Source organism: Janthinobacterium sp. BHSEK (assembly GCF_056174685.1).
The window spans coordinates 57672-113226 of the sequence record NZ_JBWBYV010000030.1 but is presented as its reverse complement, the minus strand read 5'-3'; the positions used below and the strand labels follow the sequence as shown (position 1 = coordinate 113226).

Sequence of the window (55555 nt, the reverse complement as noted above, 5' to 3'; positions counted from 1 at the left end):
ACGGGATAGTCGTGGAAATTGCTCTGCTCGACTTTGCCATCCTTGAAGGTGATCTCGCCGCCCAGCGCCGCCGACAGGCCGAACAGCACGGCCGACTCCATCTGCTGGGCGATGATGTTCGGATTGACGGCGATGCCGCAATCGATGGCGCACACCACGCGCCGCACGCGGATCTCGCCGTTTTCCACCGATACTTGCGCCACTTGCGCGACGATGCTGCCGAACGACTGGTGCAGGGCCACGCCATGCGCATGGCCGGGCGGAGGACTGTCCGCCTTGGCCACCGCCGCGTCGAGCACGGCTAGGTGGCGCGGATGGTTCACCAGCATGGCACGGCGGAAGGCGATGCCGTCCTGCCCCGCCGCGTGCGCCAGTTCGTCGATAAAACTTTCCTTGAAGAAAGCGTTGTGCGAATGCCCGACCGAGCGCCAGTAACCGACCGGCACGGGACTGTCGGCGATCACGTGGGCGATGCGCTGGTTGGCGATTTCATACGGCATGTCGAATTCGCCTTCGGCCGTGGTCTTGTCCGGCCCCGCACCGGGCAAGCCGAAATTGCGCTGCAGAAACTGGTGCGTGATGGAGCCGCTGACGGATTTATTCTCCCAGGAAGCGATGCGGCCGTGCTCGTCGAGCCGGGCCGCGAAGCGGGCCAGCGCGGCGGGACGGTACATATCGTGTGCCGTGTCCTGTTCGCGCGTCCATACCAGCTGCACGGGCGCGCCATCGCACTGCAGCGCGATGGCCACGGCTTGCGCGATCATATCCACTTCCAGGCGGCGGCCGAAACCGCCGCCGAGCAGCAGCACTTCGATGGCCACGTCCTTCGCATCGACGCCGGCCACCTTCGCCGCCACGTCGATGGCGATGCCGGGCGCCTGCGTCGAGACCCACAGCATCACCTTGCCATTTTTCACCTGCGCGGTGCAGTTGACGGGCTCCATGGCGGCGTGCGCGAGGAACGGCGCGCGGTATTCGGCCTTGACGCTGCGCAAGCCTTGCACGGCTTTACTTACCACCTCGCCGCTGGCGTGGTAGGCATAACCGGCTTCGGTGTCCAGCAGGCGGGCAAATTCCGCATACACGCCCGCGCTGGACAAGTTCGCGTGCTGGCCCGCCTTCCACTGCGTCGGCAAGGCGGCAGCGGCCTGTCTGGCGCGCCACCAGGTATCGGCCACCACGGCGGCACAAGACACGCTGCGCTGGGCCAGCTGCGGCGTCAGGTCCAGCACTTTCTTGACCCCGGCCATGGCGAGCACGGGCGCCGCGTCGAAGGCGGCCAGGGTATCGCCCAGGCGCGGCGGCAGATGCAGGGCCGCGTACAGCATGCCCGGCGGGCGCGCATCGATGCCGAAACGCGCGCTGCCATTCACTTTCGACGGCGTGTCGCGGCGTGGCGCCGGCTGGCCGATCAGCTTGAAATCCTTAGGGGATTTGAGCACGGGCGTGCCCGGATCGATGGCGGCGGCGCGCTGCGCCAGGCTGGCGTAGCTGGCGCGCCGGCCGTCCGGGTGGAGCACTGCGCCATTTTCCGTGCGGCATTGCGCGGCCGGCACCTGCCACAACGCGGCGGCGGCCCCCACCAGCATGGCGCGCGCGGACGCCCCCGCCTCGCGCATGGGGCCCCAGCCATCCTTCACGCTCGACGAGCCGCCCGTGACGATCACGCCCAGTTCGCGCGCCGCCTTGGCCACCGTCCACTGCGCCAGCGCTTTGACGCGGCCCTGGTCATCCGGGTGGAACGGCAGGCTGTCCTTGAGCATGGCGACGTTGCCGAAGATTTTATCCATGGGCGCCTGGATCAGCTTGACGCCGGCCAGCGGCACGTCGAGTTCCTCGGCCACCAGCATCGGCAAGGCCGTGTGCACGCCCTGCCCCATCTCGCTGCGCGGCATGGCCAGGAGCACCGTGCCGTCCGATTGAATCGCCAGCCAGCCGTTCAAGGCCACGGCGCCATCATGCAGCGGCAGCGGCGCGCTGCCGTGCAGGCGCTGGCGCGGCGGCAGCACGCCCCAGCCCAGCACCAGGGCGCCCACGCCGGCCACGCCGAGACCAAGGCCGCCGAGCAGGAAACGGCGGCGCGACGGGGAGGATTCTGCGGCCATGGGCTATCCTTTATAGTGGTGAGTGATCGATCCAGCGCTCCAGCGCTCCAGCATATCCTGTGCCAGCACCGGACGGCTATAAAAATAACCTTGCGCCAGCTTGCAGCCATGGCGCAGCAGGAAGGCGGCCTGCTCTTCCGTCTCCACGCCTTCGGCGATCACGGACAATTGCATGCTCTTGCCCAGCTGGATGATGGCAATGGCGATCGCTTCGTCGTTGACGTCCGTCGAGATATCCTTGATGAAGGAGCGGTCGATCTTCAGGGTTTGCACGGGCAGCTGTTTCAGATACGCGAGCGAGGAATAGCCGGTGCCGAAATCGTCGATGGCCAGGCCCACGCCGATGGCGTGCAGATCGTTGATGAAGCCAAGGGCGTCGCCCGTGTTCATGATCACCGATTCCGTCACTTCCAGCTGCAGCCGCTGCGGCTCCAGTCCCGTTTCCTTCAGGATGTCGGCCACCATGCCGGCGATGCTGCCCCGCTCGAACTGCTTGACGGACAGGTTGACGGCCATCTTCGGCACGTGCAAGCCCTGCGCCTGCCAGCGCATCATCTGGCGGCACGCTTCGTCGAGCACCCATTTGCCCAGCTGGTTGATGAAACCGCTGTCCTCGGCCAGCGGAATGAAGCGCGCGGGCGGCACCAGGCCCAGTTCCGGGTGGTTCCAGCGCACCAGCGCCTCGACGCCGACCAGGCGGCCCGTGTCGATTTCCACCTGCGGCTGGTAATTGAGGAAGATTTCGTTCTTTTCGATCGAGCGGCGCAGGAAGGTTTCCAGGCGCAGGCGCTCGACGCCCTCGCCCGTCATCGACGGCGCATAGAAGCGGTAGCCGTTGCGCCCGCGCGCCTTGGCCTGGTACATGGCCACGTCGGCGTTGCGGATCAGCATGTTCAAGTCCAGCGCATCGTCCGGATACAGGCTGATGCCCACGCTGCAGGTGACGAACAGTTCGTGGTCGGCCACCGTGAACGGCTGGTCGAACATGGTCATCAGCTTTTCCGCCACCTGCGTCGCGCCGTACTCGCCGTCGATACCCTCGAGCAGCACGATGAACTCGTCGCCGCCCAGGCGCGCCAGGGTATCGCCTTCGCGCAGGCGGGCCGCCAGCTGGCCGGCCACCTTTTGCAGCAATTCGTCGCCCACATGGTGGCCCAGGGTGTCGTTGACGTTCTTGAAGCGGTCCAGGTCGATGAACAGGACGGCCAGCTGCTCCTGGTCGCGCGCGGCGCGCAGCAAGGCATGCTGCAGGCGGTCATGGAACAGCAGGCGGTTCGGCAGCGCCGTCAGCGGATCGTGGTGCGCCATGTGGTCGAGCTTTTCCTGCGACTGCTTGATCAGCGTGATGTCGCTGAATACGCCCACGTAATGCGTGGTGCCGGCGCGCGCGTCGCGCACGGCGCTGATGGTCAGCCACTCCAGATAGACTTCACCGTTCTTGCGCTGGTGCCAGATTTCGCCGCGCCAGAAACCGCTGGTCTTCAGCTCGTCCCACATGGCCTCGTAGAATGCCGCGTCGTGGCGCGCCGAGCGTGTCAGCGAAGAGTGCCGGCCCAGCGCCTCCGCTTCGCTGTAGCCCGTGATCTGCGTGAAGGCGGGATTGACGGTGACGATGATGCCGCTGGCATCGACCACCATCACGCCGTCGGCGATGTGTTCCAGCACGGTGGCCGACAGGCGCAGCTTTTCCTCCGCTTCCTTGCGCGCCGTGATGTCGGCATACACCCAGATGCTGCCTTCGTTGGGGCGCAGCGGATCGAGCGCGCAGCCGCTGACGAGCGCCCAGAACAGGCTGCCGTCGCGGCGCTTGTACTGGCGCTCCTCGCTGAAGTCGGCGCCCGTCGCCATGGCCGGATACTGGCGCTCGCCCGCCTCCTCGAAGTCATACGAGGTCATGAACACGATGGCGGTCGAATTGCCCGTCATCTCAGCATGGCCGTAACCGAACAGTTCCTCGCAGCGGCGGTTGACGGAAATGATGCGGCGGTGGCGCACGAACATCACGCCGAACATCACGTTGTCGAGGATGGCGCTCTGCTCCGTGAGCAGCGCTTCGATGCGCATCTCGTGGTGCTTGCGCTGGCTGATGTCGGCAATGATGCCGTCGACCCAGATGACGCCCTGCTCGCCCGCCTGCGGCTGGCCATTCTCGGCCACCCAGCGCTCGATGCCGAAGGCATCGACGATGCGGTATTCCAGCGCATACGGCCGCACGTCGGCCACCGCCTGGCGCACGGCGCGGCGGTGCTCGCGGCGGTCTTCCGGGCAGATCAGGTCGGCCCAGGCATGCGTGGTGCCGCGCATGAACTGGCGCGCCGAATAGCCGGAAATCTCTTCGATGGCATCGCTGACGAAATCGATGGGGCCGTCGGGCCGGTAGCGGAAGACGGCGCCCGGCACCTGCGTGACGATGGTGCGGAAACGCTCTTCGCGCTGGCCCACGTCCTCGAACAACTGGCCGATGGCCGCGCGCATTTGCTCGAGCTGGGCCGTCAGGCGTCCCAGCTCGTCATTGCTGTGCGAGACCAGGGGCGTGTCGAAATCGCCGTGCGACAGGCGGTCGGAAAAGCGCGTCAGGCGGCGCAGCGGTTTCAGCAGGCGGCGGTTCAGGAACAGCACGATCAGCGCCATCGACACGGCCAGCTGCGCGCCCAGCACGAAAATATAGGAGATCTGCTTTTCGCGCAGCTCCTGCTGGCTGCGCGCATCGTCCATCTCGACGACGACGTGGCCGATGCGTTCGCCGCGCACGAGGATGTCGCGTTCGGCGCGGTACAGATTGCCCACGGGCCGCTGCGGCGCCTGCAGGCGGATGAATTCCGTGTCGCCCTGCCCCAGCACCTTCACCAGCAGCACGGCGCGGTCGCGCATCACCGACTCGACCAGCGAATGGGCCGATTCCGCATTCATGTTCCACAGCGACTCCTGCATGCCCAGCGCCAGGATGTCGGCATTGCGCTGCAAGGCCTCGTTCAGGCTGGTGCGCGCCGACTGGCGCTCGTGCACGCCGACCAGCACATAGCTGCCGAAGATGGCGGGCACGACCAGGCCGCCAAACACCACCAGCAGCAGGGCGCCATAGATCGACGAGCCGTACAGCACGCGCAGGCTGGCGCGCAGGCGCTGATAAGGTGAATTAAACATGCGACAACAGGGCAACAGGGATCAGGCGGGCGATCATCGAACTTTACGGGGAATCTGGGTGATAAGGCGGGAAGAAACTTTTTCAGGAGCAATTATGCATGGAAAAAGCGGGAAAAGTCACCAATAAACACGCGCCAGCGGCTACCGCATGTCATATAGACAGGGTGGAAAAACCACAAGCAAGCCCGCGCGCCCGGCCAGCGCCAGCAGAAAAGCGCGCAGCTTGCTATCATCGCGCCACTTTACCTAGAGGAACCACCATGACCTTCTCCATCTACTCCGCATCGATCCCCGTCTTCAAACAGATCCTGGGCAGCCTGGCCGCCATCCTGGACAAGGCGGAAACGCACGCGCAAGACAAGAAAATCGACCCGAACGCCCTGCTGCAATTCCGTTTGTTCCCGGACATGCTGCCGTTCGTGCGCCAGATCCAGATCGCCACCGACTTCGCCAAGGGCTGCGGCGCGCGCCTGGCCGGCGTGGCCGTGCCGCCATATGAAGACAGCGAACAGAGCTTTGCGGAACTGAAGGCGCGCATCGTGAAAACCATCGCCTTCCTGGAAAGCCTGCCGCAAGCGGACATCGACGGCAGCGAAACGCGCGCCATCACCACCGGCAGCGGCGAAAAGACCAAGCATTTCACGGGCCAGACCTATCTGTTCCACTACGCGCTGCCGCACTTCTTCTTCCACGCGACGACGGCGTACGACATCCTGCGCCACAATGGCATTGAAGTGGGCAAGAAGGATTTTATCGGCAGCTTCTGAGACGCATAAGCAAATCTACTGCGCGGCGCGCTTTGCGGCCTGCGATGCTCGCCGTACTTGAGTACGGCTGCGCTTCTTAGCCACAAATCATCGCCGCTCGCTACGATTTGCTTAAGCGTCGACGCAATGGAGTAATGCAATACTCTATTGCGTCGCTATTAAGTATTCCGGCGCGGATACCCCTGCGCCAGGATGCGCACCCACACCACTTCCTTCTCTTCATCCGTCATCGACACCCAGTGGGCCACTTCCACCACGGTGCGGCCGCAGCCGCGGCAGATTTCATCGAAGGTCGTCGAGCACACGGCCACGCAGGGCGTGTCTGGACGCGGCGGCAATTCCTTGTCAGCCATCAGGATACCTTCGGCAAGCCGAGCTTTTCCCAGCCTTCGACGCCCAGCGCTTCCAGGGTGGCGATATTCTTGTCGAAGATTTCCGACGCTTCCGGAAACGCCTCGACGGCGCGCTCGATGCTGTCCTCGCGCAGCAGGTGCAGGGTCGGGTAGGGCGAACGGTTGGTGTAGTTGCTGATGTCGTCCTCGAACGTCTCGGCAAACTGGTAGTGCGGGTGGAAACTGGCCACCTGCAGTTCGCCGGCCAGGTGCATGTCTTCCACGGCCGCGTCGGCCACATCGAGGAATTCGTTGTAGTCGAGGAAATCGTTGAGGGTGTACGGGTGGATCAGCAGGGTCGTGTCGATCTGCTCGGGGTCCGTGTCGGCCAGGGTTTGCAGCTCGTCCATCAGCATCGCCAGCAGATCTTCCGGATTGCTCGATTCGCACACCACATAGCGGATCTGCTTCTTGACGTGCACGGCCTTGGCGAACGGGCACAGGTTCAGGCCGATCACGGCCTTTTCCAGCCAGGCGACGGTATTGGCGATGATGACGGCGTTGTCGTCGTCGTGGCGCGGCGGGGTGTTCATATACTTGACTCTCTATCAATAAGGCGGCCGGCAGCCGAATGGCCGGCCAAAGCCAAATTGTACGCACTCTTTGCGCAGTCTCATACCGGACGACGGCCAGGCTTGCGCCAGCCTCGTCGCCATGTATGCTATAACAGCGGCCGAATCGCGCATTGGGCAAATTAAATTTGCAATAATGACAGCATTTGCGAATGGAAACTCAGCCGCTTCCCACTTATTGCCGCTTATTTCCTGTCATCATGCTGACATAATTCTTGACTCCGGCATGTGGATATACGTACACTCGCAGCTTGATCATGGGTCTGTCCGATGTTTCTCCGACGACAACAATGGAACACTATGCACGAAAACTCCTTTAAATCTACCGTCCTGGCGGCGTTGGCCCTGGCGCTTGCGCCCGCCCTCAGCCAGGCGTACGAAGCCGGTGTTGAGAGCGATAACGCGCCAGTCGCCGCCGCCACGCCGGCCCTGATCCCGATGACCGCCCAGGTCACGGCGAAACTCCCCACCCTCGACAACCGCCTGCAAAAGACCGACCGTCTGCTGAAAAACCTCAGCGACAATTCCGATCCGCTGCGCGAAGCCGACGTCTGGGGCCGCATCCGCAGCGGCTATGCGATTCCCGACATTAACAACCAGCTGGTGGCCAACCACGTCAACTGGTACGCCACCCGCCCCGACTACATCGCCCGCACCACGGCGCGCGCCTCGCGCTACATTTTCCACGTGGTGCAGGAACTGGAAAAGCGCGGCATGCCGACGGAACTGGCCTTGCTGCCGTTCATCGAATCCGCCTTCAACCCGCAAGCGTTCTCCAGCGCCAACGCGGCCGGCATGTGGCAATTCGTGCCCGCCACGGGGCGCGATTTCAACCTCAAGCAAAACATGTTCAAGGACGAACGCCGCGGCGTGCTGGCCTCGACCGATGCGGCCCTGACGTATCTGCAGCGCCTGTATGACATGTTTGGCGACTGGCAACTGGCCCTGGCCGCCTACAACTGGGGCGAAGGCTCGGTGCAGCGCGCCATCAAGAAAAACCAGGCGCTGGGCAAACCGACCGACTTCGAAAGCCTGGCCGACCTGATGCCGGCCGAAACGCGCAACTACGTGCCGAAATTGCAAGCGGTCAAAAACATCATCGCCAATCCGGCCCAGTTCGGTCTGACCCTGCCCGTGGTCGACAACCAGCCCTATTTCACGGCCATCGACAAGACCAGCGACATCGACATCACCGTCGCCGCCCAGCTGGCCGAACTGTCGATGGATGAATTCAAGGCCTTGAATCCGCAATTCAACCGCCCCGTCATCATCGGCGGCGAAAAGACGAAGATTCTGTTGCCACAGGAAAACGCTGCCAAGTTCACCACCAACCTGGCGCAATGGGGCCATGCCTTGTCGAGCTGGACCACGCACAAGATCACGAATGCGCGCGAGCGCATCGAAACCCTGGCGTCGAAATTCGGCACCACGGCCGACGTGCTGCGCCAGGCCAACAACATTCCGCAGCGCACCAGCCTGCGCGCCGGCTCCACCATCCTCGTGCCGAAAACCTCGGCCACGATGAACAAGGACATCACCCAGGAAATCGCCGACAGCGCCACCATGCTGCTGGAAGCGGACCGTCCGGAACGGGCCGCCAAGGCACTGCGCCGCGCCGCCAAGGGCGGCAAGGTGCAAACGGCGCCAATTTCCCTGGTGAAACCGCGCATCCAGCGCGGCGGCGGCAACAGTCGCGCCAAGGCCCGCCACTGATCGCCTGATCTGTATAGAGCCACCTCGCCGGCCGCCACAGCTTTGCTGTCGCGGCCGGTTGCACATCCGCCCCACCACCCCAGACAGGAGTCGTCATGGCTTTCTTGCAAGGCAAAAAAATCCTCATCACGGGCTTGTTGTCGAACCGCTCCATCGCCTATGGCATCGCCAAGGCCTGCCACCGCGAAGGCGCCACCCTCGCCTTCACGTACGTGGGCGAACGCTTCAAGGAGCGCATCACGGAATTCGCGGCGGAATTCGGCAGCGAACTGGTGTTCGACTGCGACGTATCCAGCGATGAACAGATCAGCGCCGTCTTCCGCGACCTGGCGCAGCACTGGGAACATCTGGATGGTCTCGTGCATGCCATCGGCTTCGCGCCGCGCGAGGCGATCGCCGGCGACTTCCTCGACGGCCTGTCGCGCGACAGCTTCCGCATCGCGCACGACATTTCCGCCTACAGCTTCCCCGCCATGGCCAAGGCCGCCCTGCCCCTGCTGCATCCGGGCGCTTCGGTCCTGACCCTGACTTACCTGGGCGCCGTGCGCGCCGTGCCCTACTACAACACCATGGGCCTGGCCAAGGCCTCGCTGGAAGCGTCCGTGCGCTACCTGGCCGAATCGCTGGGCCCGCGCGGCATCCGCGCCAACGGCATCTCGGCCGGCCCCATCAAGACCCTGGCCGCCTCCGGCATCAAGGATTTCAGCAAGCTGCTGGGTTTCGTGGCCGAGCACGCCCCGCTGCGCCGCAACGTCACCATCGAAGAGGTGGGCAACACGGCCGCCTTCCTGCTGTCCGACCTGGCTTCCGGCATCACGGGCGAGATTACCTACGTCGATGGCGGCTTTTCGCAAGTAATGGCCGTCAATCCGGAAGTAGAGTAATTGGCACCTGGTCGACGTGGCGCAAGCGGCCCGGCAAATCAACCTGGCCAGGGAAACGCGACAGGCGCCGCCGCTGCCCGCCGACATCGTGGCCATGCTCCATTAAACGGAAGAAAACTACGTATTCCTACTGATTTCACATAGGAAACATGATCAAAACGTGGTAGGACTGTCGTTTCTTCCCATTTAGGCCGTGCAAAACGGCGGCAAATACGGTATAGTGTCGTTGTGCGCTGCAATATGTTTCCTTGAAGCGATGGCAACACCGCAGTTACATGCACTACAAACTTAGCAGCTTCGCAAGCCTTAGCGCATCCACAGGATGCCGCTTAATAAAGCCCTCCCGCCTTGTGTGTCGCACCTGACACCGTCCCGGCGCAAAGCTTTTGTGCCGAAATTTCTTTCTAGTTGAGTCATTTCGTTTTGGTTGGCGTTGCTATTTTGCGTTCTGCTTTTTGCAAGAACGCTGATTTTCACGAAAGAAAAAGAATGACATTTGAATCCTTAGGCCTGCATCCGTCCATCCTCGCCGCTCTGACCGAATCGGGCTACACCGCGCCAACCGCGGTACAGTCGCAAGCGATTCCAGCCGCGATCGAAGGCCGTGACCTGCTGGTCTCGTCGCAGACCGGTTCGGGCAAGACGGCAGCTTTCATGCTGCCATCGCTGCACAAACTGGCCAGCGCCGAACAAAGCGCCGCCGGCAAGACGCCAAACCAGGAAATGCAAGCATCGCGCGCCCGCGGCGAGCGTCCACGTTTCAAGGCTGCCCAGCCAAAAATGCTGGTGCTGACGCCAACGCGCGAACTGGCCCTGCAAGTGACGACCAACACCGACAAGTACAGCACCGGCATCCGCCGCATCAAGGCTGTGTCGATCCTGGGTGGCATGCCTTACCCTAAACAAATGCAGTTGCTGGCCAAGAATCCTGAGATCCTGGTCGCTACCCCTGGCCGTTTGATCGACCACATGGATTCGGGCAAGATCGACTTCTCGCAACTGGAAATCCTGGTGCTGGACGAAGCCGACCGCATGCTGGACATGGGTTTCATCGACGACATCGAAAAGATCGTCGAAGCGACGCCGGAAGGCCGCCAGACCATGCTGTTCTCGGCAACCTTGGATGGCGTGGTCGGCAACATGGCGCGCCGCATCACGAAAAACCCGCTGGTCATCCAGGTGGCAAGCTCGAGCAACAAGCATGAAAACATCACCCAGCGCGTCCACTTCGTCGACGACCTGTCGCACAAGAATCGCCTGCTGGACCACCTGCTGCGCGACGAAACCTTGGACCAGGCTGTTGTGTTCACCGCCACCAAGCGTGACGCCGACACCATCGCCGACCGTCTGAACATCGCCGGTTTCTCGGCTGCCGCCTTGCACGGCGACATGCATCAGGGCGCGCGCAACCGCACCCTGGACGGCATGCGCCGCGGCCAGGTCAAAGTGCTGGTCGCCACCGACGTTGCCGCCCGCGGCATCGACGTGCCGACGATCACCCACGTGTTCAACTACGATCTGCCGAAGTTCCCGGAAGACTACGTCCACCGCATCGGCCGTACCGGCCGCGCTGGCCGCAATGGCCTGGCCATCTCGCTGGTGAACCACGCTGAAGGCATGAACGTCAAGCGCATCGAACGCTTCACCAAGCAATTGATCCCGGTCAATGTCATCGAAGGTTTCGAGCCAAAGAAAACGGCATCGGCACCACGTTCGAGCGCCCGTCCAGGCGGCTGGAAACCAGGCGACAACCGTGGCGGCGCGAAGCCAGGCCAACGCACGTTCAGCAAGCCAGGCGCACCGCGTAAAGACGGCGCTCCTAGCACCGGCGGCGGCTACAAGGGTTCGAACCCGCGCAGCACCGACGGCGCACGCCGCAGCTACGGCGACCGTTAATCACGGCGCCATGCCGCCAACGGGCGGCAAGCAATAAAAAAACGGCCACCAGATCACTCTGGCGGCCGTTTTTTTATGCCCGCAACGCTTTATTTCTTCGACACCTTCTGGCGCGACAGCTTGCGCAGCTTGGCCTGCTCGAAGCGCAGCTGCTGCTCCGGCGTTTCCAGCGCCAGCGGCGGCACGGCCACGGGCTTGCGGTTGGCGTCCACGGCCACCATGGTGAAATAGCAGCTGTTGGCGTGGCGCACCAGGCGCTGCTGGATGTTTTCCGTCACCACGCGGATGCCCACTTCCATCGACGTCGTGCCCGTGTAATTGATCGAGGCCAGGAACGTCACCAGCTCGCCCACGTGGATAGGCTGCAAAAACATCACCTGGTCCACGGACAAGGTCACCACATAGCTGCCCGAATAGCGGCTGGCGCAGGCGTAGGCGACGCTGTCGAGGTATTTCAGGATGGTGCCGCCGTGCACGTTACCGGAAAAGTTGGCCATATCGGGCGTCATCAGGACCGTCATCGTCAGTTCGTGGGCCGACCAGTTCATCGCGCTGTCCAAAGTGTTCTCCAAAGGGGAAATAAAAGTGAGGGGGATGTGAAAACCGGCCCCAGGGGCCGGTTGCCGGGACAGGCTGTTACAGTCCCAGGTTGTCGATGTCGGCCAGCGATTCGCGGCCCTTGTCGGAAATGTCGTGGCCCTCGCCTTCGGCGCGCGCCACGATGTGGGCTTTCTTGCCCAGGAAGTATGCCACTTCCGTGTCCAGCTTGGTCAGCGGATCGGCGGCCACGGCGCGCAAGCCCATGATGCAGCGGCGCAGGAACAGCAGTTGCTGCGCCTTATCCGTGATGGACAGACGGCCATCGCGCGCATAGCTGAGCAGCTTCAGGCCCGACAGGCGCTTGGCATTGCGGGCAACGCAGGCGCTCGGGCGCTCGGTCTTGATGCCGCGTGCAACTTGCTCCAGCGCGTCATATTCATCGGTTGTTAATTTCTCGTTCTTCATTACTTTTCCATAAAAGGCCAGGTGTTCGGCCCCCATGGTACGCGCCCCGCTGCGCATCGGCAACAGGCAACGTGAATCTACCGCCGCCCGCCATGCGGCCAGGCGGCTGAAACACGGACGAGAAGACGCTTATTTGTAGCTGCGCAGCAGCAGCCAGGCCAGGCCGCAGCCGGCCACGGCGCCCGCCAGCGCCAGCGCGGCGAGGTTCTTGCTGGTGAGCACAGGGCGACGGCCCAGGTAGATTTTGTTATGCAAGGAATTGCCCATGATGGTCTCCTGTACAAGAATTTTTATGATGTCTCATTATAAGAACAGAATCGTGACGGCCGCATGACACTCGACAGTTCAAGCTTGATTTGTATCCACTCGGCAACATTTATTGAGATTTTTGTTGTTTAAATGGCGTGGCTATACCGCCGCGCAAGTGTTCCATTTCCGACTGGAAATAAACCACACGTCGGCAGCAGACGCGGCACGCAGCCTGCCGTTCAGCCCATCTTGACGGGCGGCGGCGGCGGCGTCGGTTCCTCGACCGGCACAGGGTCGATGTGCGGCGGCTGCTCCGGCGGCGGCGTGAGGGGATCGCCTTCCGGCGGTGGCGGCATATCGGGTTCGGGCGTGCTGTGCGCACGCAGCGGGGCATGACGGAATCGTGGCTGCATGGTAGCCTCCTTTTGTCCCACTGTAGCCGATGCGGCAAATGCCCGGCGCCCGCCTGTGGCATGCCTCGGGAACTAAACGGCGCGGCGCCGCTCCAATTGGAGAGCATCCCCTACGGTACGAGTGCAAGCGATCCCCACACGATGGCGCGCAAGAAAATCTTATTCATGGCCGAGGCAGTGACCCTGGCCCATGTTGGCCGTCCCCTGAGCCTGGCCCAGGACCTGGACGAGGACGCCTATGAGGTGCATTTTGCCTGCGCCGACGGCTATGACTTTTGTTTCAAGCAAGTCCCCTTCCGGCGCTGGCGCATCGACAGCATTTCGTCGCTGCAATTCCTGCAAGCGCTGGCCCACGGCAAGCCCGTCTACACGGAAAGCACCCTGCACGCGTACGTGGAAGACGATTTGCGCCTGCTCAATGCCGTCCAGCCCGATCTCGTGATCGGCGACTTCCGCCTGTCGCTGTCCGTCAGCGCGCGCCTGCAGCGCATTCCCTACATTACCATCAGCAACGCCTACTGGAGTCCCTGGGTGCGCCAGCACTACACGGTGCCCAGCCTGCCCCTGACCGGCATGCTGCCCATCTGGCTGGCCGATCCCCTGTTCCGCCTGATCCGGCCGCTGGCCTTCGCCTCGCATGCCGTGCCCCTGAACCGCGTGCGCCGCCGCCATGGCTTGCCCTCGCTGGGCAGCGACCTGCGGCGCATCTACACGGATGCCGACCGCACCTTGTACGCGGATATTCCGCAACTGTTCCCGCCGCACGGCATGCCGTCCACGCACGACTACCTGGGCCCCGTCATCTGGGCGCCGCCGCTCGACTTGCCGGCCTGGTGGCAGCGCCCTGAACTGAGCAGCGGACGCCCGATCATCTATGTCACCCTCGGCAGCTCGGGCCAGGGGCAGCTGCTGCCGCGCGTGCTGCGCGCGCTGGCGCCCCTGCCCGTCACCGTGCTGGCGGCCACGGCCGGCACCATCCGCGTCGATGCCGTGCCGCCGAATGCCTATGTCGCCCCCTTTTTGCCGGGCGACGCGGCCGCCCGCCGCGCCAGCCTGGTGATCTGCAACGGCGGCAGCCCCACCAGCCAGCAGGCGCTGACGGCAGGCGTGCCCGTCATCGGCATCGCCGGCAACCTCGATCAATTCCTCAACATGCACGGCATCGCCGGCGCCGGCGCCGGCCTGCTGCTGCGCGCCGACCGCTTCCAGGAAACCACCCTGCGCCATGCCGCCACGCGCATGCTCGACGATGGCCGCGCCAGACTGGCGGCGCGCCAACTGGCCACGGCCATGCGCGACTATGTGCCAGGGCAACGCCTGCTGTCCCACCTGCACGCCCTGCTGGGCTCCTTGCCGCAAGACGAGCAGCCTTGAGCGGCAGCGTCGGTTTTTCTTACAACGCGTCCGGCAACACCTGCACTGCGTCAACAAAAGCACGCCAAGTCCTTGATTTCAAAAGAACCTCATGCGTTGGCATGGAAGTCGCTTAAGTCTGGCCATGAGCACCTGCCGACAGGACTCAGGCAAGACTTCCAGACTCACTCAACCACGAGGTGAATGACATGAAACTTTCTAAACTGAAACTGCTCCCAGCGGCAGCGACACTGGCCATGCTGTGCGCGGCCGGTAGCGCACAAGCGGGCGCCTACGGCTATGCCTACAACAATATCTTCGGCCTGCAGATCGCCGCCGCCACGGGTTCCATCACCGCCCTGAACAGCACCACGATCTCGCGCGCCACGGCCACCCTGAATGGCGTCAGCGTCATCAATGGTGGTCCCGGCCTGCTCGACTCGCCCCGCGCCGCCGTCGGTGCCGTGACCAAGGGCGAGAACGACTTCACGCAACAAGGTGCCACGGGCAACTTTTCGCGCGGCGACGCGCAGATCGTCAGCACGCAGTTCCCCTCGTTCCCGCCCGGCTCCACCTCCACGCAGGCGGTGAACGTGGCCGAAGCCCATCTGGATGATCCTGCCGGCACGGCCGATGCGTCCGGGCGCAACGGTTCGACCACGGGCTTCTCCGTCAACTTCGTCGTCGGTTCCCCCACGGCAACGCTGAGCTTTGACTTCTTCTCGTCGCCATTCATGCAAGTCTTCCTGCAAAGCACAGTGGGCCAGCTGTCCACCGCGACGGCCAACCTGGTGATGACCATCACCATCACCGACTCGACCGGCGCGACTGTCTTCAACTGGACACCCGATGGCGTTATCGGCTCCGGCATCTTCGGTGGCACGGAATCGGCCGATGCGGCCAACCTGAACACCAGCCTGGCGACCAACTTCCTGACGCGCGGCAACCTGTTTACGTATGACCCCACCGGTTGCGGCACACCCACGGGCACAGGCGTGGGTACGGCTTGCGGCGGCAACTTCAGTTCCGTCAGCAATGCCCTCGCGACCGGCAACTACACCTTGACCTTGAATGCGGTGGAAAGCGTGGACCTGGTGAAACAGGCGGTGCCGGAACCTGGCACTCTTGCACTGCTGGGTCTGGGCCTGGCTGGCCTGGGCTATGCCCGCCGCCGCAAGCTTGCCGCCTGAAACAGGCAACAGGGGGATTTACAGGCGAGGGAGTCTCCTCGCCTTTTTTTATGTGGCAAGCCTGTCGGCTTTCCTTACAACGCGGCCGACCGGCAGATGAGGATTTTCATGACTATATTTTCTTGTACCCGCTTGCCAACGGCCCTGCTGGCCTTGCTGTTGCTGGCCAGCAGCGGCACTGCCAGCGCCGCCGCCTATGGCTATTCGTACACCAGCGTCTTTGGCCTGGTCATCAGCAATCCCTCCGGCTCCGTCTCCCTGCTCAGCAATATCGACCTGTCGCGCACCACCGCCACGCTCAATGGCAGCAGCATCATCCACGGCGGCAGCAACGAGATCGACGCGCCGCAAGCGACACGCGGCGCCGTGACCAAGGGAGAAAACGACTTTACGCAGCAAGGCATGGGCAATGCCTCGTATGCGCGCGGCGAGGCGCAGATCGTCACCTCGCAAATCCCGCCCTTTCCACCGGGTTCGACCAGCACGCATACCGTGAATGCGGCGGAAACCTTCCTCACGGGCGGCGGCAGCGCCGACGCCTCGGGACGCAACGGTTCCAGCACCGCGATGACCGTCAATTTCGTCGTCGGCCAACCGGGCGCGACCCTGGCCTTCGACTTCCAGGCCCTGCCCTTCATGCAGTTGTACCTGGACGCCCTGGCCGGCACAGGCTCGGCGGCCACGACGAATATGGCGATGACGTTTACCATCATCGATGAACATGGCCAGATCGTCTTCAACTGGGCCCCCGACGGCAGCCTGGGCTCCGGCATCCTGGGCGGCACCGAACTGGCCGACGCCGCCAACCTCAACACAGGATACGCGCAAACGCCGCTGACCAGCGGCAGCATGTTCACGTACGACCCCAGCGGCTGCGGCGCGCCCACGGGCACGGGCATCGGCACGACGTGCGGCGGGCAGTATGGCGCCGTCACGGACAACCTGGTGGCGGGCAGCTATACCCTGGTGTTGAACATGCTCAACAGCTCCGAACTGGCGTATGTGCCGGCGGTCACGCCGATGCCCCTACCGGGCACCTTGCCGTTGCTGGCGGCGGGCCTGGCGGCGCTGGCTGCCCTGGCGCCACGGCGGCGGCGCTGACCGCGCAGGAAGCACGCCTCACGGCCCAGCCGTGGGCGCCACCAGCAAGTCTTGCAGCGGCCGGCGCAGCGAACGCGCACTCGCCGCCGGCCCCGCGCCTATGCGCCCGAGGAACACGGCCCGCTCGACCGCCGCCGCTCCCAGCACGGCCTGGCATTGCACGGCCAGTTCCTGCGCCATGTCCTGCATGCCATCGGTGCGTGAAAAGGTGCGCCGTTCGCGCACGTAGCGGGCAAAGATCAGCGGCGTCAATTCCGGCTGCAATTGCAGGCCCAGCTGCGTGGCCGTCAGCCAGAAGCGCTGCATGGCGCGGCCGGCCGCCACGTAATCGTCGATATGGCGCGGCGGCGCATCGGCCAGCAACACGAAATGCGCGGCACAATACAGCCCCGGCAGCAAGTCCATCTGCAGCCGGGGGGCAATAGTGCCGCCCAGCCAGGTATTGAAAAAATCCACGCGGCGCCAGCTATGCATGACCCAGCGCATCAGCCGCGCCGTCATGGCATCGACACCGAGCGCCTGCTCCGGGATGCGGTCGGCACTGAAGCGCGCGCCCCATTCGATCACGTCGCGGTGCACCTTGTGCGCTTCGGGCATGGTCAGGCGCAGCTTCGCATTGTCGAACATCAGACGTGCACAGGCCAGGCGCGCGCGCGCACCTTCGCACCACTGCACGCCGTAGCCCGGCGGCAAGCTGGCCGCCAGCGCCGCCTTTTCGCTGGCGCGCAAGCTGCGCGTGCTGAGCCGGCGCCGCTGCACGCTGCGCCGGGGCAGGAAGGCCGCCAGCGCATCGGGCAGCATGCCGGGGCTGTCGACCAGCCGTACGTCGAAGGTGGGCAGGGTCTCGGGCATGGCCGTGCGCCGGCGCGCCTCCATGCGCAAGCCGTGGCAGCTGGCCGCCAGGGCCATGCTTTCGAGCAAGGCGCCCAAGGACAGCTGACTGGGATGGCCGTCGAGGTCGTACACGCAGTGGCTGCGCGTATCGAAGCCATGCACGACCACGTGCCGCTGGTCCACGACTTCAAAGCGCCAAGGCTGCGTGTTGTCGCCGCTGGGCGCCCAGCGCGCCTGCTCGAGGATGTCTTCCAGCACGGGATCGTTCAGCAATGCTTGCGCCATTTATGCCCCCTGTGCGGCGCGGCGCCGCTTGATGATGGCCATGGTCAGCCGTTGCAGCGGATGGCGGTTGCCGCCGGGACGCCATGTATGCACGAGCTTGTTGCGGTAGGCGTCGAAATGCATGCCGTGCGGCGCCGCCATCACCTTGCCGCGTTTTAACAGAATTTTCAAGGCTTCCGTGGCGGCCGCGCCCGCGCACAGCTGGCAGCCCATGATGGTCGACGGCCCGCGCCGCTCCTTCAGGTTGATGGCGGACGGGTCCACCAGATAGGGGCCGTGCAAGCCGGCCGGCGCCAATCCGACGAGAAAGCGCAGCGCCTTCTCTTCCTCGGGCAAGTCGCCCCAGCCAAAGTATTCTTCGAACGTCATGCCGCCCGGCATGAAGCTGAGCACGGCCGTGCCCATGCCCAGCGGCGCGGCCGTGATGGATGGAATTCCAAGGCGCGCGCACGTGGCGAAGGTGGCCTGGCGCGCGGGGAAGGCAAAGAAATCGAGGCCATCCACGTACAGGTCGACGCCGGCAAAGAACTCGGCCAGGTTGCTGTCGTGTATGCCGTCGGGAAACTGTTTAATCTCCAGTTCGGGATTGATGTCCGTCGCCATCTGCGCCAGCACGGCCACCTTGGGCTGGCCCAGGGTCGACATCATGGCGCCGGCCTGGCGGTTGAAGTTGGCGATATCGAAGGTGTCGAAGTCGGCGATGTGGAAGGCGCCGATGCCCAGCCGCGCCAGGGTCAGCAAGTGCACGCCGCCCACGCCGCCCATGCCCGCGATGGCCACGCGCTTGCCCCGCAAGCTCTCCTGCTCCGCCTGCGTCACCCAGCCTAGGTTGCGGGCAAATGCCGCGTGATAGGAAAAACCGTCTGTCATGCTCACCTCTTCTGTGCGCCCATGCGGACGAAAAAGTTTGGACAGGTGAGCCGGGGATAAGTTCCCCTCATGACAGAAAAAAGCGGCTAGCGCGCCAGGCGCCGCGGTGCCGCGGCCGGCGCCACGGCGCCCACCTTGAACACGCTGACGATCTGCGCCAGCCCCGCCGCCTGCTCGTTCATCGCCTGCGCCGCCGCCGACGCCTGCTCGACCAGGGCCGAGTTTTGCTGCGTCATGTTATCCATCTCGACGATGGCCTGGTTGATCTGCTCGATGCCGGCGCTCTGCTCGGCGCTGGCCGAGGAAATCTCGGCCACGATATCGGTCACGTGCTGCACGCTGGACACGACTTTTTCCATCGTTTCGCCCGCCAGCGCCACCAGTTTTTCACCGGCGCCCACCTGTTCGGCGGAGCTGTCGATCAATTGCTTGATCTCCTTGGCGGCACCGGCCGAGCGCTGGGCCAGGTTGCGCACCTCGCTGGCGACGACGGCGAAGCCACGGCCCTGCTCGCCCGCGCGCGCCGCTTCCACGGCCGCGTTCAGGGCCAGGATATTCGTCTGGAAGGCGATGCCGTCGATGACGGCGATGATGTCGCCGATCTTTTTCGACGAGGCATTGATGGCGCCCATGGTGTCGACCACCTGGCTCACCACGCCGCCCGCCTGGCTCGCCACTTGCGAGGCAGAAATGGCCAGCTGGTTGGCCTGGCGCGCATTGTCCGCATTCTGGCGCACGGTCGAGGTCATTTCTTCCATGGTCGAGGCCGTTTCTTCCAGGGATCCCGCCTGCTGCTCCGTGCGCGCCGACAGGTCGTGGTTGCCGGAAGCGATCTCGCCCGATGCCGTGGAAATCGATTCCGCATCGCTGCGCACCTGGCTCACCAGGTGCGCCAGGTTGTCGCGCATGGCCTTGATCGCCATCAACAGGCTCGATGTGTCGCCGGGACGCGTGTCGATCTGCGTGGTCAGATCGCCCTGGGCGATTTGCGCCACGATGGCGACAGCATAGTCGGGCTCGCCACCGAGCTGGGCCAGGATGCGGCGCAGCATCAGGGCCGCCAGGGCGCCCACCACCACCATCAGCGCGCCGCCAATGGCCAGCAGCGCACCCGCCTGGGCCCAGAACTTGTGGTTGATGTCATCGATATACGTGCCCGTGCCGATCAGCCAGTCCCACGGCGCAAATTTCACCACGGCATACATCTTCGCCACCGGGTCCTTCACGCCCGGACGCGTGCCGTCCGCCAGCACCAGGCCGATGCGGCTGTTGGCCAGCGCGGCGCGGTAGCGGTCGCCCGACTGCTTCATGTTCTTTTGCGGCGTGCCGATGCGCGAAGCATTCGGATGCACGTACAGCAAGTCCGTGCTGAAATCGCGCACGAAGTAATACATCTCATCCTTGACGAAGCTGCCGATGGCCAGCTTGGCCTGCTGCTGGGCCTGCTCCCGCGTGAGCTTGCCCGACTGTTCCAGCGCATACGCCTTTTCCACCGACGCGTTGGCCAGCTCGACCAGCACCGTCAATTGCTCGACGCGCTCGGCCATCATGGTCTGGCGCAAGGAATACAGGGAAAAGGAAGCGATGAGGACGATGCCAAGCAAGGTGCTGAAACACAATAAAAGAATGCGCGAACGGAGAGTCATGGGTGCCTGGATAAAGAAAATGTGGAATTATAAACAATTTCCCAATGGAAATCTTTTCAGAAAAGCAAAGCGGGCGGCGCTACCGGGCTGATGCCCGGCAGGCACCGCCCGCTTTGTTGCTACTCGCTGTTACTGACGCGTCACGCCAGCGCTTCCTTGGCCGCCTCTTCGGGCGTCAAACCATCATAGAACTGGTCGGTAAACCACTCGACCTGCTCTTCGATATGGTCCTGCGCCTGCGCCACGGTGGCACCGCCGGCCACGAGGAAGCCTTCGACCTCGATACACCAGTTGATCAATTCCAGGGTTTCCGGATCGAGTTCTTCTTTCTTCGCCATCGTATTTCCTTGCTTGTTAAATTGCGATCAGATCAATTAACAGCAGTTTAACAGCTTCGGCACGCTAGCGTCCCGGCAAGCCCGGCATATAAATTACTTGGCCGCGACGTTTTTACGTTCCGGATACAGCACCACCTGCACATAATTGTGCATGTCCAGGTAGCGCTGCGCGGCCAGCTTGACGGCTTGCGGCGTGATGGCGCGCACGCGCTGCTCGTAACGCAGGATGTGCGCGGGATCGCGCCCCTGCGTCACCGAACCCATCAGCTGGCTCATCCAGTAGCGGTTTTCGCGCAGCGATTTTTGCTGGCGCGTGATCCAGTTCAGCTTGACCTTTTCCAGGTCGGCCACGGACGGCCCGTCCGCCTTCATCTTGTTGATTTCGGCAAAGGCCGCGGCGATCACCTTGTCCACGTTTTCCGGTCCCGTCGGCAAATTCAAGGCCACCGAGTAATGGCCGTACGGATGCTGGCCCATCGAGGTTTCAAAGCCGCCGCCATAGATCATGCTCATCTTTTCGCGCAGCACTTCGATGACTTTCAGGTTCAGCACCTCGCCCAGCGCCTGCAGGGTCAGTTTCTGCTCGTCCGAATACGCCGCGTCGCCATTGAAGGTGATGGAAATCGTGCTTTTGGGCTCGCTGCCCATGTAGATATCCTTCTTGACGACCCCGGTCACCGGGCGCATGCCCACGTCGCGGTAGGCGTGCGCCACCTCGCCCACGGGCAAGGTGCCCAGGTAGCTGGCGATCAGCGGCTTGATCTTGTCGAGCTCGAAGCTGCCCGCAAAGATGAAGGTCATGTCGCGCGCGCTGGAAAAACGCTGGCGGAAGATGTCCAATGAACGGTCCAGGCCCACCTTGTCGAAGTCGGCCGCGCGCGGCACGCCATCGACACGCGGGTTGTCGCCATACATGGCGTGCTGGATGGCATCGTAAAACACGGCTTCCGGCTGCGCCATGCTGTTTTTCGCCAGGTCCTGCTGCTTGCCGATGAAGGACTGGTACAGGCCCGCATCCTTGCGCACGTCATGGAAATACAAATACACGAGCTGCAGCATGGCTTCCACGTCGGCGCTGCTGGCCGAGCCGCCAAAACCTTCGCTCAGCTCGCCCAGCGAAGCGCCCACGTTGACCGTCTTGCCGGCCAGCACTTTCTGCAAGTCCAGCGGTGCCAGGTCTTTCAGGCCCATGCTGCCGACCACGGCGCTGGCATAGCGGGCGTTATAGATGTCGGCGTCGCCGAACAGCGACTGGCCGCCGAAGCGCGTCGAGCCCATCAGCACTTGGTCGTTCTTGAAATCCGTCGGTTTCAGCAGCACGCGCACGCCATTGCCCAGGATCAATTCCGTCACGCCGATGGCGCTGTTCAACTTTTCCGAGACGATGCTGCCGCCGGCCGGCGGACCGTCCATCAGCTTGCTGGCAAGCACTTTCTCCGTGCGCGGCTCGACGGTTTGCCGCTCCGCTTGCGCCACGGCGTCGAGCAATTGCTGCTGCGTCGGCACAGTCGAGGCCGCATCGCCCGCTGTCGGTTCGGCGCCCATGAAGACCACCAGCTTCTTTTGCTGGTCGGGAATCACCTTGGCCACCGTCTCGTTGATTTCCTGCAAGGTCACCTGCGGCAAGAGTTCCTGCGCGTACAGCAATTCGTTGGCGATGCCGGGAATGGCTTCCTGTTCCAGGAAGTTGCGCGAATACTCGGCCACGAAACCGGCCGAATCGGACTTGTCGCGCTCGCTGTACGCGCGCTCGTAATTGCGCAGCATGTCCTTGCGCGCGCGGTCCAGCTCATCCTGGCTGAAGCCGAAGCGGCGCGCCCGTTCATCTTCCTGCACCAGCGCATCGACGGCCGGCTGCACGCCGCCCTTGCCCAGCAAGGCATACGCGCTGAACGATTCATAGCCGCGCACCAGCTTGCCCATGCTGCTGCCGCCCTGGATGAAGGGCGGGTTCGCCTGCTGCGTCAATTCCTGCATGCGCGCGCTGAGCATCTGGCCATACAGGTTTTCGATCATCTGGCGGCGGTAGTCGGCGATGGTGACGGGTTCCTGCGCGGCGCGGATGGGGTAGCGGATGAAGACGCTGTCGTCCGGCGCTTCCTTGTCCGTGATCACCAGCGCTTCCGTTTGCGAACGCTGCGGCACTTCCGCATACAGGCGCGGACGCGGTTTCGCGGGGTTTTTCAGCTTGCCGAAATGCTGCCGGATCAGCTTTTCAGCCTGTTTCGGCTCCACGTCGCCCACCACCATCACGGCCATCAGATCGGGACGGTACCAATCCTTGTAAAAACGCTTGATGGCTTCCGGCTTGAACGTCTTTAACACGGATTCCTTGCCGATCGGCATGCGTTCCGCATAGCGCGAACCGTTCAGCAGTTTCGGATACAAGACCTTGTTCATGCGGTCGCTGGCGCCCTTGCCCAGGCGCGCCTCTTCCAGCACGATGCCGCGCTCGCTGTTAATGTCGGCCGGATTGAATTTCAAGCCATGCGCCCAGTCTTCCAGCACGAGAAACCCCTTTTCCAGGTTTTCCTTCCTGTTCGTGGGAATCGGCAGCACGTAGACGGTTTCATCGAAGCTCGTGTAAGCGTTCAGGTCGGCGCCGAACTTCACGCCGATCGATTGCAAATAGGAAATCAGTTCATTGCGCTTGAAATGCGTGGAGCCATTGAAGGACATGTGCTCCGTGAAATGCGCCAGGCCTTGCTGGTCGTCGTCTTCCAGGATGGAGCCGGCTTTCACCACCAGGCGCAACTCCACTTTCTGCGCGGGACGGGCATTTTTCTTGATGTAATAGGTCAAGCCGTTCGGCAGTTTTCCGACGGTAACTTCTGGTGCCAGCGGCAGGGGATCGGTCAAACGGATTTCCGCCTGGGCCATGCAGGCGCACGCCAGCAAGACGGCGCCCGAGATCAGGCGTAATTTACTCAGCTTCATGTATTCTCAACGGTAAGATTCAGTAGTCATACCTTACACTGAAATCGTCTTTCCGCCATTAAAAACAGCTTAGGGTAAACCATTTTTCCCAGGGAACTTTGCCGAATAGCAAACTCAACAGTGTCCTGCCACATTTTTTCATCTGTGCTAAAGTATTGCCGCCGGTCATGTGGACCGGCACAACAATACGTCTTCGGGGCGGGGTGCGATTCCCCACCGGCGGTAAGACCGGCAACGGTCAAGCCCGCGAGCGCTTTCCAGGCACCGCTTGGAGAGGTCAGCAGATCCGGTGTGACTCCGGGGCCGACGGTATAGTCCGGATGAAAGAAGATGTGCAGTAAACGCGATGTCCGATCGACCTGTCGATGCGGCCGGCTGCGTCTATTCGCTTGCCCTGCAGCGTTTTTCGCCTATGCGAGGAGCGTTTCACCATGTTAGTCAACAGCTATACCCTGCTTTCCAACGACCTGGAAGGTCGCATCCAGTCCGCCCTGGCCGCCATGCGCGCCGGCATTCCCGTCATCCTGCTCGACGATTTCGACCGTGAAAACGAAGCCGACCTGATCCTGTCTGCCGAGAAACTCACGCACGAAACCATGGCTTTGCTGATCCGCGAATGCAGCGGCATCGTCTGCCTGTGCCTGCCCACGGACGTCGTCAGCGCGCTGGAATTGCCGCCCATGTCGTCCGACAACGGCAGCCGCTACGGCACGCCGTTCACCGTCTCCATCGAGGCGCGCGACGGCGTCACGACGGGCGTGTCGGCCGCCGACCGGGTCACCACCATCCGCGCCGCCATCGCACCGAACGCCAAGCCCGCCGACCTGGTGCGCCCCGGCCACGTCTTCCCCCTGCGCGCCGCGCCCGGCGGCGTGCTCGAGCGCCGTGGCCACACGGAAGGCTCCGTCGACCTGTCGCGCATGGCGGGCCTGAACCCGGCCGCCGTGCTGTGCGAGCTGATGAACCCGGACGGCACCATGATGCGCGGCGACGATATCGAACGCTTCGCCGAACTGCACGGCATGCCGATCCTGACCATCGAAGAACTGGTGGAATGGCGCAGCACGCACGAACAGTAAGCCTGCTTCAGGCGGCGGCCACGGCCTTCGGCAGATGCACGTGGCGGTACACGAGGCCCGCCGCCAGGCCATACGCGGCGGCGATCGTCGCGTAGGCCAGCGGCAGGCGCAGCGACCAGTCGGGCAGCATGTGCAGGATGCTGCCGATCAGCGCCACGCCCACCAGCGCGCCGATCTGGCGGTTGGCATTCAGGGCCGCCGCCGCGCTGTTCGCATGCCGCTTGCCGGCCACCCGCATCACGGTGGCCGTCATGGCGGGAATGGCGATGCCGATGGCCACGTTCATGACGGCCGTGCCCAGCGCCAGCCAGCCATACGGCGTGCCCGGACGCAAGCCCATCAGCAGCAGGGCCATCGCGGCCCCCACCAGCAAGCCGGCCAGCATGGGCCAGCGCGTGCCATGACGGGCCGCGATACTTCCCGCCATGAAGTTCCCCACCGTATAGGCCGCCATCATGGGCAGCAGGCGCAAGCCCGACTGCAGGGCATCGGCGCCGCCCGACTGCTGCAGGAACAGGCTCAATAAGAACAGCTGGCCGAACACGCAGAAATTGATCAGAAAACCCACGCCATTGGCCGCGCCGAAGCTGCTGCTGTGAAACAGTTCACGCGGCAACAGCGGATGGCTGCCGCTGCGCTCGCGCCGCAGCAACTGCCCGGCCGACAACAGCGTCAACGCCCCCGCCGCCAGCACGCCGGGCGACAGCCAGCCCAGCACGGGCCCTTCGATCAGCACGAAACTGAGGCCCGCCAGCGCCGCCACGCCCAGCGCATGGCTGAACAGAGACAGATCGCGCGGCTGGCGCGCCGGCGCGGCCAGCAGCAGCTGCGCCATGACGATGGCCAGCAGGCCCAGCGGCACGTTGACCCAGAACACGCTGCGCCAGCCGAACTGGTGCACGAGGATGCCGCCGATCAAGGGGCCGGACGCACCGGCCACGCCCACCAGCGCCGACCAGGCGCCCAGCATGCGCGTGCGTTCGCGCTCGTCGTCAAAGCTGTGCGTGAGCAGGCTGAGCGAACTGGGCATGAACAGGGCCGCGCCCGCGCCCTGCAGCAGGCGCGCCGCCGTCAGGAAATGCCCGTCGGGCGCGGCGCCGCACAGGATCGAGCCGAGGATGAAGACGCCGAGGCCGCCCTGGTACACGGCTTTCGGCCCGTAGCGGTCGGCCAGCGCGCCGCCGGCCAGCAGCAGCGCGGCGAACGTCAAGGTGTAGCCGTCGACCACCCAGACCAGGCCCGTCAGCGGGATATGCAAGTCCAGCGCGATATCGGACAGCGCCACGTTGACGGCCGTGACGTCGAGCATGGCCATGACGAAGCCGAAGGCCAGGGTCAACAGGAGCGGTGTGGGGGCAGTCATGGTACTCCTTGCAGTAACAGGGGGCAGCCATTATGCGAGCGTTGCACGATGCAGTAAACAGGCATAAACTCGGCACACTGATGCAAAAATGCATTACCATACGCAATAGGAGAAGCAGCTTGGATTGGGATAACGCGCGCATCTTTCTGGCCATCGGCCGGGCCGGCACCCTGCGCGGCGCGGCCGCCCTGCTGTGCATCGACCAGGCCACCTGCGGGCGCCGCCTGGCCGCGCTGGAAACGTCGCTGGGCGCCACCCTGTTCCTGCGCACGCCGTCGGGCTATGTGCCCACGCCGGCCGGCGAGCTGGCGCTGACGGCCGCCGAGGCGATGGAACGGGCGGCCGACAAGCTGCAGCGCGAGATGCAGGGCGTCGACACCCGTTTAAGCGGCCTGGTGCGCGTGGCCACCACCGACACCATGGCCAGCCATTTCGTCATCCGCGCCATGCAGCGGCTGCACGCGGCGCATCCGGACATCCGCATCGTGCTCAACGTGGCGCCCGCGCTGGCCAGCCTGACGCGGCGCGAAGCGGACCTGGCCGTACGCGGCGTGCGTCCCACCGACCCGGACCTCATTTCGCGCCACCTGGTCAAGCGCAGCCTGGGCCTGTACGCATCGAAGACCTATCTGGCCGCACGGGGCGAACCCGTGCGCGGCACGGCGCTGGCCGGCCACGACATCGTCATCTACCACCATTCCGTGACGCCGCGGCACGCGGAGAAAATCGCGGGAGAGCCCGTCGCCAACGCCAGGGTCGCCATGGAAGTCAATTCGGCGGCCATGCTGCAGGAAGCCACGCGCGCGGGCCTGGGCGTGGCCGAGCTGGCCACTCACCTGGGCGACATCGACCCGCAGCTCGTGCGCATCTGGCCCGAACGGGCGGAAAGCTACGACGTGTGGCTGGTCATGCACGCCGACCTGAACCGCTCGGCCCGCGTGCGCGCGGCGGCCGACGCGATTATCCACAGCGTCGCCAGCGTGGCCGGCCAGTAGCCAGGCTGCCGGGCACGGCCGCACGGCAGGACAATCGCTTGTATCGAACGCATCCAATGTTAAGATGCCATGATGACCCTCTCCGTCTCCCTCATCATCAGCCTGCGCCGCCTGCACCGGGCCACCATGGCCTGGCTGGTCAGCTGGTGGCGCATGCTGCATTTCGCCATCCTCGTGTTTTCGCTGGCCCTGTCGCCGTCGAGCTATAACCGCGACAACCGTCCCATCCTCGCGCACCGCCTCGTGACGAACACGGCGCCCAACCTCGTGTGGTTCAGCGTGGCCTGCGCGCTCGTCAGCCTGGTGCTGATCCGCATCGTCGTCGTCAGCGCGCAAAGCTACGGCCTGTCGCGCTATGCGCTGGAAATGGTGGTGCGCGTGCTGGTGCTGGAACTGATACCGCTGACGGCCGCCCTGTTCGTGGCGCTGCGCCTGACCCTACCCGACGGCATTGCATTTGCGCAAATGCGCTCTTCCGGCATGCTTGACACCATGCAGCGCCAGGGCGTCGACCTGCTGCGCCGCGAATACTTTCCACGCGTCATGTCCGGCATCTTCGCCGTGTGGATGCTGGCCATCGTCAGCTGCGTCACCTCGCTGATCCTCGCCTACCTCACCATCTACGGTTTCACGCCATGGGCGCTGCAAGGCTACACGCGGGTGGTGGGACAGATCTTCAATCCGGCCGTGGCCCTGATCCTGATGCTCAAGGTGATCTTCTTCAGCTTTGCCGTGGCCCTGATCCCGCTGGCCTCCTCGTACTATCCGGAAGACCCGCACGGCCGCCGCAACCGCCTGTGGGCCGCGCACGGCCTGTCCGAAATGCTGCGCCTGTTTTCCGTCATCCTGCTGATCGAAGTGGCTTCGCTGATGGGCAATTACTACTGATGCCCGCCACTCGCCAGCGATTCCGATTTCCCCCATACCAGAGCCAGAAGCCATGAGCCAACCGCAAAATCCCGACCAGGTCGACGTCACGGCGCCAGCCGGTCTCACGCAAGATTCCGTCCTGCCCGCCCCGCCGCCCGTGCGCCACGCCGAACTGAAGGCGGCCATCCTGCTCATCTTCATGTTCGTGCTGGTGGTCGGCTCCGTCGTCTACCTGATGTATGCACGCGGCGCCTTCGAAGCCACGCAAACCCTGGTGCTGACGGCCGACGATTCGGACGGCGTGGGCGTGGGCGCCGACCTGACCTTTTCCGGCTTTCCCATCGGCCGCGTGCAGCGCATCGAACTGGCGCCGGACGGGCGCGCGCGCGTCATCGTCGACGTGCCGCGCAAGGATGCGCACTGGCTGCGCAGCAGCTCCATCTTCACCCTGGAGCGGGGCATCGTGGGCGGCGCCAAGCTGCGCGCCTACAGCGGCATCCTGACGGACCCGCCGCTGCCCGACGACGCCACGCGCGACTTGCTGGTGGGCGACATGGCGGCGGAAATCCCCCGCCTGCTGGCCGCCGCCAAGGATTTGCTCAACAACGTGGCCAGCCTGACGGGCAGCGATTCCGCCCTCGACGGCACCTTGCGCAACGTGCAGGCCGTGACGGGCAAGCTGAGCGGCCCTGGCGGCGCCATGGGCTTGCTGACGGGCGACGACAAGCAGTCGCGCCTGCTGGTCGAGCGGGCCAACGCCCTGCTGGTTACGGCCGACCAGCTGGCGCGCCGCACGGATGGCCTGGTGGCCAATGCCGACACGCGCGTCTTCGGCGACAAGGGCGTCATGACGGATGCGCAGGCAACCATCGTGCAGCTGAACGCCCTGCTGGCCGACACGCGCGCCAGCCTGAAAAAAGTCGACGCCGTGCTGGTCGAGGCGCAAGCCGTGGGCGCCAACGCCAGGGCGGCGACCGCCGATCTGGGTCCGCTGCGCGCGGACGTGGAAAGCAATCTGCGCAAGGTCGAGCAGCTGGTCAATGACATCAACCGCAAATGGCCGTTCAAGCGCAATCCGGAGATCAAACTGCCATGAAAATGTCCCGCCCCGCCCTCGCCGCCCTGCTGTCCACCTTGCTCGCCGCCTGCTCCAGCGGCCCGCCCGTGCCCGACTGGAAGATGAATGCGCAAAGTTCCATCGAACGCTTCCAGGCCGCCTATCTGAATGGCAACGCCCTGGTCGAGCAGACGGAATTCCGCCGCGCCCGCAGCCAGGTGGCCGGCACGGGCAAGCTCGAACTGGTGGCGCGCATCGAACTGCTGCGCTGCGCCGCCCGCGTGGCCAGCCTGGCCTTCGAGGACTGCGCCGGCTTCGATGCCCTGCAAGCGGACGCGAACGACGCCGACCGCGCGTATGCGGCCTATTTGGCCGGCAAGGCGCAAGGGTCCGACGCCGCCCTGCTGCCGCAAGCGCAGCGCGCGGCCGCCGGCGCCGCATCCGACACGGCCGCCGCCAGCGCCGTGGCGGCCATCGATGACCCGCTGTCGCGGCTGGTGGCGGCCGGCGTGCTGCTGCGCTCGGGCCGCGCCACGCCGGCGCTGCTCGACACGGCCGTGGCCACCGCCTCGGACCAGGGCTGGCGCCGCCCGCTGCTGGCCTGGCTGGGCGTGCAGCGCCTGCGCGCCGAACAGGCGGGCGACACGCAAGCGGCGCAGCGCATCGCGCGGCGCATGGCCATCGTCGAACAGCCGCCGGCCCCTTGAGCGTGTGCCCATGGACGGCCCAAGGCAGGCAGAATCAGGCATAATTCAGCCAGGATGACAGCTATGCCGTGCAGGCAGCGAGGTGTGACGATGCAGTTCGAGGATTTCGACCTTTCCACCCCCGATACCGGCCGGCATGCCGGGGCAGCGCCTGATGCGGACGCGTCGGCGGCCACGGCCGTGCGCCTGCAATACCTGCTCGACAATACGCCTTCCATCATCTATTGCACCGTGCCCAGCGGCGACTTCAAGATGACCTTTGTCAGCAACAATGCCCTCAATGTGCTGGGCTACCAGCCCGAGGAGATGGTGGCCGACCCGAATTTCTGGTTCGATCACATCCACCCCGACGATGCCCCCGGCATCTTTTCCAGCCTGGCACAGATCTTCGTCGAAGGCGCGCGCGCCTATGAATACCGTTTCCGCGTGCGCGACGGCAGCTATCTGTGGATGCACGACAGCCTGCGCCTGGTGCGCGACGAGCACGGCGTACCGTTCGAGGTCATCGGTTCGCTGACGGATATCACGGAACGCAAGGGCATGGAAGCGATGCTGCAGGCGCGCGGCGAGGAGCAGCAACTACTGATCAGCAAGTTGCAGGAAGCGCACGACCAGCTGCTGCAATCGGAAAAGATGGCGTCCATCGGCCAGCTGGCGGCCGGCATCGCGCATGAAATCAACAACCCGATCGGTTTCGTCAACTCCAACATGAGTTCGCTACAAGCCTATGTCGGCACCCTGTTCGACGTGATCGCCCAGTATGAAGCGGCGATGCGCGAGCCGCTCGACGGCCCGGCCCTGGCCGCGCGCGTGGCCCAGGTGCGCGGCCAGGCCGATCTGGCCTTCCTGCAGGACGACATCGGCGACCTGGTGCGCGAATCGATGGATGGCTTGAAACGCGTGCGCGACATCGTGCAGGCGCTGAAGGATTTCTCCCACGTGGGCGAGACGGACTGGCAAGTGGCCAGCCTGCATGCGGGCCTGGACAGCACCCTGAATATCGTCGCCAACGAACTGAAATACAAGGCGCGCATCGAGAAGCACTATGGCGAGCTGCCGCCGATACTGTGCCTGGCTTCGCAGCTGAACCAGGTGTTCATGAACCTGCTCGTCAACGCGGGCCAGGCCATCAGCAGCGACGGCGTGATCAGCATCCGCACGGGCCACGCGGGCGACTGGGTGTGGGTGGAAATCGGCGACACGGGCGCCGGCATCGCGCCCGAGCACCTGAACCGCATCTTCGAGCCGTTCTTCACCACCAAGGCCGTGGGCAGCGGCACGGGCCTGGGCCTGTCGCTGTCGTACGGCATCGTCAACAAGCACGGCGGACGCATCGAGGTGGCGTCGGAAGTGGGCCAGGGCACGCGCTTTACCGTGCACCTGCCGCTGCAGCCGCCCAGCGCCGCTGCCGCGAACGCCTAGGCATCCTTCACGGGCGCGTACACGCGGATGCTCAGGCGCCCGCCATTCTTGCCTTCGAAATCGAGCAGCTGGGCGATCACGCGGGCCGTCAGCACGTGTTCGGCCGCCAGCAGCATCAGGCCGTCGCGGCTGATCAGGTCGCGCGACAGCGTCATGCCCGGCTCCAGCTGGCCCGACAGCACGGTCAGGTCGCGCGCCGGCGGCTCCGTCTCCTCCATGATGCTGCGGAAAGCGGCCACCACGGCCGGGTCGTAGCGCTTGCCGACGCTGTCGTAGATCAGGGTGCGCGCTTCGTCGGCGCGCAGGCTGCGCTGCACCATGGCGCCGATCTGCAAGCCGTCGTAGTCGGACGCCAGCGCCAGGATGCGCGCGCCCATGGGGATGGCCAGGCCCACCAGGCCGTCGGGAAAGCCGCCGCCGTCGAAGCGCTCCAGCTGCGAGCGCAGGATGACGGAAACGGCGCGCAGCTCGTCGAGCGCCATCAGCAGCTGTTCGGCGCGCAGCGGATGCTTGCGGAAGGCGGCCAGCTGCTCGCCCGTCCAGGCGCTGGCCGGCAGTTCCAGCACGTCGTCACTCAGGCTGAGCTTGCCGATATCCTTGAGCAGGGCCGCGATGAACACGTCGCGCGCCTCCTGCCCTTCCAGGCCCAGCGCCTGCGCCAGCTTGCGCGACAGTTCGGCCACCCTGCGCGCATGGCCGGCCAGCTTGCCGCCGCGCATTTCGATCAGGTTGGAAAACACCTTGATGGTCGTCACGAACGTGGCCTTCAGGCGCTCGTTGGCCGCCTGCACCTCGTCGTGCGACTGCTTCAGCTGCTGCGTGCGCGTGGCCACCTTCGCTTCCAGGCTGGCGTTGAGCGCCTGCAGCTCCACGTTCTGGCTGGCCGTCAGCGCTTCCAGGCGCCGTTTTTCCTGTTCCAGCGCGCGCCGTTCCAGCGCGTGGCGCACCACCAGCACGATATCGTTCTCGTCCCACGGCTTGGTCACGTAGCGGTAGATCTCGCCCTGGTTAATGGCGTCGAGGATGGACTGGATGTCGGCATAGCCGGTCAGCAGCAGGCGGATGGTGCCGGGCCAGCGCTGGCGCACCTGGGCCAGGAACTGCGCGCCATCCATGTGCGGCATGCGCATGTCGGAAATGACCAGGTCCACCGTCTCGCTCTCGAGCAGGGCCAGGCCGGCCGCGCCGCCGTCGGCCGTCAGCACGCGGTAGCCGTGCGGGCGGAACAGCCGCCGCAGCGACGACAGGATATTCGGCTCGTCGTCGACGCACAGGATGGTGGGCGGCGCGGCCGCGGTGCTGGCGCTGGTACTGGTGCTCATGCTCATGCTGTCCTGTTCGGTCATGGTGCAACGGCCTGCGCCTGGCGCACGGGCAAGGTGATGCGGAAGGTGGTGCCGCGGCCGATGACGCTGCGCACGTCGATGCGGCCATGGTGTTTCTGCACCGTCGTGTAGGCCAGCGACAGGCCCAGCCCCGTGCCCTTGCCGACGGCCTTGGTGGTGAAGAACGGATCGAAGATGCGCGACAGGTGTTCGGGCGCGATGCCGCCGCCCGTGTCCTCGACCTCGATCCACACTTCCGTCGCGTTGTCGCTGCCCGTGCGCAGGGTGATGCGTCCGCGCGCCTCGCCCATGGCGTGGGCCGCGTTGACGACGAGGTTCATGATCACCTGGTTCAGCTCGGAAGGCTGGCATTCGATGTCGGGAATGTCGCCATACTCGCGCACCACGTCGGCCTTGTACTTGACCTCGTTGTTCACGATATTGAGCGTGGTATCGATACCCTGGCGCAGATCGGCCCAGACCCACTCCTGGTGCGCATCCGTGCGCGAAAAATCCTTCAGGTCCTGCACGATGCGGCGCACGCGCGCAATGCCTTCCTTCGACTCGCCCATCAGCATGGGAATGTCGCTGCGCAGGAAGTCGAGGTCGATCTGTTCGCGCAGCGCGCGCAGGCGCGCCGCCACCACGGGGTCGGCGACGGCCGGTTCGGCGTCCTCGTAGGCGTCGAGCATGCTGAACAGGTCATCCAGATAGCCTTCCAGGGTGCCGACATTGGAAAACACATAGCCGATGGGATTATTGATCTCGTGCGCCACGCCGGCGGCCAGCTGGCCGATCGACGCCAGCTTTTCCGACTGCAGCAGCTTTTGCTGGGCCAGCGACAGCTTGCTGTTCAATTCCGTCAGGGCCAGGTTGCGTTCGCGCAGCTCCAGATCGGCGATCTGGCGCTGGCGGATGTCGTCGGCCAGGCGCTCGTTCATTTCGGCCAGCTGGGCCGTGCGCTTGGCCACCAGGTGCTCCAGGTTGTCGTGCGCCTTGCGCAGCGCCAGTTCCGCCAGGCGCCGTTCGCTCACGTCGCGCAGGGTTTCGATGGCGCCCACCAGGCGCCCCTGGCGGTCGCGCAGGGGCGCCGCCGTGAAATGCAGCCAATGGCCGTCGGGCCCGATATCGGCAAAGAAATCTTCGGCTTCGTAGGCGCCGGGGATCACGGGAGAACGCTTCAGCTTGCCAAGGTAGAGGTCATTTTCACCGAGCGCGATATCGTCGGCCACCAGCAGGTCGGCCAGGCAGGCGCGCGGCTGCGGATAGAACGCCTTCCAGTGGTCGCGCGTGCCGACCATCTCGGCGGCCGTAAAGCCCAGCAGCTGCTCGCAGGCGCTGTTCCAGTGCGTCACCACGTGGTCCGTGTCGATGGCGAAGGTGGCCACGGGATGGCCGTCGAAAAACGCCGACAGCGCGATGGTGTCGCCCTGGCGGCGTTCCGGCGTGGCGGGCAGCGCCTGCCCTGCGTCTGTGTCCATGGCCTTTGTCCTGTTCATGCCAGCATGATCCGCGACATTTCATCGAAGGTGTGTTCCGTTTGCGCCAGCAGCGCCAGCCAGGCCTGCTCGTCCAGGGCGATGCTGCGCCAGCCCGCCGGCGACAGCGGCGGCACCAGCGCATCGTCGACGCCGGCCAGGTCGAGCGCCAGGGCGACGGCATTGGCCATGTGCACGGCCAGCGGCAAGCCGCCCGCTTCCAGCCGTTCGATGGCATGGTGGTCAGCCACCGCCTGCTGTATCGTCTCGGGAAACTTCCAGTAGGCGGCCAGGGCACTGCCCACCTGCGCGTGATCGATGCCGATGACGGCCAATTCCGCCTCGGCCATCTGGCAGTCGTGCGCCTGGCGGTGGCTGCGCACGAGCGCGTGCTCGGCCGGGAAGCGCGTCACCAGCACCAGGGTGCCCAGGTCGTGCAGCAGGCCGGCCGTGAATGCCGTTTCGGGATTGACGCGCAAGTGCGGCGCCAGCAGGCGCGCGGCGATGGCCGTGGCCAGCGAGTGGCGCCAGAACGCCTGGAAATCGAAGCCGCCGCTGACGGGCGCGAAGCTGCCCGTCAGAGCGCAGGCCGTGACGACGGTGCGGATGCTGTGAAAGCCCAGCACGGAAACGGCTTGCGGAATGCTGGTGACCTTCGATTGCATGCCGTAGAACGAGGAATTGGCGATGCGCAGGGTCTTCGCCGCCAGCCCCTGGTCCAGCTCGATCTTTTGCGCCAGCACGTGCACGTCCGTGTCGTCCTGGTCCATGCTCGACAGCAGTTCCAGCACCACCACGGGCAGCGAGGGCAGCTCCTGTATCTGGCGGATGATGTGTTCAAAACTGAGCCGTGTCATGCCCCGCTCCCTTGCCGGTAGCGCCGCAGCAGCGCCAGCAGTTCCGCCCCGGCGGAATCGGGCGGCGTGGCGCGGAACAGCACGGCCAGCCGTTCCAGGCGGCGAGCCCGCTCCTGCTCGGCATGCGCCTGCGCGGCGGGGTCGGGCTCCTCTGCCATGACGACGTGGCAGCGCTCCACGTTACGCCGGCGCAAGGCCGTCAGGTTCGCCGCCGTCAGGGTGGCGCCCTGAGCCAGCAGCACGGCGCCGCTGGCGTCGCTCAGCGCCAGCGCCAGCACCATGCCTTCCTGCGCCTGCTCGATGGAAATCTCGCGTCCGCTCTCACTCACGCTTCCACTCATGTATCCGCTCCATGACGGCTCAATGTGACCAGGCTGCCGCGCGAGCGCGAATGCAGGCCCATGGGATGAACGGCGACGGCATACGGCTGGCCGTCGATGGCGGCCAGGCGGGGCGCGCCCTGCCCGTCGAACAGCTGCGGCAAGACGACCGCCGCCTCGTTGCCCAGCAGGGCCGCGCCCCGCTCGAACAGGCTGGCCGCCGCCGCGTTGATGAAGGCGATCATGCCGTCCTCATCGAGCCCGATCACGGGCAAGGGTAAGAATTGCAGCAATTCGCGCGCGATGCCCAGGCTGACCTCGTCGCGGCTGATCTGGTGCTGCTGCTGGCGCACCAGCGCCTGCATGGCGGCATTGGCTGCCGCCAGCGCCTGGTTGGCGTCGCGCAGCTGCGCATTCAGGCGCACATTGTCGTCATCGATGCCCTTCAGGCGGAACGCTTCGGCGATATGCTCGCGCAGCTGATGGTCTTCCCAGGGCTTGGTGAGGAACTTGAAGATGGCGCCCTCGTTGACGGCGTCCGTGACGGCCTGCAATTCGGTATAGCCCGACAGCATGATGCGGATGGTTTGCGGGCACAGCAGCTTGGCCTTGCGCAGGAAGTCGGCGCCCAGCATGCCGGGCATGCGCTGGTCCGACACGATCACGTCAACGGCATGGCTGGCCAGCACGTCCAGCCCTTCCTGGCCGCTGCCGGCCGTCAGGATGTGGTAGGCATCGCGCCGCAGCAGGCGCTTGAGGGAGGCGAGGATATTCGGCTCGTCATCGACCAGCAGCAAGGTGCGCGGCGGCGCAGCCCGCTGCCCGGCATCCGCCGTCAGCACCGCGCTACCCGGCACACCTTGCTCGTCGTGCACATCCATCGGACCATCCTCTCATCGCCACGGCGATATCGGAGCTTGCCTGGAGGGGGAATCCGCCGCGCAAGCCAGTCTTGCGAGTCTTGCGCGGCAGCCAGCCTGCGTTGAAATTATACGACTAAATATTCCTTCATTGCACTTATCCGCGCCGTGCCGGACACGGCGTGTCGCGGTAGAACACAAAGCCGCCCAGGCCGATGGCCCGGGTGTCGGCTTTCACGCCATATACCAGCGTATTCTTGTCCGCCTCGATGCGCAGCAGATTCTGGTGCTGCACGATTTGCGCGTGGGACAGCTCCAGCGAGGGCGTCGGCGCCAATGCCAGACGCAATTCGGACGTGGCCGCGTCATACGTCCAGCGGCCCGGGTTATAGAAGGCGAAGCCGCCGTCGAAACGCAGGCTGCCATCCTTGAACTGGGTCAGGCAAATGCCGGGAAATTCGCTGGGCGGGTTGTACCAGGTGGCGGCCACGGCCGCATCGGCCGGCGTCTTGCCCGGCATCTGCATGCCGGTGCTGCCGCTGTTGCCGCCCATGCCGGCGCAACCGGCCAGCGCCAGCGCGCCGGCCAAAGCGCCCGCGCGTTTGATGAATGTCATGTGCATTCCCGTCCCCTTGCTTTATAGAAACACAATCTTAGTCCGGGAAACGTGGCCGTTCAAGCGGCTAGCGCACATAAGGCGAATTTAATTACCTGCGGCCGCCTTGGCAGCCGCTTCGCGCAATTTGTCCTTCTTGCTCTTGCGCGCGCCCTTCACGCCGCCGTTCACCGCATCGGTAACGGGGTTCACCGGCGCGGGCAGTTCCGTCGGCTCGAAACCGGCCACCACTTCGCGCACGATGCGCAAGTCGTTGCGGTTTTCGATCAGGCGGAAATGCGCTTCCGTGTCGGCCGTGACGAAACTGATGGCCGTGCCGCTTTCGCCGGCGCGGCCCGTGCGGCCGATGCGGTGCGTGTAGTCGACGGCAGAACGGGGCAAGTCGTAGTTGACGACGGCCGGCAGGCCGGCGATGTCGATGCCGCGCGCGGCCACGTCGGTGGCCACCAGCACCTGCAGCCGGCACGCCTTGAAGTCGGCCAGCAGCTGGCTGCGCGTGCCCTGGCTGAATTCGCCGTGGAAGGCGCCCACGTGCAGGCCCGCGCGCTGCAGCTTGTCGGCCACGTGTTCGGCCGCATATTTAGTGGCGACGAACACCAGCACGCGCTCCCACTGCTGCTGCAGGATCAGGTAGCGCAGCAGCTGCGTGCGGCGCGGCACGTCGACCGTGATGGCGCGCTGCACGATGTCGGGCTTGTCCTGCGGTTCGGACGCCACTTCGATGCGCACGGGGTCCGTGAGCAGGCTGTCGGCCAGCGCCTGCACGCTGTCGGGGAAGGTGGCGGAAAAGAACAGGTTTTGCCGCTGCTTGGGCAGCAGCGCCAGGATGGCGTTGATTTCTTCGCTGAAACCCATGTCGAGCAGACGGTCCGCCTCGTCGAGCACGCACAGCGACACGCCGCCCAGCTTCACGGCATTTTGCCGCACCAGGTCGAGCAAACGGCCCGGTGTAGCGACGACGATATCGGCGCCGCCGCGCAAGTCCATCATCTGCGGATTGATCGACACGCCGCCGAACAGCACGGAAATCTTCAGTTTGACGGGCAGCGGCTTGGCCAGCGCATGCACCGTCTGCCCCACCTGCGCCGCCAGCTCGCGCGTGGGCACGAGGATCAGCGTGCGCACCTGGCGCGGGCCGGAAGCGGGCGCCATCAGCGCCTGCAGCAGCGGCAGCGCATAGGCGGCCGTCTTGCCGGAGCCCGTCTGCGCCGCGCCCAGCACGTCGCTGCCGCGCAGGATGGCTGGAATGGCGGCCGCCTGGATGGCCGTCGGCGCGGCATAGCCGGCCTTGTCGACGGCGCGGACCAGGGCGGGAATCAGACCCAGGGAGGAAAATGGCATAGCGGGCCTTCTTTATTCGGAAAGTGGGACCGGCCGCGAAAGGCGGCCGGTCGGAATAGCGACAGTATAAAGCAGGCGCTTACTGCCTGGGCATTTGCAGCTTCGGATGGCCCGTTTCATCATAGCCCGGCATGCCGCGCCGGATCGCGTGCGAAAAGTCCGCGTCGTCGTTGGCGGCCCGCGCGCGCGCCGTAACGTGGCCGCCATCGCGCAGCTGCTGGAAGGTCTGGCCGGGCACCAGGCCCTTGACGTCGAACAGATAACGGTCGAGGTAGCCCGAGGCCATCAGCCGGTAATCGAGCGGCAGGCCCGGCACGATGCGGCGCACCATCTCGAAGACGATGGTGGTGCAGTTGGCCGTCAGGGTGTTGTAGAACTGCGGCTTGTTTTTCAGCGCCTGCGCCTCGTCCAGGTAGGCGAGGAACAGCGAACGCATGGCCGATTTCGGCATCATCACGCGGTACAGATGCATGTCCTCGCCGCGCGCATTCGTGCGCACGCGCAGGATGTCGCGCTCGTCGGCGGCGATCAGGCTCATCTCGAAATGCTTGAAGAAGCCGCCGATGGCGGAAAAGCTCTCGCCCTGTTCCTTGCGGATCTCGATGGAAAACGTCAAAAAGCGGCCGTCGGCGAAGCCGAAGGAAATGAGGGTGTGCGCGATGTAGGGCCCCGTCCAGTACGACAGGGCCGTGTCCACCGTGCGCAGTTCGCCGAGGTCGTAGCTGCGTTGCTCCCACTTGACCGTGTAATCGTCATCGCTGCGCCAGTCGAAATTGCGCACATTCTCCACGGTGACCAGATTGCCCTTGACGGTGCCCGTCACATTGCGCGCCACGTCATCGGCCCACGCGCGCTGCTGTTTCGGCGCGATCAGGCTCCACCACACGAGCAGCAGGATGAAACCGGCCGCATATGGCAGCAGCACGCGCGCGTCGCCGCGCGTCCACCACAACGCGATGCTGGCCACGCCCAGCGCGGCCCACAGCAAGGCGCCGATGGCTTGCGCCGCCGTGCCGCCGGACAGCTGGTACCACAGCGCCAGCGCGCCCCACACGGCAGTCAACAGGAGAATCAGGGAAACGGCCATTTTGCCGACGGTGGCCAGCACGGAGCGGGCACGCAGTGATAAGAAAGTCATGCCGTGATTATAAGGGCAAGCGCAGGAAGAGGTGCGTCCGGGCAAGTACAGCTGCAACAGTCCCTGGCCGCAAAATCATTGCTTGCCTGCCAATTTATTTCATGAGAGCATGTTGCAAAAATAAAATGTATAGACAAGGCATGCCGTCACGGCAGCGCTGCCTTGCCGATTTCCGGAGACGCCTTTGCAAGCCCCTTCGCTGTACGCCCTCGCCGGCAGCCTCAATTCCCTGTTCATCGTCGTCAGCCTGTTCGGCCTGTGGTCGCAGCTGCAAAAAATCTGGCGGCGCAAGCGCGATGCCGGCATCGGTGCCGGCCAGACGACGGACATCCTGTCGATCAACCAGTTCACCGTCAGCTTCCTCGCGTATTGCGCCTTCTTCGTCTACGGCTATTCGATCACGCCGTTCAACCACTACATCGTCTGGCCCCGCCTGGTCGCCTCCTTGATCGCGCTGGCCATCCTGTATGAAATCGACCGCGACCGCCGCAGCCTGGCCTCGCGCCACGCGCTGCTGGCCTGCGCGCTGCTGCTGGGCGCGGGCGTGGCGGGCCTGGCCTTCGGCCCCACGTTCAGCGATGAAAAACGCGTGATCTCGCAAAGCCTGATCGTCGCCGTCACCGTGCTGCTGGCGCAGGGCTATGCGCACCAGATCCGCCTGATCTGGCGCTCGGGCAGGACGGGTGCCGTGTCCCTGAAAATGAGCCAGTTCATCCTGGCGATGGATGTCAGCACCATCATCTTCGCCTGCGTCATGGGCCTGTCGACGGGCTGGCCCCTGCTGCTGCTCGCCTGCGTCAGCGCCACGACCAAGCTGATCATCATGTGGCTGTTCCGCTGGGAAAAGACCAGTTCCGCCGCACGCATGAAGCGCCAGGTGCCGGCCTGAGGCTAGAATGGCGGCATCGCCACCTGTCGAAAGCACCGCCATGCATGCCGCCATCCCCATCCTGCGCATCTTTTCCGAAGAAAAGGCGCGCGAGTTCTACCTCGGTTTCCTCGGCTTTACCCTGGACTGGGAACATCGCTTCGAGCCCACGGCGCCGCTGTACCTGCAGGTGACGCGGGGCGAGCTCGTGCTGCACCTGTCCGAGCACTACGGCGACGCCACGCCGGGGTCGGCGCTGTTGATCCCCGTCGACGACGTCGCCGCCCTGCATGCGGAACTGCAGGCCAGGGATTATCCGTATGCGCGCCCCGGCATCCGCGACGAGGACTGGGGCCGCATCCTGGAAGTGGCGGACCCGTTCGGCAACCGGCTGCGCTTCTGGCAGCGCAGCGAGTAAGGTCATTGCCCGCTCAGCGCCCGCATTTCCGCATACAGGTTCGCCTTGCCCTCGAAGCCGATGCCGACCAGCTCCGGCATGGTGATGTGGCCGTTTTCGACGCGCACGCCGTCGGGGAAGCCGCCGAACGGCTGAAATAAATCCGGATACGATTCGTTGCCGCCCAGGCCCAGGCCCGCCGCGATATTCAAGGACATCTGGTGGCCGCCGTGCGGGATGCAGCGGCTGCGCGACCAGCCGTGCTGGTGCAGCATGTCCAGGGTGCGCAGGTATTCCACCAGGCCGTAGCTGAGGGCGCAGTCGAACTGCAGCCAGTCGCGGTCGGCGCGCATGCCGCCGTAGCGGATCAGGTTGCGCGCATCCTGCATGGAAAACAGGTTTTCGCCCGTCGCCATCGGCTTGTCGTAATAGCTGCGCAGGGTCGCTTGCAGCTCGAAGTCGAGCGGGTCGCCCGCCTCTTCGTACCAGAACAGGTCATATTCACGCAGCGCCTTGGCGTAGGCGATCGAGGTATCGAGATCGAAGCGGCCGTTCGCATCCACGCACAGCTTCTGCCCATCCTGCAGCACCTCCATGATGGCGTCGATGCGGCGCAAGTCCTCGTCCAGCGAGGCGCCGCCGATCTTTTTCTTGACCACCGTGTAGCCGCGGTCGACATAGCTGCGCATCTCGTCCTGCAGGGCGGACAGGCTCTGGCCCGGGTAGTAATAGCCGCCCGCCGCATACACGAAGACTTTTTTGTCGGCCACGCCCGTGCCGTGGCGCTCGGCCAGCAGCTGGAACAGCGGCTTGTTCTCGATCTTCGCCACGGCATCCCAGATGGCCATGTCGATGGTGCCGATGGCTACCGAGCGCTCGCCATGGCCGCCCGGCTTTTCATTGGTGTACATGCAATCCCACACCTTGTGCGGATCGAGGTTGGCGCCGTCGTCCGTGACGAGCGAAGCGGGGTCGGCATCGAGGATGCGGGGGATGAAACGCTCGCGCATCAGCATGCCCTGGCCGTAGCGGCCGTTCGAGTTGAAGCCGTAGCCGACGACGGGCTTACCGTCGCGCATCACATCCGTGACGACGGCCACCAGGCTCAAGGTCATCTTCGTGAAATCGATGTAGGCGTTGCGGATGGGGGAAGAAATGGGGATGGTCTTTTCGCGGATGTCGACGATTTTCATGCGGTTCTCCTGTGCTTGACTGGTGACACCAGCTTACCCGCGATACAAAGCCCTATAATCGACTTCAATTTAAAGCATTATTCACTTGAAGTGAAAGATGAACCATGAAAACGGATGCCACCACGGAAATGGCCTTCTTTGTGCTGCTGGCCAAGCTGGGCAGCCTGTCGGCCACGGCGCGCGAGCTGGGCATCACGCCGCCCGCCGTCAGCAAGCGATTGGTGCTGATGGAGCAGCGCCTGGGCGTGCGGCTGCTCAACCGCAGCACGCGCCGCATCAGCCTGACGGGCGACGGCGAAAGCTATCTGCAGCAGGCGCGGCAAATCCTCGACGACATCCGCGCCATGGAAGACTCCCTGGCCAGCGGCAGCGCGGAACCGCGCGGGCTGCTGCGCGTGAACGCCACCCTGGGCTTCGGGCGCACGGTGATCGCGCCCCTGCTGTCGCAATTCGCCCTGCGCCACCCGCAGCTGGAAGTGCAGCTGCAGCTGACGGACAGCCCCATCAACCTGGTCGAGCAGGCGTATGACCTGGGCATCCGCTTCGGCGACCTGCCCGACACGCGGCTGTCGGCGCGGCGCATCATGTCGAACCGGCGCTTCCTGTGCGCCTCGCCCGCCTACCTGCAGGCGCACGGCACGCCTCGGACACCCGACGACCTGGCGCAGCACCGCTGCATCGTGCACCGGCAGAATGACGACGCCTACGGCATCTGGCGTTTGAGCCGTGGCCGCGCTACCCACACGGTGAAAGTGCGCGGCACGGTGGCCAGCAACGACGGCGACGTGGTGCTGGGCTGGGCGCTGGACGGGCACGGCATCCTGCTGCGTTCGGAATGGGACCTGGCGCGCTACCTCGACAGCGGCCGCCTGCGCGTGGTGCTGCCCGACTACACGCTGGCGCCGGCCGACCTGTACGCCTATTACCCGAGCCGCCACCAGCTGCCCGCCAAAGTGCGCGCTTTTATCAATTTTCTCGGCCAGCAGTTGCAGCCGAAAGCGGCCACGGCGGCGGAATCGGGTTACACTACAATATTGCGATATGGCAATATTATGAAGGAGTAGGTTTTGCTAGTCATACTCGGATTTCTCGTCGTGCTGTTTTCCGTCTTCGGCGGCTTCGCCATGCAGGGGGGACACCTGGGCGCCCTGTTCCAGCCGCTGGAACTGCTGATGATCGGCGGCGCGGCGCTGGGCACCTTCTTTGTCGGCAACGACGCCAAGGCCATCCGCGCCACGTTCGCCGCCATTCCCACCCTGTTCCACGGTTCGCAATACACGAAGGCGCGCTACATGGAGCTGATGGGGCTGATGTATGAAATCCTCAGCAAGATCCGCAAGGAAGGCCTGATGTCGGTCGAGGACGATATCGACGACCCCTACCGCAGCCCCATCTTCGTGAAATACCCGTACACGCTCGGCGACGAGCACATCCTGGAATTCATCACCGATTATCTGCGCCTGATGGTGTCGGGCAATATGGACGCCTACCAGATCGAAAACCTGATGGATAACGAGATCGAGACGCACCATGAAGATGCGGAAATGCCGATCCAGACGATTTCGCAACTGGCCGACGCCATGCCCGCCTTCGGCATCGTGGCCGCCGTGATGGGCGTGGTGCACACGATGGCGTCCGTGGGCTTGCCGCCGGCCGAGCTGGGCGTGCTGATCGCACAGGCGCTGGTGGGCACCTTCATCGGCATCCTGCTGGCCTATGGCTTCATCGCCCCGCTGGCCAGCTTGCTGCGCCGCAAGCACCATGAAACGGCGAAGATGTACCAGTGCGTGAAAGTGACGTTGCTGGCCAGCCTGAACGGCTACGCCCCGGCGCTGGCCGTGGAATTCGGCCGCAAGGTCATTTCCGCCACGGAACGCCCCTCGTTCAGCGAACTGGAAAACCACGTGCGCCAGGTGCGCACGAAGAACTAGGCACGATGGCTGAGCCGCCCCGGCCGGTGCTCAGGACTGGCCTCCGATGCCGGCGGCGGCGCTGGCGCGGGCCAGGCTTGAGCGCGCGCCAGCCAGCGCGCGCAGGCGTTCTTCCAGGTAGGCGCTCACGCGCGGATGCTGGCTGAAGGCGACGTTGAAGCGGACGTGCCGGTCGGGCGTGTCGTTGGCCGAGAACGCCGCGCCGCGCATCAGCAGAATCTTGTTGCGGTAGGCATCCTGCACCAGCAAGTCCACGTCCAGCCCTTCGGGCATGGAGCCCCACAGGAAAATTCCCGCGTCGCCGGGCTGCTCGAACAGCACGCCGGCCGCGCTCAGTTGCCGCGTGCTGGCGTTGCGCGCCACCATGATCTTGCGTTGCAGCCGCTCCAGGTGCTTGCGCAGATTGCCGGCCTTGAGCACTTCCAGCAGCACGTATTCGTTCAGCGCAGGCAAGGTCATGATGGAATGGATCTTGGTACGCATCAAGGGCTTGAGCAGGGCCGGCGCCGCGGCCAGGTAGCCCATGCGCAGGGCCGGGCTCAGTGCCTTGCACAGGCTGGAATAGTAGATCACGCCGTCCAGTCCGGACAGCGATGCCAGCCGCGTGCTGTGACCCGGCTGGAAATGGCCGTGCACGTCGTCTTCGGCGATCAGGAAGCCGTACTGCTGCGCCATGATCAGCACCTTGTGCAGGTTGGCGGCGCTGCTGCTCCACCCGGTGGGATTGTGCAGCGCCGTCTGCATGAACAGCAGGCGCGGACGGTGCGCGCGGCAGGCCGCCTCCAGCTCGTCCAGGTCGAGGCCATCGGGACGGCGCCGGATGGGCACCAGGCGCACGCCGTCCTGGCGCAGCCTGCCGAACATCAGGAAGTATCCGGGGTCTTCCACCAGCACCGTATCGCCGGGCTGCAGGAAGGTGCGGCAGATCAGATCGATGGCATGGGTGCCGCCGAACGTGGTGAGGATGTGGCTGGCGTCCGCCGCGATGCCGATGCCGCGCAACAGCAGCGCGATCTGCTCGCGCAGTTCGGCCAGCCCTTGCGGCGGACAGCGCGAGGCCATGCCGGCCGTGCTGCGCGCCAGGCCGCGTTGCACGGCCGCCGCCGGCAGCGCGTCCTGCAGCCAGGTGGGCGGCAAGGCGCCGCTGCTGGCCAGCAGCACGCCCGGCCGCTGGTCGTTCACTTGCTGGCTCAGCCAGACCGGCTCCTGCTCCTGGCCCGCTTCCAGCGCCACCTCGTCGGGAACGGCGCGGCTGGCGTCGGCCGGCGCGCAGACGAAGAAGCCCGCCGTGCCGTGCGTATCGATGACGCCTGCGGCCACCAGCCTGTCATACGCCACCACCACGGTGTTGGTGCTCACCGCGAGCTGCGTGGCGAGCTGGCGGATCGACGGCAACCTGGTCCCGCCAGGCAGCACGCGCTGCGCGATCTGCTGGCGCAATGCGTCCTCGATCTGCTTGAACAGGGCGATGGGGGAGGAGCGGTCGATGGCGAACATGGCGCAAGTCTAGCGTAAAAACATCACGGCGAGGACCAGCAGGATGGCACCCATCGTCAGATTGAAGATGCGCTGGTTGCGCGGCGCCTTCAGCACGCTGCGGATCGACACGCCGAACAGCGCCCACATGGCGTTGCACGGCGTGCCCACCACGGTGCCGGTCACGGACACCAGCAGCGCACTGGCGAGCATGTTGCCGTGCGCAGGCATGAAGACCGACGCCATGGTGATCGCCTTGAGCCAGCTCTTCGGGTTCAGCGCCTGAAACAGCGCCGCCTGCGCAAACGACACGGCCTTCGGCGCGCTGCTTCCCGCCACCGAGGCGCCGGCCAGCTTCCAGGCCAAAAACATCAGGTACAGCGCGCCCGCGATCCGCAGCAGCTGCTGCGCCATCGGGTACGCAATGAACACGCTGCCCAGCCCCACACACATGAGCATGGTCTGTACAAAGATGCCGACCTGGATGCCGAGGATGACCGGCAGCGCCCCCCGATAGCCGAAATTGGCGCCGGTGGTGGCCAGCATGACGTTATTCGGCCCGGGCGTGGCGGACATTACAAAGCAATAGCTCATCAGGGGCAAGAGTTCGGTCATGGCAGGCAGTCGCAGCGTGGAGAAGGCCCCAGTCTAGAAGCGCGGCACGGCGGCGACAAGGCACAAGGCGGCGCGTACAGGCACATGCTGTATCAGCCGGACGACTGCTACAGCGGCGATACGAAAGTCAGGATTTTTGCGGCAACATCAGGCCGCTTTGAAACGCCAGCTTGATGTCGCTTTCGTTCGAGTAGGCGGAAGATGCCCACACCTCGCCTGCTTGAAGCCTGGTGAATGTCTGGATGATATTGCGCCGCCATGGGGATGGCCTGGAAGAAAAGTATCCAGTGAAAAAACGCTGCGCCTGTTCCTGCGTCCCGAAGCACAACAGGAATGACAAAGGGGTAGACGATGGATCGCAAATGGCGGGAAAACCACCGCCATGCGACGCAAGATGTTCAAGCGCCCGCGGACGATCGGCGAACAAGGAGAACAGCGGCAGCGCGCGTTCGGCAAGCAAGTGGCACATCTGCTCAATCGAGGAACGCGCCGTCGAACCCGCCACCTGCCAGATCATGGCGCTGGCATCTTTTTCGGATCGAAGCAGGCCGCCGAACAGAACGGCGCCATCGTAACCAGCTCCGCCGCCCTTCTCCGCAAGCCACTTCTTGAGAGCCTTGCTGGCGATGGAAAGGTCGACATTCATGCGCACATCGCTGCGGGAATTATAGCGCTCGGGCTCGAACGAGACCTCGAAAACGGTGTCCTTATCGGCAGCCATCTTCTTCCAGACGGTTCCTGCCTTGTTGGGCTTGAAGCCATGCGGCGCGAGCCATTTCCCCACTTCCTGGCAGGCATGAAGAAACTGGGTTTTGGGATCGCCCTGACGGTTGACGGGATCGGCCGACCACGCTTGCCATTGGCTGTAGCGCTGGTCGAGGAGGGGTTTCAGTAGATCGAATTTCTCCCAGGTATTCTCGACGTGATAGAGGCTGGGATACTCAAAGCCGTGCGCGGCGGCGTGACGGTTGAATACGTCACAATAGTCTTGCAGAAAGCTGCCATGCTGTTGGGCGAATGCCGACTTTTTATCGTAATAGTCAACGGCGAAAGCATTGCCCTGATCGTTGAGATCGTCCTCCCATAGCTTGCCATCGCAGGCATCGATCAGAAATTGAAGCCCGGTAATTTCCCGACTCGCCACACGCCTTAACTCCTCGTAAGAATCCGTGCGGTGGAAATCGCCCGTCATGTCCTGGTGCACCAGCCAGGCCAGGAACATGCCGATATGGATGCCGCCATTCTCTTCCGGCAAATCATCGGGATATTTTCCGCCAGAATGCCAATCAATCCTGTCATACGCCATTGTGCAAACCTATAAGAATATCGAAATAATCACCTTGAGCGACTCCAGCATCATGACCAGCGTGCTTGCCAACGGCCTGACCTGGATGGCCATTCAGGGACCCGGCGCCGTCTCCTCCGGGCAGCTGACCTCGTCCTCTGGCGTATATAAAGTCATCGGCACGCGCTGGCCGTCGACTTCCAGCTCGCGCACTTTCGGCGGCACCAGCTGGAATTCGCCCGCCTGCAGTTTTTCGCGCAGGGGCTTGCAGCGCAGGGCGTCCGTGGGGATTTGCCCGCGCGCGGTCCAGCTGCCATCGTCCTTTTCCGCCAGCAAGACGGATGAGGCGCGCGGGTCATTGCTGATCAGCAGCACGTCCTGCTTGCCATCGCCATCGAAATCGAGCAGGTAGGCGTCGCACTGGGGCCCTGCCCGCTTCAGGCAGGCGGGCAGGCGCCAGGCCGGGCTCACTTGCGTCCAGTCCTGGCGCAGGAAACTCTCCGGCAGCTTGGCCGTGGCCGGGCGCAGGGTCAGGTTGATCGACACGTCGCTCAGCGCGCCCGTCTCGTCGAGCCGGTTCTGGCGCTTGAGCATGGCCTCGGCGCGCGCCCGCACGATGGCCGCGTCGGTGCCCGTCGTGCGCTTGCTCAATTCCTGCAAGGCTGCCTGGCCATAGCGGGCCCCCTGGAAGCGCAGGTATTCGAAATCGAACTTATCCACGCCAATCTTGCCGCTGTCCAGGCGCGCCATCTGGCTGGCCACGGAAATGCGCGCCGGGTCGGCCAGCGGCGAGAACAGGGCGAACAGCACCAGCAGGGTGACAAAGGCGGTGGCCACGTTGACGTTGGCGATCAGGTGCAGCCAGTCGCCATACTTGCTGGCCGCCCAGGCATAGCCGGCGGCGTAGCAGGTGGCGATCAACAGGCAGGCGGCGGCGATCAGGCGGTCGGACGTCCAGCCATGCGACATCACGCGCAGGGTCAGCGCATAGATGGCGATGCCCACCACCCACGGCAGCAGCAGGCAGGCCAGGCGCGTGCCCAGGCGGATGCCGCGCGCCACGCCATGGCCCACTTCGCCATTCTGGAAGGCGGCATTGATCAGCACCACCAGCACGCCGGCCATGCCCAGCAGCACGGACGCCGCATGGCGCGTGGCCCACAAGCGCTCGAAGCCGATGAATGGCAGGGTCAGCAGGAAACCGGAGACGAGCACGGCGGCAATCGGCATCAGCCACGACAGCAGCACCAGCAGCAAGGTGCGGATGCCGCGCACGATGGACGGGCGCACGTCCGTGATGTGGATGGCGAACGAAAACGCGAAGCAGATGACGGGAATCACGAACCAGGCCTGGCCCAGCAGCTTTTTCAGGAAACTGAGCTTGATCAGCAGGAACAGCTGCCCGCCCAGCCACAGCACCAGCCACAGACCCAGCACGAACAGCAGGGAGAACAGCAGCTGGATGCCCAGCTTCCAGGCGATTTCAAAATAGGTGGGATAGCGCGCGATGCGCTGGCCATCCTGGGCGCTGGCCAGCACCAGCGCGTGGGCGATATACAAGCCCACCACGCAAAAACCGAACAGCTGGGCGGAAATCACGCGCAGCGGCGCGCCCGGCTTGTAGTTACCCCAGATGACGTGTTCCGCGCCCCGCGCCACATCGTGCCAGGCCAGCACGGCCAGCACGACGGCGGCGCCCGCCATCCACAGGCCGATGCGCTTCGCCGACATGTGGCCCAGGCTGGACACCAGCAGGATGGGCAGCAGCAAGCTGATCAACATCAAGGGCCCCAGCAGGTAGGCCTCCGTGGCGGGCCACACCTTGTCTTGCGCCGTGCTGTACAGCCAGTACAGCAGCAAGCCTTGCAGCAGGCCCGTCACCAGGCGCGTCACCGCGATGCGCGGCGCCACCACCGGATCGAGCAACGCCATGTTTTTTCCTGCGGCATCCTGCTGCATAATCATTCCCTTAGAGTCGTTCATTGCAGTCATTGTTGCACTGCGAGCACGGCCATTATTGCATTTCGTTATCGTCATCTCAACAGCGATTCGTGCGCGCGCCCTTCCCGCCCGACTCCGGCGCGGTGCAAGGGCAGGCTTTGCGCGAGGCCCCACGCCAGTTCCGGCACGAGGAACAGCCACAGCAGGGGCTGGCCCGTCTCCAGCAGCGCCCACGCCATCCAGGTGGAAAACAGGTAGCGGGCCGCCGCGTCATAGCGGCCGAAGCGCGGCTGCGGATCGAGCATGCGCAGCACCGACCAGACCATCACCACGCTGCCAAACAAACTGCCGATGAGCACATGAAACGGTTCGAAGGCGGGCAACGGCACGCCGCCCAGCGACACATTGAGGGCGCTCAAGTGCTCGCGCAGCAGCAAAAACGTCCACGGCGTGGCAAACGGGGCCGTCATGAGCACATCATAAATGGCGCTGGCGCGCACCACGCGGCGGAAGGCGGAAACGGACAACATGGGAACTCCTGTCTATGAAAAGCGCCCATGATCGAGCTTGGAGTACACTCCATGGTCAAGCATTTTATGAAAGAAAAAACCATGCAGATCGGCGAGATGGCGCAAGCGACGGGCTTGAGCCGCGATACCCTGCGCTTCTATGAAAAACGGGGCTTGCTGCGCGCGCGGCGCGGCGCGAATGGCTACCGCGATTATCCGCCCGAGGCGGCCGACTGGCTGCGCTACCTGCGCACGGCGCAGCAACTGGGCTTTACCCTGGCTGAAATCGAGGCCGACATGCCGCTGCTGGCGGCCGCCGGCGATCCCGCCACGGCGGACCTGCTGCGCGCGGCGCTGGCGCGCAAGCTGGGCGAAATCGATGCGCGCATCGATGGATTGACGCAGTTGCGCGGCGAACTGGTGCGGCGTATGGGGGCGGCAGCGGCGGCCTGTCCCTTGCGGGGAAATGCCGACGTCGTCCGCTAAATGACTGCCGTGGCTGCAGTTGCCGGGCGCGGCTTACGCGCACGGCCCCTGAAAAACAAAAACCGCCTGGGCATGGCCGCAGGCGGTTTTGACGTGGAGCAAAGCTGGAATTACTTGGCAGCCTTGCGGCGGCGCAGGAAACCCATCAGGCCCAGGCCGGCCAGCAGCATGGCGTAGGTTTCCGGTTCCGGCACGGCGCTCACGGACACGTTGTCGATGACGGCGCCCGAGTAGTTGTCGAATGGCGTGCCGGCCTTGGCGGCGCTGGCAAACGACAGGGTCGCCAGGCCCGTGGAAGCGGCCGTGAAGCTCAGGGTGTTGCTGTACAAGGTGTTCGAAGCGGCAGCCGTCGAGTAGAAATTGCCGGCCACGCCACCGAAATTGACGCTCACGCCCTGGCCAGCGGGGCCGCCCGGATTGCGCGCCATGTCAAAGCTCAGGTTATACGTCTGGCCGGCAACAACATTAAAATTTTGCGACAGGAAACCGGGACCTGGCGTACCCAGCATATCGATGCTGTAGCCATCGATGGCGTTATACGCATTGCGGATCAGGTCGACTGAACTGGCGCCCACGGTCCAGCCGGTGATGGCCGACGAACCGCTGTTGACGACCTGGAAGCCACTGGAAAACGTGGAACCGGGCGCGACCGTCTCGAAATTGCCGTTCGTGATCAGGTTGACGGGGCTGGCGCTGGCGGTGCCTGCGGCAAACAGGGCGACAACTGCTGCGATGGTGGCGATTTTCATGATCTGATTTCCTTGCCTTATTGACATTAAAGTTACCTTAAGTGAAATCATATCTCAGCCTTGATGAAAATCAAAGAACTTTGCAGAAATATATTGAATGTGGATAATTTGTAACGTTTTCAGGTGCGCCGTCAATCGAGTTGCTGCCGCGCCACCAGGACGCCGTCCGCATCGGCGTAGATCCAGTCGCCCGGATGCACGGCCACGCCGCTGAGCTGCACGCGCACGTCGCGCTGTCCCGCGCCCGTCTTGCCGCTCTTGCGCGGATGCGTGGCCAGGGCGCGCACGCCGATCTGGCAGACATTGATTTCCTCACTGTCGCGGATGCAGCCATCGACGACGATGCCGGCCCAGCCGTTGCTTTCGGCCAACACGCCCAGCTGGCCGCCCACCAGCGCGCGGCGCAGACTGCCGCCCCCATCGATCACCAGCACGCGGCCCTGGCCCGGCGTTTCCAGGGTGCTGCGCACGAGGGCATTGTCCTCGAACACTTGCAAGGTGGTGGCGGGACCGCTGAAACGCACGCGCTGGCCAAAGGCGCGGTACACGGGGGGCAACACGGCCAGGGTGCCCTCGTCGAGCATGGCCGCATAGTCGTCGCACAGGTCGGTGGTGGCAAAGTTCATGGGAACTCCTTTCGTGGCAGATGGCAACGATTCTATGCCTTTTGCAGCGCGGCGGCACGCGTTTTGCCGCCCACGCCCACGGCCGTGGCAATCGCCAGCGCCTGGAACAGGCCGATGAACACGAACAGCAGGGCCGGATGGCCGCCATCCATCAGCGCGCCAAAGAACAGGGGGCCGACGGCCAGGCCGCTGTCGAGGCCAGAATACACGACGCCATACACGCGCCCGGTGGCATTCTTCGGCGCTGCCGCGCGTATCATCAGGTCGCGCGACGGTCCCGCCACGCCCGACGTCAGGCCGATGGCGCCCATCAGTACCACCGCGCCCCAGGCCGGCACGACGGCCATGGACAGCAGCACGGCCAGCAGGGCGGCGGCGGAAAAGGCGATCGCCACGTTGCGGTCCGGCTGCTTGCTGCGCGCGCCCACCACGCCGCCGGCCAGCATGCCCACGGCCGAGGCCAGCATATAGGCCGTGTAGGCGCTGGTGGCCAGCGCCAGGCTCATGCCGTACAGCTTGACGAGGGCCACGCTGGCAAAGCTCTGGATGCCGCCCAGGGCGATGGCGGTGATGAAAAAGAAGGCAAAGCACATCCACACGGCCGGCAGGCGCAAGAAGTCCAGGGTGCCTTCGCCGCCGGCGATCTGGCCTGGCGCCGCCTTCCTGACCGGCTCGGGACGGATGGCGTGGCGGTTCAGGAACAGGATCAGCAGCACGCCGAACGGCAGCACGGCCGCGCACTGCAGCGCGATTCGCCAGTCGTAATGGGTGGCGACATACGTCATGAACAGCGGGGCCAGGGCCCAGCCGATGTTGCCGCTGATGCCATGCACGGAAAAGCCGTAGGCCACGCGGGCCGCCGAGACGCGCTGGTTGAGGATGGTATAGTCGGCCGGATGGAACACGCTGTTGCCCATGCCGGCCAGCATGGCGCCCAGCATCAGCGCCGCATAGCTGTGCGCGGTGGACAGGGCCAGCGCCGACACGCCCAGCAGGAAAATACCGGAAAACAGCACGGCGCGGGCGCCGAAGCGGTCGACGACGAAGCCGGCCAGCGCCTGCCCCACGCCCGAGATGATGAAGAACACCGTCATCAGCAGGCCCAGTTCTGCATACGACAGGCCGAATGCGGGTTTCAGCCAGACGAACAGGGCCGCGAGGATCAGGTGGTAGAAGTGCGACACGCCATGCGCCAGCCCCACCAGGGCGATGACGCGCGCATCGCTGCGCAAGGTGGGCGGTGACGGCGGTGGCAAGTCCCTTGCCGAGTTGGTTGTTATCATGTCATACCCTGTCTTATACTGGTGAAGCTCAAGTGTATGCAAAATACCATCGTCTGTTTTCCGACAGAACGACATAATTTATCGAATTAAGGCCAAGCTGATGGGTGTACCTATCCTCCACCATACCCGCATGTGTCCGCCGCGGGAAGCGCCCAGCGCGACCATCCCCGTGACGATGATCGCGCGCGATTTGCAACCCGATGAATTCTTGTTACCGCACAGCCACCCCTGGGGCCAGGTCACGATGGCGCTCGAAGGCGTGCTGCGCATCACCGCCAACAACAGCAGCTGGGTGCTGCCGCCGATGCGCGCCATCTGGATCGCGCCCAACGTGGAACATGCAGTCACGATACTGGAAAAAACCCGCTTGCGCCCCCTGTGCATCCATGCCGCGCGCGCGCCGTTCGCGGGCCACGACTGCAAGGTGCTGGAAGTATCGAACCTGCTGCGCCAGCTGATCATGGCGCTGGAACAGCTGGACCCGGGCCAGGAGCCGGCGCGCGAGGCCTTGCTGGCCGAACTGATCCTCGATGAATTGAAACGCTCGTCCACGCGCCCCATCCGCGTCCCCTTGCCCAGCGACAAGCGCCTGAAGACCCTGTGCGACAGCCTGATCGAGAAGCCGGGTTCGAACCAGACCCTGGAACACTGGGCGCAGCTGGTCGGCGCCTCGGAGCGTACCCTGGCGCGGCTGTTCGAACGGGAATTGGGCATGAGTTTTGGCCAGTGGCGCCAGCAGGTGCGCCTGGCGCACGCGGCGCCCCTGATCGCGCGCGGCGTGCCGCTGTCGCAGGTGGCCGAAGAACTGGGCTACGCCAGCCAGTCAGCCTTTTCCGCCATGTTCAAGAAGACCTTCGGCAGTTCGCCGTCGGCGTTCTTTGCCCAGGGCGAACGCTCTTAAGCCATGAAGTCGAACAAGGAGTTCTTGCCCGTATAACCCGGCAAGGCCGAGTTCGTGCCCATCTGCTCCTGGGCCGAATACGCCTTCACCAGCGCCTGCGCCTGGGCCGTCAGCGCCTTGGCCAGCACGGCTTTCTTGTTGGTCAGGGTGGTGATCTCCTTGCCGACCGTCTGCACTTCCTTGCGGATGATGCTCGTTTCGCCCGTCAGCTCGCCGATCTTGCTGGCGAACTGGTCCGCCACGCCCTTGCCGTTATTGGTAAACATCTTGCTGACGGCGTCCGGATCGGCCGCGATGGCCGCCTTGAGCTTCTTGTCGTCGAGCACCAGCTCGCCGCTCTTGCCCAGGGTCACGCCGGCGCTGCCCAGCACCGACGATGGCACGCCCGTGCTGGCCGTGCGCAACACTTGCTCCATCTGCGAGCGCACCTGGCCCAGGGCCGTGTCGGATTTCAAATCGCCCTGCTGCAGGCTCTGCAGCTTGCTGTTGAGCTCATTGTAGGCCGTGACGAAACTGGCCACGTTGGTGGCGATCTGGCTGCTGTCCTTGGCGATGACGAGATCCGTCGTGCCCTTTTTCTTCAATTCGATGGTGGCGCCCTCGACGGCCGTCGTCAGGGTATTCGTGGCGCTCTTGATGTCCTTGCCGTCGACGGTCAGCAGCGCGTCCTGCGCGGCGGCCGTCTGCTGCATGCCCTTGCCGGCGCCAGGCGCATAGCTGAGCAGATTGCTGACGGCCGCGTCGCCGGACACGCTGATGCGCATGCTGCTGTCGGCGCCGCTCTTGCCATTGATGGCCAGCGAATAGCCGTCGGCGCCCTTCACCACGCTGGCGTCGATGCCCTGCTGCTTCAGCGCGGCGGCGATGCCGTCGAGGCTATTGTTGCTGCTGTCGATGGTCACCGCAATGATCTTGCCGCTGCCGGGCGTAAATTGCTTGCCGTCGGCCGTGCCCACCTCGATCTTGACCAGCGCCGGCGCGCCCGTGCCGATGGCCGCGCTCGAGGATTTCTGCGCGCCGCTGAGCAGGGTCTGTCCCTGCGCCAGTTGCTTGACGTTCAATTCATGGCTGCCGCTGACGGCCTTGTCGGTGGTGGTGGCGCTCAGCACGTCCTTGGCGCTCGACGTGGCCGACGTGGCCAGGCCGCTGCCGGCCATGTTCTTGGCCACGGTCTGGAATTTCGCCAGCGCCGATTGAAGCTGGCCCAGGCCCGAGAACTTGGCCTGGTCGCGCGCCAGGCTGGCATTGAGCTTGACGACGCCCGTGTTCTGCGACTGCATCTGACGCTCCACCTTCGCATACACATCGGCCGAAATATTGCCCTGCGTCGTCTGCTGCGTGTTGTTGGTGTAAGCCCTGCTGTTGATGGTCGAATTAAACATGGTAGGCGTTCCCGTCGGGTGTATGGTCATGGCACACGGTTCAGGTCGTGACCGTGCTGCGCTGAAACGGACGGCAGGCGCGCGTGGCGCGGCGGCGTCCCTCTTCTGGTTGATAATTATGCAGTATTACCGGAATATCAAAACAGCGAACAGAACAGGTTTTTCCTGACTGCAAACCCATATGCACCATGTTAGCGCATTTCACCGGCAGCACTTTCCGGACGCGACTCAGCGCATGAATTTCGAAATGGCGCTGCTGACGGCCATGTCCAGCTGCAGGAAAGTGAGTCCCACCTTGAAACCTGCACTGCTGAAAATACAGTGCGAGACGGACGCGCGCGCCTCGATGATGTGCGCCGAGCCGTCGTAAAACAACTCGAACAGCACCTTGCCCTGCTTGCCTGTCGGCACCGGTTCCGCGATGACGGCCGACATGCCGCCCGGCCCCACATCGAGGGTGCGCGCCGCCACGGGACCCGCGCCATCCATAACCAACATTGCCTTGGCACGCAATATCTTGCGTGCGCCCTGCCTTTGCTCAACTGACACTGTATTCCGCTTCTCTATCAATTCATTGTCGACGCGAACTCGCTGCGCGAATCCATCGGACAAATATTATAGTTCTAAACGGAAATTTAGTTTGACTTGTCTCAAGCTTGGCATTTAAACCATACCAACTCTTACTCCAGGTCGCGCAATTTATTAAATGCTTCGTCGATGCGCTCCACGCCGATGACCTTGAGGCCTTCGATGACCTGCTTCGGCAGGTTGGACTTGGGCACCACGGCCAG

Annotated in this window: 53 protein-coding genes and 1 riboswitch (2 of these 54 only partly in view); of the genes, 19 read left to right on the top strand and 34 right to left on the bottom strand. The window is 64.4% G+C overall.

The window, feature by feature from the left end:
* Positions 1–2105, bottom strand: the 5' portion of a protein-coding gene (locus AC0V2Y_RS12035) for a xanthine dehydrogenase family protein molybdopterin-binding subunit (protein WP_475415294.1). The gene continues 169 nt to the left of window position 1, outside the view; 2105 of the gene's 2274 nt are visible here — the first part of the coding sequence; it begins with the start codon at positions 2103–2105; its stop codon lies off the left edge, out of view.
* A gap of 3 nt (positions 2106–2108) precedes the next feature.
* The gene (locus tag AC0V2Y_RS12030; protein ID WP_475415293.1) at positions 2109–5249 is read right to left on the bottom strand and encodes a sensor domain-containing protein; all 3141 of its coding nucleotides are present in this window, start codon (positions 5247–5249) and stop codon (positions 2109–2111) included.
* Between the two features lie 260 nt (positions 5250–5509).
* On the opposite strand from AC0V2Y_RS12030, the gene AC0V2Y_RS12025 reads away from it, so the two are divergent.
* The gene (locus tag AC0V2Y_RS12025) at positions 5510–6016 is read left to right on the top strand and encodes a DUF1993 domain-containing protein (RefSeq protein WP_071322895.1); all 507 of its coding nucleotides are present in this window, start codon (positions 5510–5512) and stop codon (positions 6014–6016) included.
* A 158-nt stretch (positions 6017–6174) separates the two neighbouring features.
* Here AC0V2Y_RS12025 and AC0V2Y_RS12020 read toward each other — a convergent pair whose 3' ends face one another.
* Together AC0V2Y_RS12020 and AC0V2Y_RS12015 are read right to left on the bottom strand one after the other, a co-directional pair.
* Complete coding sequence (locus AC0V2Y_RS12020) at positions 6175–6369, bottom strand: DUF1289 domain-containing protein (RefSeq protein WP_034749680.1); 195 nt, start codon at positions 6367–6369, stop codon at positions 6175–6177.
* Positions 6369–6941 (bottom strand): DUF1415 domain-containing protein, encoded by a 573-nt coding sequence (locus tag AC0V2Y_RS12015; protein ID WP_096238580.1) that lies wholly within the window; start codon positions 6939–6941, stop codon positions 6369–6371. Before AC0V2Y_RS12015 ends, AC0V2Y_RS12020 begins: the two co-directional genes overlap by 1 nt.
* A 339-nt stretch (positions 6942–7280) precedes the next feature.
* Between AC0V2Y_RS12015 and AC0V2Y_RS12010 the strand changes: the two genes are divergently transcribed.
* The 3 genes from AC0V2Y_RS12010 (at position 7281) to AC0V2Y_RS12000 (ending at position 11473) form a co-directional block, all read left to right on the top strand.
* Complete coding sequence (locus AC0V2Y_RS12010) at positions 7281–8693, top strand: transglycosylase SLT domain-containing protein (protein WP_475415292.1); 1413 nt, start codon at positions 7281–7283, stop codon at positions 8691–8693.
* A gap of 95 nt (positions 8694–8788) precedes the next feature.
* Positions 8789–9577: an enoyl-ACP reductase FabI gene (fabI, locus tag AC0V2Y_RS12005; protein WP_070311433.1), complete on the top strand. Its 789-nt coding sequence runs from the start codon at positions 8789–8791 to the stop codon at positions 9575–9577.
* 489 nt (positions 9578–10066) lie between these two features.
* Positions 10067–11473 carry a DEAD/DEAH box helicase gene (locus AC0V2Y_RS12000; protein ID WP_071322891.1) on the top strand — a complete coding sequence of 469 codons (1407 nt, stop codon included), beginning with the start codon at positions 10067–10069 and terminating at the stop codon, positions 11471–11473.
* An 89-nt stretch (positions 11474–11562) separates the two neighbouring features.
* On the opposite strand, the gene AC0V2Y_RS11995 is transcribed toward AC0V2Y_RS12000, so the two are convergent.
* From AC0V2Y_RS11995 to AC0V2Y_RS11980, 4 genes are all read right to left on the bottom strand, one after another.
* Complete coding sequence (locus tag AC0V2Y_RS11995; protein WP_086147498.1) at positions 11563–12021, bottom strand: acyl-CoA thioesterase; 459 nt, start codon at positions 12019–12021, stop codon at positions 11563–11565.
* Between the two features lie 88 nt (positions 12022–12109).
* Complete coding sequence (locus AC0V2Y_RS11990; RefSeq protein ID WP_121670010.1) at positions 12110–12478, bottom strand: hypothetical protein; 369 nt, start codon at positions 12476–12478, stop codon at positions 12110–12112.
* 129 nt (positions 12479–12607) lie between these two features.
* Positions 12608–12745 (bottom strand): hypothetical protein, encoded by a 138-nt coding sequence (locus tag AC0V2Y_RS11985; RefSeq protein WP_475415291.1) that lies wholly within the window; start codon positions 12743–12745, stop codon positions 12608–12610.
* A 221-nt stretch (positions 12746–12966) separates the two neighbouring features.
* A complete protein-coding gene (locus tag AC0V2Y_RS11980; RefSeq protein WP_475415290.1) occupies positions 12967–13140 on the bottom strand; it encodes a hypothetical protein in 174 nt (57 codons plus the stop codon).
* A 165-nt stretch (positions 13141–13305) separates the two neighbouring features.
* Here AC0V2Y_RS11980 and AC0V2Y_RS11975 point away from each other — a divergent pair, with 165 nt between their 5' ends.
* From AC0V2Y_RS11975 to AC0V2Y_RS11965, 3 genes are all read left to right on the top strand, one after another.
* Positions 13306–14514 carry a nucleotide disphospho-sugar-binding domain-containing protein gene (locus AC0V2Y_RS11975; RefSeq protein WP_475415289.1) on the top strand — a complete coding sequence of 403 codons (1209 nt, stop codon included), beginning with the start codon at positions 13306–13308 and terminating at the stop codon, positions 14512–14514.
* A gap of 188 nt (positions 14515–14702) precedes the next feature.
* Entirely contained in the window at positions 14703–15683 is a 981-nt protein-coding gene (locus AC0V2Y_RS11970; RefSeq protein ID WP_475415288.1) for an EDSAP-1 family PEP-CTERM protein, read from the top strand.
* 108 nt (positions 15684–15791) lie between these two features.
* Positions 15792–16784 carry an EDSAP-1 family PEP-CTERM protein gene (locus AC0V2Y_RS11965; RefSeq protein WP_475415287.1) on the top strand — a complete coding sequence of 331 codons (993 nt, stop codon included), beginning with the start codon at positions 15792–15794 and terminating at the stop codon, positions 16782–16784.
* A gap of 18 nt (positions 16785–16802) precedes the next feature.
* On the opposite strand, the gene AC0V2Y_RS11960 is transcribed toward AC0V2Y_RS11965, so the two are convergent.
* The 5 genes from AC0V2Y_RS11960 to AC0V2Y_RS11940 all read right to left on the bottom strand — a co-directional run bounded on the left by AC0V2Y_RS11960 (position 16803) and on the right by AC0V2Y_RS11940 (position 23694).
* Positions 16803–17903: a nitroreductase family protein gene (locus AC0V2Y_RS11960; RefSeq protein WP_475415286.1), complete on the bottom strand. Its 1101-nt coding sequence runs from the start codon at positions 17901–17903 to the stop codon at positions 16803–16805.
* Positions 17904–18773 (bottom strand): ThiF family adenylyltransferase, encoded by an 870-nt coding sequence (locus tag AC0V2Y_RS11955; RefSeq protein ID WP_475415285.1) that lies wholly within the window; start codon positions 18771–18773, stop codon positions 17904–17906.
* An 86-nt stretch (positions 18774–18859) separates the two neighbouring features.
* A complete protein-coding gene (locus AC0V2Y_RS11950) occupies positions 18860–20419 on the bottom strand; it encodes a methyl-accepting chemotaxis protein (protein ID WP_475415284.1) in 1560 nt (519 codons plus the stop codon).
* 140 nt (positions 20420–20559) lie between these two features.
* Entirely contained in the window at positions 20560–20757 is a 198-nt protein-coding gene (locus AC0V2Y_RS11945) for a hypothetical protein (RefSeq protein WP_010399555.1), read from the bottom strand.
* A 93-nt stretch (positions 20758–20850) separates the two neighbouring features.
* Positions 20851–23694 carry a M16 family metallopeptidase gene (locus tag AC0V2Y_RS11940; RefSeq protein ID WP_475415283.1) on the bottom strand — a complete coding sequence of 948 codons (2844 nt, stop codon included), beginning with the start codon at positions 23692–23694 and terminating at the stop codon, positions 20851–20853.
* Positions 23695–23879: 185 nt separating this feature from the next.
* A riboswitch (FMN riboswitch) is annotated at positions 23880–24030 on the top strand.
* Between the two features lie 95 nt (positions 24031–24125).
* Here AC0V2Y_RS11940 and ribB point away from each other — a divergent pair.
* Positions 24126–24773, top strand: coding sequence for a 3,4-dihydroxy-2-butanone-4-phosphate synthase (gene ribB / locus AC0V2Y_RS11935; protein ID WP_475415282.1), 648 nt, complete (start codon positions 24126–24128; stop codon positions 24771–24773).
* 7 nt (positions 24774–24780) lie between these two features.
* On the opposite strand, the gene AC0V2Y_RS11930 is transcribed toward ribB, so the two are convergent.
* Positions 24781–26136 carry an MFS transporter gene (locus tag AC0V2Y_RS11930; RefSeq protein ID WP_475415281.1) on the bottom strand — a complete coding sequence of 452 codons (1356 nt, stop codon included), beginning with the start codon at positions 26134–26136 and terminating at the stop codon, positions 24781–24783.
* A gap of 119 nt (positions 26137–26255) precedes the next feature.
* Between AC0V2Y_RS11930 and AC0V2Y_RS11925 the strand changes: the two genes are divergently transcribed.
* The 5 genes from AC0V2Y_RS11925 to AC0V2Y_RS11905 all read left to right on the top strand — a co-directional run bounded on the left by AC0V2Y_RS11925 (position 26256) and on the right by AC0V2Y_RS11905 (position 31187).
* Positions 26256–27131, top strand: a complete 876-nt coding sequence (locus tag AC0V2Y_RS11925) for a LysR family transcriptional regulator (RefSeq protein ID WP_475415280.1) — start codon at positions 26256–26258, stop codon at positions 27129–27131.
* Between the two features lie 72 nt (positions 27132–27203).
* A complete protein-coding gene (locus AC0V2Y_RS11920) occupies positions 27204–28019 on the top strand; it encodes an MlaE family ABC transporter permease (protein WP_070224172.1) in 816 nt (271 codons plus the stop codon).
* A gap of 52 nt (positions 28020–28071) precedes the next feature.
* Positions 28072–29097 carry an MlaD family protein gene (locus AC0V2Y_RS11915; RefSeq protein WP_475415279.1) on the top strand — a complete coding sequence of 342 codons (1026 nt, stop codon included), beginning with the start codon at positions 28072–28074 and terminating at the stop codon, positions 29095–29097.
* Positions 29094–29765 (top strand): hypothetical protein, encoded by a 672-nt coding sequence (locus AC0V2Y_RS11910; protein WP_475415278.1) that lies wholly within the window; start codon positions 29094–29096, stop codon positions 29763–29765. The genes AC0V2Y_RS11915 and AC0V2Y_RS11910 overlap by 4 nt, the downstream gene beginning before the upstream one ends.
* Before the next feature lie 90 nt (positions 29766–29855).
* On the top strand, positions 29856–31187 hold the full coding sequence (locus tag AC0V2Y_RS11905; protein WP_475415346.1) for an ATP-binding protein: 1332 nt from the start codon (positions 29856–29858) through the stop codon (positions 31185–31187).
* On the opposite strand, the gene nosR is transcribed toward AC0V2Y_RS11905, so the two are convergent.
* From nosR to AC0V2Y_RS11865, 8 genes are all read right to left on the bottom strand, one after another.
* Entirely contained in the window at positions 31184–32509 is a 1326-nt protein-coding gene (gene nosR / locus AC0V2Y_RS11900; RefSeq protein ID WP_475415277.1) for a response regulator c-di-GMP phosphodiesterase, NosR family, read from the bottom strand. The two genes, AC0V2Y_RS11905 and nosR, sit on opposite strands and share 4 nt — an antisense overlap.
* A 20-nt stretch (positions 32510–32529) precedes the next feature.
* Positions 32530–33993, bottom strand: coding sequence for an ATP-binding protein (locus tag AC0V2Y_RS11895; protein WP_475415276.1), 1464 nt, complete (start codon positions 33991–33993; stop codon positions 32530–32532).
* 14 nt (positions 33994–34007) lie between these two features.
* Positions 34008–34847 (bottom strand): HDOD domain-containing protein, encoded by an 840-nt coding sequence (locus AC0V2Y_RS11890; RefSeq protein ID WP_475415275.1) that lies wholly within the window; start codon positions 34845–34847, stop codon positions 34008–34010.
* The gene (locus AC0V2Y_RS11885; protein ID WP_475415274.1) at positions 34844–35176 is read right to left on the bottom strand and encodes a hypothetical protein; all 333 of its coding nucleotides are present in this window, start codon (positions 35174–35176) and stop codon (positions 34844–34846) included. Before AC0V2Y_RS11885 ends, AC0V2Y_RS11890 begins: the two co-directional genes overlap by 4 nt.
* Positions 35177–35184: 8 nt before the next feature.
* Entirely contained in the window at positions 35185–36048 is an 864-nt protein-coding gene (locus tag AC0V2Y_RS11880) for a response regulator (RefSeq protein WP_475415273.1), read from the bottom strand.
* 136 nt (positions 36049–36184) lie between these two features.
* Positions 36185–36643, bottom strand: a complete 459-nt coding sequence (locus tag AC0V2Y_RS11875; protein WP_475415272.1) for a hypothetical protein — start codon at positions 36641–36643, stop codon at positions 36185–36187.
* Positions 36644–36730: 87 nt separating this feature from the next.
* Positions 36731–37984: a DEAD/DEAH box helicase gene (locus AC0V2Y_RS11870; protein ID WP_475415271.1), complete on the bottom strand. Its 1254-nt coding sequence runs from the start codon at positions 37982–37984 to the stop codon at positions 36731–36733.
* 79 nt (positions 37985–38063) lie between these two features.
* Complete coding sequence (locus AC0V2Y_RS11865) at positions 38064–39122, bottom strand: Lnb N-terminal periplasmic domain-containing protein (RefSeq protein WP_475415270.1); 1059 nt, start codon at positions 39120–39122, stop codon at positions 38064–38066.
* Between the two features lie 184 nt (positions 39123–39306).
* Between AC0V2Y_RS11865 and AC0V2Y_RS11860 the strand changes: the two genes are divergently transcribed.
* Positions 39307–40011, top strand: a complete 705-nt coding sequence (locus tag AC0V2Y_RS11860) for a hypothetical protein (protein WP_475415269.1) — start codon at positions 39307–39309, stop codon at positions 40009–40011.
* 7 nt (positions 40012–40018) lie between these two features.
* The gene (locus tag AC0V2Y_RS11855) at positions 40019–40408 is read left to right on the top strand and encodes a glyoxalase superfamily protein (protein ID WP_475415268.1); all 390 of its coding nucleotides are present in this window, start codon (positions 40019–40021) and stop codon (positions 40406–40408) included.
* Positions 40409–40410: 2 nt separating this feature from the next.
* On the opposite strand, the gene AC0V2Y_RS11850 is transcribed toward AC0V2Y_RS11855, so the two are convergent.
* Positions 40411–41580, bottom strand: coding sequence for a mandelate racemase/muconate lactonizing enzyme family protein (locus AC0V2Y_RS11850; RefSeq protein WP_475415267.1), 1170 nt, complete (start codon positions 41578–41580; stop codon positions 40411–40413).
* Positions 41581–41684: 104 nt separating this feature from the next.
* Between AC0V2Y_RS11850 and AC0V2Y_RS11845 the strand changes: the two genes are divergently transcribed.
* Together AC0V2Y_RS11845 and motA are read left to right on the top strand one after the other, a co-directional pair.
* Complete coding sequence (locus AC0V2Y_RS11845; protein WP_475415266.1) at positions 41685–42644, top strand: LysR family transcriptional regulator; 960 nt, start codon at positions 41685–41687, stop codon at positions 42642–42644.
* A gap of 3 nt (positions 42645–42647) precedes the next feature.
* Positions 42648–43511 (top strand): flagellar motor stator protein MotA, encoded by an 864-nt coding sequence (motA, locus tag AC0V2Y_RS11840; RefSeq protein ID WP_230540519.1) that lies wholly within the window; start codon positions 42648–42650, stop codon positions 43509–43511.
* A gap of 30 nt (positions 43512–43541) precedes the next feature.
* Here motA and AC0V2Y_RS11835 read toward each other — a convergent pair whose 3' ends face one another.
* The 5 genes from AC0V2Y_RS11835 to AC0V2Y_RS11815 form a co-directional block, all read right to left on the bottom strand.
* A complete protein-coding gene (locus tag AC0V2Y_RS11835; RefSeq protein WP_475415265.1) occupies positions 43542–45008 on the bottom strand; it encodes an aminotransferase-like domain-containing protein in 1467 nt (488 codons plus the stop codon).
* 9 nt (positions 45009–45017) lie between these two features.
* Complete coding sequence (locus tag AC0V2Y_RS11830; protein ID WP_475415345.1) at positions 45018–45563, bottom strand: LysE family translocator; 546 nt, start codon at positions 45561–45563, stop codon at positions 45018–45020.
* Positions 45564–45729: 166 nt separating this feature from the next.
* Positions 45730–46908 (bottom strand): DUF7832 domain-containing protein, encoded by a 1179-nt coding sequence (locus tag AC0V2Y_RS11825; protein ID WP_475415264.1) that lies wholly within the window; start codon positions 46906–46908, stop codon positions 45730–45732.
* A gap of 93 nt (positions 46909–47001) precedes the next feature.
* Positions 47002–48819 (bottom strand): DUF4153 domain-containing protein, encoded by a 1818-nt coding sequence (locus tag AC0V2Y_RS11820; RefSeq protein WP_475415348.1) that lies wholly within the window; start codon positions 48817–48819, stop codon positions 47002–47004.
* Between the two features lie 101 nt (positions 48820–48920).
* A complete protein-coding gene (locus AC0V2Y_RS11815) occupies positions 48921–49358 on the bottom strand; it encodes a hypothetical protein (RefSeq protein ID WP_475415263.1) in 438 nt (145 codons plus the stop codon).
* 81 nt (positions 49359–49439) lie between these two features.
* Between AC0V2Y_RS11815 and AC0V2Y_RS11810 the strand changes: the two genes are divergently transcribed.
* Positions 49440–49823 carry a MerR family transcriptional regulator gene (locus tag AC0V2Y_RS11810; RefSeq protein WP_475415344.1) on the top strand — a complete coding sequence of 128 codons (384 nt, stop codon included), beginning with the start codon at positions 49440–49442 and terminating at the stop codon, positions 49821–49823.
* 110 nt (positions 49824–49933) lie between these two features.
* Here the strand turns inward: AC0V2Y_RS11810 and AC0V2Y_RS11805 are convergent, their stop codons facing one another.
* The 3 genes from AC0V2Y_RS11805 to AC0V2Y_RS11795 form a co-directional block, all read right to left on the bottom strand.
* Positions 49934–50572 (bottom strand): choice-of-anchor C family protein, encoded by a 639-nt coding sequence (locus AC0V2Y_RS11805; RefSeq protein WP_475415262.1) that lies wholly within the window; start codon positions 50570–50572, stop codon positions 49934–49936.
* Positions 50573–50703: 131 nt separating this feature from the next.
* The gene (gene rraA, locus AC0V2Y_RS11800; protein WP_475415261.1) at positions 50704–51198 is read right to left on the bottom strand and encodes a ribonuclease E activity regulator RraA; all 495 of its coding nucleotides are present in this window, start codon (positions 51196–51198) and stop codon (positions 50704–50706) included.
* Between the two features lie 32 nt (positions 51199–51230).
* Complete coding sequence (locus AC0V2Y_RS11795) at positions 51231–52481, bottom strand: MFS transporter (protein WP_475415260.1); 1251 nt, start codon at positions 52479–52481, stop codon at positions 51231–51233.
* Between the two features lie 100 nt (positions 52482–52581).
* Here AC0V2Y_RS11795 and AC0V2Y_RS11790 point away from each other — a divergent pair, with 100 nt between their 5' ends.
* Positions 52582–53382, top strand: coding sequence for an AraC family transcriptional regulator (locus AC0V2Y_RS11790; protein WP_475415259.1), 801 nt, complete (start codon positions 52582–52584; stop codon positions 53380–53382).
* Here AC0V2Y_RS11790 and fliD read toward each other — a convergent pair.
* The 3 genes from fliD to radA all read right to left on the bottom strand — a co-directional run.
* Positions 53379–54764, bottom strand: coding sequence for a flagellar filament capping protein FliD (fliD, locus tag AC0V2Y_RS11785; RefSeq protein ID WP_475415258.1), 1386 nt, complete (start codon positions 54762–54764; stop codon positions 53379–53381). The genes AC0V2Y_RS11790 and fliD overlap by 4 nt on opposite strands.
* A 228-nt stretch (positions 54765–54992) precedes the next feature.
* On the bottom strand, positions 54993–55313 hold the full coding sequence (locus AC0V2Y_RS11780) for a PilZ domain-containing protein (RefSeq protein WP_475415257.1): 321 nt from the start codon (positions 55311–55313) through the stop codon (positions 54993–54995).
* A gap of 131 nt (positions 55314–55444) precedes the next feature.
* Positions 55445–55555, bottom strand: partial view of a DNA repair protein RadA gene (radA, locus tag AC0V2Y_RS11775; protein ID WP_230540493.1) — the 3' portion only. Its footprint extends 1266 nt past the window's final position; 111 of the gene's 1377 nt are visible here — the last part of the coding sequence; its start codon lies beyond the right edge, outside the window — the gene reads right to left on this strand; its stop codon occupies positions 55445–55447.

Excerpts from the sequence above, each read along its gene's own strand:
- AC0V2Y_RS12030 (WP_475415293.1), bottom strand. The coding sequence starts at position 5,249 with ATGTTTAATTCACCTTATCAGCGCCTGCGCGCCAGCCTGCGCGTGCTG.
- AC0V2Y_RS12025 (WP_071322895.1), top strand. The coding sequence starts at position 5,510 with ATGACCTTCTCCATCTACTCCGCATCGATCCCCGTCTTCAAACAGATC.
- AC0V2Y_RS12020 (WP_034749680.1), bottom strand. The coding sequence starts at position 6,369 with ATGGCTGACAAGGAATTGCCGCCGCGTCCAGACACGCCCTGCGTGGCC.
- AC0V2Y_RS12015 (WP_096238580.1), bottom strand. The coding sequence starts at position 6,941 with ATGAACACCCCGCCGCGCCACGACGACGACAACGCCGTCATCATCGCC.
- AC0V2Y_RS12010 (WP_475415292.1), top strand. The coding sequence starts at position 7,281 with ATGCACGAAAACTCCTTTAAATCTACCGTCCTGGCGGCGTTGGCCCTG.
- fabI (WP_070311433.1), top strand. The coding sequence starts at position 8,789 with ATGGCTTTCTTGCAAGGCAAAAAAATCCTCATCACGGGCTTGTTGTCG.
- AC0V2Y_RS12000 (WP_071322891.1), top strand. The coding sequence starts at position 10,067 with ATGACATTTGAATCCTTAGGCCTGCATCCGTCCATCCTCGCCGCTCTG.
- AC0V2Y_RS11995 (WP_086147498.1), bottom strand. The coding sequence starts at position 12,021 with ATGAACTGGTCGGCCCACGAACTGACGATGACGGTCCTGATGACGCCC.
- AC0V2Y_RS11990 (WP_121670010.1), bottom strand. The coding sequence starts at position 12,478 with ATGAAGAACGAGAAATTAACAACCGATGAATATGACGCGCTGGAGCAA.
- AC0V2Y_RS11985 (WP_475415291.1), bottom strand. The coding sequence starts at position 12,745 with ATGGGCAATTCCTTGCATAACAAAATCTACCTGGGCCGTCGCCCTGTG.
- AC0V2Y_RS11980 (WP_475415290.1), bottom strand. The coding sequence starts at position 13,140 with ATGCAGCCACGATTCCGTCATGCCCCGCTGCGTGCGCACAGCACGCCC.
- AC0V2Y_RS11975 (WP_475415289.1), top strand. The coding sequence starts at position 13,306 with ATGGCCGAGGCAGTGACCCTGGCCCATGTTGGCCGTCCCCTGAGCCTG.
- AC0V2Y_RS11970 (WP_475415288.1), top strand. The coding sequence starts at position 14,703 with ATGAAACTTTCTAAACTGAAACTGCTCCCAGCGGCAGCGACACTGGCC.
- AC0V2Y_RS11965 (WP_475415287.1), top strand. The coding sequence starts at position 15,792 with ATGACTATATTTTCTTGTACCCGCTTGCCAACGGCCCTGCTGGCCTTG.
- AC0V2Y_RS11960 (WP_475415286.1), bottom strand. The coding sequence starts at position 17,903 with ATGGCGCAAGCATTGCTGAACGATCCCGTGCTGGAAGACATCCTCGAG.
- AC0V2Y_RS11955 (WP_475415285.1), bottom strand. The coding sequence starts at position 18,773 with ATGACAGACGGTTTTTCCTATCACGCGGCATTTGCCCGCAACCTAGGC.
- AC0V2Y_RS11950 (WP_475415284.1), bottom strand. The coding sequence starts at position 20,419 with ATGACTCTCCGTTCGCGCATTCTTTTATTGTGTTTCAGCACCTTGCTT.
- AC0V2Y_RS11945 (WP_010399555.1), bottom strand. The coding sequence starts at position 20,757 with ATGGCGAAGAAAGAAGAACTCGATCCGGAAACCCTGGAATTGATCAAC.
- AC0V2Y_RS11940 (WP_475415283.1), bottom strand. The coding sequence starts at position 23,694 with ATGAAGCTGAGTAAATTACGCCTGATCTCGGGCGCCGTCTTGCTGGCG.
- ribB (WP_475415282.1), top strand. The coding sequence starts at position 24,126 with ATGTTAGTCAACAGCTATACCCTGCTTTCCAACGACCTGGAAGGTCGC.
- AC0V2Y_RS11930 (WP_475415281.1), bottom strand. The coding sequence starts at position 26,136 with ATGACTGCCCCCACACCGCTCCTGTTGACCCTGGCCTTCGGCTTCGTC.
- AC0V2Y_RS11920 (WP_070224172.1), top strand. The coding sequence starts at position 27,204 with ATGACCCTCTCCGTCTCCCTCATCATCAGCCTGCGCCGCCTGCACCGG.
- AC0V2Y_RS11915 (WP_475415279.1), top strand. The coding sequence starts at position 28,072 with ATGAGCCAACCGCAAAATCCCGACCAGGTCGACGTCACGGCGCCAGCC.
- AC0V2Y_RS11910 (WP_475415278.1), top strand. The coding sequence starts at position 29,094 with ATGAAAATGTCCCGCCCCGCCCTCGCCGCCCTGCTGTCCACCTTGCTC.
- AC0V2Y_RS11905 (WP_475415346.1), top strand. The coding sequence starts at position 29,856 with ATGCAGTTCGAGGATTTCGACCTTTCCACCCCCGATACCGGCCGGCAT.
- nosR (WP_475415277.1), bottom strand. The coding sequence starts at position 32,509 with ATGAGCACCAGTACCAGCGCCAGCACCGCGGCCGCGCCGCCCACCATC.
- AC0V2Y_RS11895 (WP_475415276.1), bottom strand. The coding sequence starts at position 33,993 with ATGGACACAGACGCAGGGCAGGCGCTGCCCGCCACGCCGGAACGCCGC.
- AC0V2Y_RS11890 (WP_475415275.1), bottom strand. The coding sequence starts at position 34,847 with ATGACACGGCTCAGTTTTGAACACATCATCCGCCAGATACAGGAGCTG.
- AC0V2Y_RS11880 (WP_475415273.1), bottom strand. The coding sequence starts at position 36,048 with ATGGATGTGCACGACGAGCAAGGTGTGCCGGGTAGCGCGGTGCTGACG.
- AC0V2Y_RS11875 (WP_475415272.1), bottom strand. The coding sequence starts at position 36,643 with ATGACATTCATCAAACGCGCGGGCGCTTTGGCCGGCGCGCTGGCGCTG.
- AC0V2Y_RS11870 (WP_475415271.1), bottom strand. The coding sequence starts at position 37,984 with ATGCCATTTTCCTCCCTGGGTCTGATTCCCGCCCTGGTCCGCGCCGTC.
- AC0V2Y_RS11865 (WP_475415270.1), bottom strand. The coding sequence starts at position 39,122 with ATGACTTTCTTATCACTGCGTGCCCGCTCCGTGCTGGCCACCGTCGGC.
- AC0V2Y_RS11855 (WP_475415268.1), top strand. The coding sequence starts at position 40,019 with ATGGCGGCATCGCCACCTGTCGAAAGCACCGCCATGCATGCCGCCATC.
- AC0V2Y_RS11850 (WP_475415267.1), bottom strand. The coding sequence starts at position 41,580 with ATGAAAATCGTCGACATCCGCGAAAAGACCATCCCCATTTCTTCCCCC.
- AC0V2Y_RS11845 (WP_475415266.1), top strand. The coding sequence starts at position 41,685 with ATGAAAACGGATGCCACCACGGAAATGGCCTTCTTTGTGCTGCTGGCC.
- AC0V2Y_RS11835 (WP_475415265.1), bottom strand. The coding sequence starts at position 45,008 with ATGTTCGCCATCGACCGCTCCTCCCCCATCGCCCTGTTCAAGCAGATC.
- AC0V2Y_RS11830 (WP_475415345.1), bottom strand. The coding sequence starts at position 45,563 with ATGTCCGCCACGCCCGGGCCGAATAACGTCATGCTGGCCACCACCGGC.
- AC0V2Y_RS11825 (WP_475415264.1), bottom strand. The coding sequence starts at position 46,908 with ATGGCGTATGACAGGATTGATTGGCATTCTGGCGGAAAATATCCCGAT.
- AC0V2Y_RS11820 (WP_475415348.1), bottom strand. The coding sequence starts at position 48,819 with ATGGCGTTGCTCGATCCGGTGGTGGCGCCGCGCATCGCGGTGACGCGC.
- AC0V2Y_RS11815 (WP_475415263.1), bottom strand. The coding sequence starts at position 49,358 with ATGTTGTCCGTTTCCGCCTTCCGCCGCGTGGTGCGCGCCAGCGCCATT.
- AC0V2Y_RS11810 (WP_475415344.1), top strand. The coding sequence starts at position 49,440 with ATGCAGATCGGCGAGATGGCGCAAGCGACGGGCTTGAGCCGCGATACC.
- AC0V2Y_RS11805 (WP_475415262.1), bottom strand. The coding sequence starts at position 50,572 with ATGAAAATCGCCACCATCGCAGCAGTTGTCGCCCTGTTTGCCGCAGGC.
- rraA (WP_475415261.1), bottom strand. The coding sequence starts at position 51,198 with ATGAACTTTGCCACCACCGACCTGTGCGACGACTATGCGGCCATGCTC.
- AC0V2Y_RS11795 (WP_475415260.1), bottom strand. The coding sequence starts at position 52,481 with ATGATAACAACCAACTCGGCAAGGGACTTGCCACCGCCGTCACCGCCC.
- AC0V2Y_RS11790 (WP_475415259.1), top strand. The coding sequence starts at position 52,582 with ATGGGTGTACCTATCCTCCACCATACCCGCATGTGTCCGCCGCGGGAA.
- fliD (WP_475415258.1), bottom strand. The coding sequence starts at position 54,764 with ATGTTTAATTCGACCATCAACAGCAGGGCTTACACCAACAACACGCAG.